The sequence below is a fragment of the Paenibacillus sp. BGI2013 genome (assembly GCF_002843485.1).
Taxonomy (GTDB): Bacteria; Bacillota; Bacilli; order Paenibacillales; family Paenibacillaceae; genus Paenibacillus; species Paenibacillus amylolyticus.
In genome coordinates, this window is the sequence record NZ_PJFA01000002.1 from 461,372 (window position 1) to 519,042 (window position 57,671).

Genomic DNA, 57,671 nt, shown 5'->3' on the forward strand with positions numbered 1-57,671 from the left:
TCCCGTGCATTGGGCGCAGGCCATGATGTATGCCTACATGTACGCCGTTCAGCAAGACGAACCACGTATGCAAGTTCAGTTGACGTATGTGCATTCGGTTACCCATGAAGAAAGACGGTTTCGCCGAATGGCAGAACGACAGGAACTGGAGCAGTTTGCGGCAGAAGTGATTGCCGGTTATGCGCCATATGCAGAGATGATCGCTGCATATGAAGAAAAGCGTGATATCAGTGTGAAAGAGCTGCCGTTTCCTTTTCGCAAATACCGGGAGGGACAGCGGAAGCTGGCAGGAGCCGTGTACAAGACCATTCGTGAAGGCCAGGGATTGATGGCCAAAGCACCAACAGGCATTGGTAAAACGATGTCCGTACTGTTCCCCACGGTCAAAGCGATTGGCGAAGGCGAAGCGAGCCGATTGTTCTATCTGACCGCGAGGACGACGACACGGGTGGCGGCAGAAGAAGCTTTTGCCCGGATGCAATCGGAAGGATTGAAGATGCATGTGATCAGTCTGACCGCGAAGGACAAGATTTGTTTTAAAGAAGAAGAAGCTTGTGATACGGGGCAATGCGGCATGTGTGAAGGGTATTATGACCGTATTAACGGTGCTGTGCTGGACATGCTGGAACATGAGACGTTGATGACACGTCCGGTCATCGAGCGGTATGCGCGCAAACATCGGGTGTGCCCGTTTGAGTTTTCACTGGATGCGGCGTATGCAGCCGATGCGGTGATCTGCGATTATAACTATATTTTCGATCCGAGGATCTCTCTGAAAAGAATGTTGGAGGAGCAGAAACGCAAGACGGTGTTATTGGTGGACGAGGCTCATAATCTGGTCGATCGTGGCCGAATGATGTTTTCCGCTGAGCTGGAGAAGGCAGTATTTCTGGATGTGAAAAGAGAGTTCCAGTCGCTGGACAGCAGTGTGCCTGCTGCCAAAGCCATTGTTGACTACACCGGGGCCATTGATAAGTATCTGATTACCCTTCGGAAAAACGGTGGAGAAGAAGGAAAGATCATCCAGCAGGAAGCACCGGAGGAACTGATTGAACGACTGGAGCCTTTTGTCATGGTTGCGGAGCAATGTCTTGTTGAAGGTGGTTCAGGGAATGCCGAGACGGATCAGTTGCTGTTGGATGCCTACTTCACAGCACAGAATTTCCTGCGTATTGCCAAGCTGTATGATGAACGTTTTATTACGTATGCAGAGTGTGTTCGAAGTGAAGTGAGAGTGAAGTTATTCTGTCTCGATCCTTCGGTACTGCTTCGTCAGACGGCCAAAGGATTCCGCTCGCTCATTCATTTCTCAGCTACATTGTCACCCCTTCGCTATTATCGGGATATGCTGGGTGCAGAGGAAGAGGATTATACATTGCAGATTCCATCACCATTTCAGCGCGAACAATTGGATGTGAGACTTCTGCCCTTATCCGTGCGTTATAAGGACAGGGAACAGTCCCGGCGACCCATTGCGGAGATGCTGCAACAGCTGGTAAGTGAATGGCCGCGCAGCAATCTGATGGTCTTCTTCCCTTCCTACCCTTATATGCGCGAGATATATGAAACCTATGCACAGCTTCCGAATGAAGCGGATACGGTCATACAGAAGCAGGGCATGAACGAACTGGAACGGGAGCAGTTTTTGGATGGATTTCAGCCGAATCCTGAACGAACACGCTTGGTATTTGCCGTCATGGGTGGCGTATTCTCTGAGGGTGTCGATCTGCCAGGCGATCGCTTGAATGGCGTTGTTGTGGTAGGTGCGGGGTTGCCGCAGATTGGTCTGGAGAACAACGTATTACGTGATTACTATGATCGGACAGGACGCAACGGATTCAATTACGCCTATATTTTCCCGGGTATGAATAAGGTGCTGCAGGCGGGTGGACGGCTGATTCGGACAGAAGAAGACAGGGGTGTGTTGGTGCTGGTCGATGATCGTTTTATCCAGGAACCGTATCGTTCCTTGCTGCCCGAGGAGTGGCGGGACTATAAACGAATTTGATGAAAGAACTATGAATGAAATGATGCATGTATATAAGTTGAACTAATCATTTACACGATAACGGAGAGGACAGAAAAAACCTGAAAAAGCGAAGCGTTCGCCTAAAAGCTTTCTGAAAGAAAGCTGCATCGGAAGCATACGCTATCCTCGGATTTTCCCCTTCAAAAAAGGGAATCAAAAAATCTGGGGATAACAGCGATTGGAAGGTTATTCTGTCATCGTAGTGTCAGTGTAAATAATCTTTGTTAAGCTTATACAGCATATATTTTTTGATTTTCTTTCCTTTATATGATTGAAGGGTAGGGTGAAAGGGTTATAACTTGGTTAGCAACGAACGAACAACGGCGATTACCCTATCCGTTCCGCGGTCCGCTTCGAAAGCAATCAAGGAGGTCGGTTATAATGAAGAGAAATCATACCATGATGCAGTTTTTTGAATGGCACCTGGCTGCAGACGGAGATCATTGGAAGCGACTGGCTGAAATGGCCCCGGAACTGAAAGCCAAAGGCATTGACTCCGTATGGGTGCCACCCGTAACCAAGGCAGTGTCAGCAGAAGATACAGGTTATGGTGTATATGATCTGTACGATCTGGGCGAATTTGATCAAAAGGGTACCGTACGGACCAAATATGGCACCAAGCAGGAACTGGTGGAGGCCATTGCTGAGTGTCAGAAGAACGGAATCGCCGTCTATGTGGATTTGGTTATGAATCACAAGGCCGGAGCAGATGAGACGGAAGTTTTTAAAGTGATTGAGGTTGATCCCAATGATCGAACGAAGGAAATTTCTGAGCCGTTTGAGATTGAGGGCTGGACCAAATTCACATTCCCGGGTCGCGGGGATCAATACTCCTCTTTTAAATGGAACTCTGAACACTTCAACGGCACGGACTTTGATGCCAAGGGAGAACGAACAGGTGTATTCCGCATCGCAGGAGAGAATAAAAAATGGAATGAGAATGTCGATGATGAGTTTGGTAACTATGACTATCTGATGTTCGCCAATATAGATTATAACCACCCGGATGTTCGGCGCGAGATGATCGATTGGGGGAAATGGCTGATCGATACCCTTCAGTGCGGTGGGTTCCGGCTGGATGCGATTAAGCATATCAACCATGAATTCATTAAGGAATTCGCAGCAGAGATGATCCGCAAACGCGGTCAGGATTTCTACATCGTAGGCGAGTTCTGGAATTCAAACCTGGATGCATGTCGTGAATTCCTCGATACGGTAGACTATCAGATCGACCTGTTTGACGTGTCTCTTCACTACAAGTTGCATGAGGCTTCGCTTGCAGGTAGAGACTTTGATCTCTCCAAAATTTTTGATGATACCTTGGTGCAGACACATCCTACCCATGCGGTAACCTTCGTAGATAACCATGACTCCCAACCTCATGAAGCGTTGGAATCATGGATTGGTGATTGGTTTAAGCCGAGCGCTTATGCGTTGACGCTATTACGTCGCGATGGTTATCCGGTTGTATTTTACGGGGATTATTATGGTATTGGTGGACCTGAACCTGTGGATGGCAAAAAAGAGATTTTGGACATTCTGCTGTCTGCCCGTTGCAACAAGGCGTATGGAGAGCAGGAAGATTACTTCGATCACGCGAATACGATTGGCTGGGTACGTCGTGGCGTAGAGGAAATCGAAGGTTCCGGTTGTGCAGTGGTCATCTCCAACGGGGATGACGGTGAGAAGAGAATGTTCATCGGAGAGCATCGTGCTGGTGAAGTCTGGGTGGATCTGACGAAGAGCTGTGATGATCAGATTACCATTGAGGAAGACGGCTGGGCCACCTTCCATGTGTGCGGTGGAGGCGTCTCGGTATGGGCTCTTCCTGAACAGAATGAGGACTGCGCTGACGCTGAGTAACGGCATGTGCCATGCAGGATAAGAAAAGGTACACGGATTGATATGAAAACAGTATACCGACCGTATAAAAACAGTATATATAGATCGTTAAACCATCTGAACAGGAGAGCAAGTATACCTGTGTCCAGGTGGTTTTTTGCATTTCTCTAGGTACAACTAAAACTCCATCCTAACGAACCGAGGGCACCTTATTTGCACTGAATTAGCGTTATTGGAATTCTAACGAATCTCAGTAACCTTATTACTCTCAAAAACGATTGAAATAGCGCCAATTGGAGCAACATCACCTGATTAACGCGTTTGAGATTCGTTAGAATACTGGTAACTCGGATTTCAGCCGAATAAGGCCTCTCAGATTCGTTAGCTTAACGTGGGTTGAGGCTCACCATAGGCAAACGAATCATTGCTGTAAGTAAAAACATGGAATGAGAAAGAAACAGTTCGGTTCCACATCTTAATACATGGTACAATAATCCAAATATGGAGTGTTAGAAAACAAAATGAGAGAACGTAATAAGCGATATTTTTTGCAGAAGATGGAGAAGAGGAGGGGCGGCATGAGTCCCAAAAGAGAGATGAACCGTTTCTTCCCGTTGGTCATGTACCTATGTGTAATAGCCGTGTGTCTGGGGGCTTGCAGTTTGGGACCAAACCAGGGGCCAACGGGTGAACCGAAGCGAACCGATGAGTATACGTTGAATTCGGAGCGAAGAGATTTGAATGAGCGGGTTACGAAGAACCTTGAGTCTTTTCAGACGAACTCGCCAGATGATTATAATTTGACAGCAACGGTGGATGTGAGTCATGCATCCGGAGTTGATCGGATTACTTATGAGATTTTGGTGAATGAGGCTCGGGTGCCCATGGTTAATGTCATTCAGTCCTTCACCCTCGATCCCAACATGATAAATCGAATAGATGCCGGAGAGTTATTTCATTCCAATGTGAGCAATACACACGAGATTAGTTTAGAGTCTGACAAGGAACCGCTTGGATTGAGTCTGAGCAGAAGTTATGTCTTGAAACCAAAGGCGGAGATCGACAGCAATATCCTCCAGCATTATGCAGATATGTATATCAAAATTTCCTATGGCCCAAATGATCAGCGAACGGAAGATTATTTTCATGTTCAGGCCGAGCCGTCTCCAAGGACGATTGAGTATATGAAGTCATTGGAGAGAGATTAGATTAATAGAAAGGCAACATCCGCCAGTTCCGTATGAGGAATCTGAGTAGACGCTGCCGGTTATCTATTTGAGATAGTAAGGTTATTACTTTTCAAAATACTGATTCATCGTATCCCACATTCGATTGAACTCACTTCGTTCCATTGAAAATGCTCCAGGCTTCTCAGGTTTATGATGAGAAGTTGGCTCAAAGTTTAAGTATTCATGGTGTGTAGTACACTGATAGTTTTTGCTGTTAATGAGGAATTCAACTCTATCCTTAAAGGGTCTTTCCAGTAATTTAACCACCATGATGTCTCCACTACTGGTGCTTCTTGCAGGAGAATATATCAGAAAGTAACCTTGTTCAATTCGATATTCCATAGCAATGACCTCCATTAGAATATAGATCAAATAAGATAATATCCGATGCCCTCTTTCCGTTTACCTACTCCAGTTCAAATGATTCCAACGTGCCAACCATCCGCAGATCATACTCGCGGTTGAATTGTTTCCGTTTGTCCGCATCCGCGTACTCGTCATGATAATGCATCAGTACGGTTTTCTGTCTCACTTCCGCGGGTAACTGCTCCAGATCCTTCAATGAAGTATGGGATTTGATGACCAGATCGTGCATATGACATTCATGGAAAATCAGCTGCACATCAGCGGCAACTTGCTCCACCCGTGCCTGGTCCAGTGTACTGTCTGCACTGTAATAGAAGTAAGGTTTGGCGAGAAGTCCATTGCTGACCATACCGGGAACATGTTGGGTCCGAAACGTCTCGAACGTCACGCCGCCCAGTTCGAATGTGCCTCCATCTGGCAGGGGAACGACATCGTAGTAATCGCTCATGGTACGTTCACCATCCGTTGTGTAGCGCATGCCGGGGGATAGAATGTTCCAGAGCGGATCTACCAATTGTTCGTGGATGAACAGACGAGGTTTGCGATCGCCTACGATCTGTGCGTAATAACCCAGCATTTGTACACCGTTAATATGATCTTCATGCAAATGAGTAATGAACACGTTGTGGATATCGGTCATGGCGAATCCATATTCCTTGAGTGCTTTAGCATTTGATTCTGGAAAATCAATGACCAGATGCGTGTCTCCGAATTCAGCCAACATACTATTGTGGTGCTGCTCCACGCTGAACATATCTCCAGTGCCGAGAAAAGTGATTTTCAATTCATTTCATCTCCTTGTGTGATCTTCAGATCAGCATCCTTGCGTTAAATCCAGTATACCTTGTTCCCGAATATATGCCTAAATCAACCTTTTTTGATAACGCTATCATTTTATATTGAACTTTGATGATAAACAGTGTAGCGTAAAGATGGGAAGTGAACCCATATGAACGTAAACTCACCTAAAGGGAGCGTGCGAGGCGAATGAAATCTTTTCTGGATGAACAATTTTTGCTGCACAATGAAACGGCGATCAAGTTATATGAGGATTATGCCAAAGACATGCCCATTATTGATTATCATTGCCACCTCAGTCCTCAGGAGATCTACGAGAACAAAACCTTTGGCAATCTTACAGAGGCTTGGTTATACGGTGATCACTATAAGTGGCGGCTCATGCGCGCAAACGGAATTGAAGAGCAATATGTGACCGGCGGCGAGGGAGTAACCGATTACGATCGTTTCATGGCTTATGCCAAAACGGTACCGATGATGATTGGTAATCCACTGTACGCCTGGTCTCATCTGGAATTACAGCGATATTTCGGCGTCTACGAAGTATTGAATGAGACAAGCGCACCGGCCATCTGGGAAAAAGTAAATGCCAAACTGAACAGTGACGGATTCGGTGCACGCGATCTGATTACCAAATCCAATGTCACTGTTGTGTGCACAACCGATGATCCAACGGATTCTCTGGAGTATCATCTGAAAATTCAGGAAATCGAAGGCTTTGATACGGCGGTATTACCTTCTTTCCGCCCGGATAAAGGCTTGGAATTGAACCGGGATACCTTCGTGGAATGGGTGGGCAAGCTGTCGCAGGCATCTGGCACTGCCATTTCAGATTATGAATCCTTCCTTGCTGCGCTGGAGTCACGTGTGGAATTTTTCCATTCCGTCGGCGGCAGAGTCTCTGACCATGCACTTGATTATGTTCCTTACGGCGTGGCTACACGCGAAGAAGCAGCTGCCATCTTTGCAAAGGTACTTGCGGGTCAGAAGGTAACTCGTGAGGAAGAGGACAAGTACAAGACGGTAACGCTGACGTTCCTTGGCAAACTGTATGCAGATCGGGGCTGGGTGATGCAGTTCCACATTAATGCAGCCCGTAACAACAACACACGGATGTTTGCCAAACTTGGGCCGGATACTGGTTACGATGCCGTGAATGATACGCCGCTTTCCGCAGCGATGATTGGATTGCTCGACGCGTTGGAGCAACAACAAGCACTGCCCAAAACGATTCTGTATTCTCTGAATCCAAGGGACAACGAAGTGCTCGCGGCGATCATCGGCAGCTTCCAGGGCGGGGGTATTCCAGGCAAAATCCAGCTTGGTGCCGCCTGGTGGTTCAATGATACGAAGGATGGCATGCTCGCTCAGATGAAAGCCCTAGCGAATGTTGGTCTGCTCAGCCGATTTGTCGGCATGCTGACCGATTCACGCAGCTTCCTGTCCTACACCCGGCATGAGTATTTCCGTCGTCTGGTCTGCAACCTCATCGGTGAATGGGCCGAACAAGGGGAGGCACCGCAGGATATGGAGTTGCTCGGTCAGATCGTACAGGGCATTGCCTACAACAATGCAAAAGAATATTTCCCGTTTGCCTCAGTGCTTAAAACAGTCTCTGCTTCACAGTCCTGATGATTAACAAACGTACCTAATCATGTTCATGTTATGCGATTAAGGAGATTCTCTGGTTTCTAATTTTCAATCGTAATAAAAATGCTCCCATTTCTTACTCCCGGGTCATCATCCACCGGAGTATAGAATGGGAGTTTCTTTGTAAGTTGAATTCATGGAATTGCACATAATAAGTATAGCGGGCTCCAATGGAGGTCAAATGACAAAACTCATAATCAAGCGCGTGTAGGCTCTTGGTTATGGATTTATATTGGTTATTTTTAGATGTTTGACATTGGCTTCTTACGATAATATACTTAGTACACCTAATTAATTGTGCATCTATTTAATTGTACTACTATTTAATAGATGTCCTATGATGTTGGATGTCTATGGAATGATAAAGAAAGAAGGAGGGACCCATTATGACTGGTATAGATCCGGTCGCTCAGAAGCTTTTGTACTCCATTATGCAGTTTAATAAAGGCAAATGGAGGCAACATAAACCTCATGGGCGCAATCACAATGAAATTATGGTGCTGGGTTGTTTACTCCACGGGATGCATCCGGGAGAACAATTGAACTGGCAGGACAATCCGCCTGATTTCAATGACACGATCGAATCCAATCACCCCGGGATGAAAGTCTCGGAAATCAGCGCATTGCTACGAGTGAAGTCACCGACCATTACACCTGTTATTCGTGGCCTTGAAGATGAGGGGCTGGTCAAACGGACGATGGACCCGGAGGATCGCCGTGCTGTCCGCATCACGATTACTGAAGCAGGTCGTGAAATTATTCGGGCTGCTCACCAAGAACGCATGGAAATATTCAATAAGTTAGTTGAGCATTTGGGTGAGCAAGACAGTACTCAGCTGGCTGAGTTGTTGACAAAGGTATACACCTTTTTTGATACATTAACTTCCTTACAAAAGGATGATTCGACAAGAGGAGATGATAAGCCATGATGAAACTGTTTCGCATGCTGAAGCCATACCAAATTCCGATTATTTTTATTCTGGTGTTGGTACTGTTTCAGTCGCTTGCTGAATTGTACTTGCCCACGTTAATGGCAGATATTGTGAATTACGGCATCATTAAAGGGGATATTCCGTATATCTGGCAGATTGGTGGATGGATGTTGGTCATCGCGATTGGCGGAACAGCGTGTTCGGTGATCGCCAGTTATCTCTCATCTAGAACAGCGGGTGGATTTGCCAAACAACTGCGTAGCAGAGTATTCCGCCATGTGGAGAATTTCTCGCTCCAGGAGTTCGATAAGATGGGGACTGCTTCACTGATTACGCGTACGACGAATGACATCACGCAGGTACAGAATGTACTTACGATGATGCTGCGCATGATGATTATGGCTCCGCTCATGTGTATCGGGGGTATCTTCATGGCGGTATCTCAGGACGCCAAATTATCTACGATTTTCCTGGTCGTGCTTCCGGTACTCGGTGGAGCTATTGCGCTGATTGGTGCCAAGGGTTTACCTTTGTTCAAAACCATTCAGAAAAAGCTGGACCGACTCAATCTGGTGCTACGTGAGCAGTTAACAGGGATTCGGGTTGTTCGTTCCTTTAACCGTGGGGAGCATGAGAAAGTGCGCTTTAACGGGGCCAATACAGAACTGAGAGATTCATCGATCAAAGTTAATGTGCTCATGGCGACCATCATGCCTGTGATGATGCTGGTTATGAACTTTTCGATGATTGCCATCCTTTATTTTGGTGGAATGCGGATCGACACTGGTAATATGAACATCGGTGCATTGATTGCCTTCATCCAATATGCAATGCAGATCATGTTCTCACTGATTATGGTTTCGATGATCTTTGTCATGATTCCAAGAGCTTCAGCATCGGCAGAACGGATCAACGAAGTACTTGATATGCAGCCGGATCTTAGCAATCCCGAGCAGCCTCGTGGTATGAAATCCATGCAGGGTATGATTGAGTTTGATAATGTAACTTTCCGTTATCCGGGCGCAGAGAATCCAGCTTTGTCCAATATCTCCTTCACAGCTCGCTCAGGTGAGACAACAGCCATTATCGGTGGTACGGGTTCTGGGAAATCGACATTGCTCAGCCTTATTCCACGATTTTATGATGTGACCGAAGGCAGTGTTCGGGTAAATGGTACGGATGTGCGTGAAATTCGGCAGGAAGATCTGCGTGCCAAAATTGGCTTTGTACCACAAAAAGCAGTCCTCTTTACGGGTACGATTACGGAGAATATTCGTCACGGGAAAGATGATGCCACAATGGATGAAGTTGTTCATGCGGCCCGCACGGCTCAGGCGGAGAACTTCATTACCGAGATGAAAGAGGGATATGACAGCCTTATCGCACAAGGTGGTAACAACGTATCTGGTGGACAAAAGCAACGTCTGTCCATCGCTCGCGCACTTGTTCGCCGTCCGGAAGTTTATATCTTTGATGACAGTTTCTCTGCTCTCGATTTCAAAACGGATGCTAAACTTCGTGCTGCGCTGAAGTCCGAAACGACAGAAGCGGCTGTGCTGATTGTTGCGCAACGCGTAAGTACAGTAATGGATGCAGATCGCATTCTGGTTATGGATGAGGGCCGAATTGTCGGTTCAGGAACACATAAAGAGCTGCTGGAGCACAATGAAGTGTATCGCGAGATTGTATCCTCCCAGCTGACAGAGGAGGAGATCGCATGAGTGAACGTACAGAACGTAAGTCGCCTCGTCCCCATGGTGGGCCGGGTCCAGGTCCCGGAATGGGCATGCGACCTCCCGCTGAGAAAGCAAAAGATTTCAAAGGCACACTGCGTCGCTTGATTCGTTATCTCCAGCCCCATAGTTCTCGTCTGCTAGGTGTGCTGGTTGCAGCCATTTTGAGTACCGTATTCAGCATCATCAGTCCAAAAGTTATGGCCGAAGGAACGGATATTCTCAGTAAAGGCGCCATTGCCATCCTTCAGGGTGTACAGGGAGCCGGGATTGATTTTCCTGCATTGATGAAAGTGTTATACCTGCTTGGCGGACTCTATCTATTCAGTGCTGCATTTATGTATGTTCAGCAATACCTGATGGCCGGTGTGGCCCAACGTGTTGTGTATGACATGCGTGAGCAGATCAGTGCGAAGGTTGGACGTCTTCCTTTGAAATATTTTGACTCCCGCACAACTGGGGAGACACTTAGCCGTGCCACGAATGACGTGGACAATATCAGTAATACACTTCAGCAAAGTTTGGCACAGTTCATTACGTCCATCGTCACAATTGTCGGCGTAATTATCATGATGCTGACGATTAGTCCATGGATGACGCTGATCACGATTTTGACGTTGCCACTCAGTGTAGTTGTTGTCATGCTGGTTGCATCTCGTTCGCAAAAACACTTTGCGGGTCAACAGAAATCCCTTGGGGAACTGAATGGTCATGTCGAAGAGATGTACACGGGACACAAGGTCGTCAAAGCATTTGGACGCGAAGAACAATCCGTACAGCAATTTGAGAAGGTCAATGAAGAACTGTATGAATCCGGCTGGAAAGCCCAGTTTATCTCGGGTATTATTATGCCGCTCATGAGTTTCGTAGGTAACTTGGGTTATGTGCTGATCTGTGTGGTTGGTGGGATTTTTGTTACACGCGGATCGATCTCTATCGGGGATATTCTGGCCTTCACACAGTACTCCCGTCAATTCACACAACCGATTAACCAGATTGCAAATATCTCCAATATCATTCAATCAACGATTGCTTCGGCAGAACGAGTATTCGAGTTGCTGGATGAAGAGGAAGAAGTTCCGGAGTCCAAACAACCCGTGCAACTACAGCAGCCTAAAGGTGCGGTTGCATTCCAAGGTGTTAATTTTGGATATAAAGAAAATGAACTGCTCATTCATAACATGAATATTGATGTAAAACCGGGACAGACGGTAGCCATTGTTGGACCAACGGGAGCCGGTAAAACCACCCTGATCAACCTATTAATGCGTTTCTACGAAATTCAGGATGGTCGGATTACGATTGACGGTGCAGACATTAAGGACATGGAGCGTGGTAAGCTGCGCAGTCTGTTCGGCATGGTGCTTCAGGATACCTGGTTGTTCAACGGAACGATTCGGGACAACATCGCCTATGGTCGAGAAGGTTCTACGGAAGACGATGTAATTAAGGCAGCCGTTGCGGCACATGCGGATCACTTTATCCGTACACTGCCTGATGGTTATGATACGGTGCTGAATGAAGAGGCGTCGAACATCTCTCAAGGGCAGAAACAGTTGCTGACCATTGCAAGAGCGATTCTGGCGAACCCGGCCATCCTCATTCTGGATGAAGCGACGAGTAGCGTGGATACACGGACCGAAGTATTTATCCAGAAAGCAATGAATGATCTGATGAAGGATCGCACGAGCTTTGTCATTGCACACCGTTTGTCTACCATTCGCGGCGCCGATCTGATCCTGGTTATGGATCATGGTAACGTGATTGAACAGGGTAATCATGATGAATTGATGGCAAGTCAGGGCTTCTATGCGGATCTGTACAATAGTCAGTTTGCGGAGCAACAACCGCAGGCGATCTGATTACACTGTAACTAACTAGAATAGCCGGGAGCACTCTTAGGGGTGCTCCCGGCTATTTGTCGTGTATCCAGAGGAGTCGATTCTAATGTGTTCGTTTGGATACGATGGATCTATAAGGTATGAAGGAACGTTGGCATAGTAATTGGGTTGTGGTGCTCGTCAGTCTTTCAGTTGTTTGCGTGAGGTGCAGACAGGATGAGGGTTCATCCTTCGTCCATGCTAACGAATCGTAGACACCTTATATGGAGGATTATCAAGCACTCCCAATTCTAACGAACTTGAGACATGTTATTTCTCTGATAAGCAACACAAAGCGGTAAAATAAACTGCAGAATGCGGAAATAAAGTGTCTATGATTCGTTAGAACGCCGGAATTGTGGAATTGTGCCTATTAGAGTGTGCTGAGTTCGTTAAAATATTCTAATAAACCTTAGTCATAATTGTCTTACATATGCCATGCGTGCAAAAATAAAAACGGGACGAAGCGGTGTAACTACACTGCTTTGTCCCGTTTATTTATATTCTGAATTCATTGTACATCAATCTAGATACAAGCATACGAGCATAAGCTCACCGAGTGGGACATCCAGATTAGTCATAAGATACTTTGTAAGCCTCAGTTTGGGCATAGCATGACCCGCATTTTACTGATCCTTAGAATCGTTCGCAGGTTCATCAGTGTCATTGCTCGAGACCGACCTTACTTCTGCCTTCACGTCGTCGCTGTTAGCTTCCTCCAGCGCAGACGGAGCGGGTTCGCCCGGGATTAATTCGCGCTGCTCAATCATGCGTTTGACAACCTCATAACAGTCATCTACATGTTTGTTACCTACATAGCGCATGGCTGTGAAGCTGAGTGCGGCAGCCAATCCCTGTCCTGCAAAAGGAACAAATTTGGCGACGGATTTGGTGGCTACGCGTACGCCGACTCTTTTCAGAACCTGTACCACCAATTCCTTGGTGATCATACGACCAATGACTTTGCTTCCGATGGACATCACGAATCCATAGATCATGGATTTGGTCTCGGGGTCCATGCCGTCCAGCTGTTTTTGTGATAATCCGAATTTATTGTTAATGGCAGGCAACAGCTGCATCAGCATCCCCACATCAGCCAGTACGTCTGTACCGGGCAGCGGAACGAGTGTTGTACCGGCAGAAGCGGTAGCTCTTTTGCGAACCATGGTACGGCATTCCTTGCGAACTTGCTCCAATTGTTCCAACGTTGCCGGAATCATAGGGAATCCCTCCATTCGTATATGGTATAGATATAACCGTTTTGACTCAATTTGAATGGGTTCTCACCAGCAAAATTTGCAGCCTTATGACATTAAGGTGCGGAGAAACCCTTTTTTCCATGCATACATCTGGTTAAACAAGGAATTGGCTAGTTAGATAAAAGGGTTATCTATTTAAGTTTAACTATACATTTACACGAGAACGTAGAGGACAGAAATAACCTGAAGAAGCGAAGTGTTGGCCTAAAAGCTTTCTGAAAGAAAGCTACATCGGAAGCATACGCTTATCACCAGATTTTCACCTTTGTAAAAGTAAATCAGAAAAATCTGGGGATAACAGCGATCGGAAGGTTATTCTGGCATCGGAGTGGCAAGTGTGAATATACTTAAGTTGAACTTATATAGCTATTACGAATGAATGAGGATTAGGATGCATACCTGATTGGGAAACCTATTTGGAATCATGATGAGTACTTAGCGAAGGGCTTGTTTACAGCTTCAACCTTTGTGGGTAAAGGTTAACAAGCATCGGAATGGAGGAAGAGGGATGGAGTTTAACAAAGCATTGTTAATTCATCATCATCATTCGGGCAAGGCCAATCGTGAGAATACAGTGGGCCTTGTGGCTGGTGTGCTGGCTCCCGCTGTCCATGAACTCGTCATTGTGCGTACGGATGAAGCTGGTGAAGGAGAGAAGTTGTGTCGTGAACGCGGGGAGCAATTCGATGTGGTGTTTATCCTGGGTGGGGATGGCACGGTGCATGAATGCGTGAATGGACTGGCTGATCTGCAACATCCTCCGTTGATTGGTATATTGCCTGGAGGCACCTGTAATGACTTTGCCCGTTCACTCGGGATTTCACCGGATGCAGAGATTGCGGCACAAGAAATGCTGGCGGGTCGGGTGGTATCCATTGATGTTGGACGAGCTAATGATCGGGTGTTCACGAACTTTTTTGGCATTGGCTTGATCAGTGATGCTTCGCAGAATATTAACGAGAATCTGAAAGGCGCGCTGGGGAAGCTCAGTTATTTTATCAGCACTTTACAGACAATTAGTCATACAGAGCCATTTCGTTACCAACTGGAGGCGGATGGGAAAGAGATGGAAGGCGAAGCGGTGATGATCTATGCAGCCAACGGTCGTTTTCTAGGAACGAATGCATTACCCTTTGCACCGGATGCGTTGCAGGATGGCGAACTGGACGTGCTCATTATTCATGAGACAGGCATTCCGCTGCTGCGAGAGATTCTGTCGCACAAGCCAGAGGGAGAATGGCAACCTCAGAGTGAGAGCATTTCATACTTCAAGGCATCTACGTTAAAAGTCAAGACGGATGCGCCGATGTCAGCTGACACGGATGGCGAATTGTATATGAAGACACCCGCCGAGCTTTCGGTGCTGACGGGTCATCTGAAGTTTCTAACCGGGGAGGGTTATTAAATCCCCCGGTTTTTTGGTTTGATTTTAGCTGATCGAAAACTTAAACATTCTCTGGCTGATCTCTCATATGACGTTGCCTGAACTCATCCTCCAGCATGCTCATCTGAATGGCATCATGGTATTGATGATTGTAGAACAAGACATCCCGCTTCACACCCTCGCGCTGGAATCCAAGCTTCTCATAAGTGCGAATGGCTCGCTCGTTGAAGGCGTACACCTCAAGCTCGATTCGATGCAGGTTACAGATTCCGAAGCCGTAGTCCAGCATAAGTAGCAACGCCTCGCTACCGTAACCTTTTCCTTGATGCTCCGCCTGATCGATGGCAACCCGGATATGTGCACTGCGATTCTTGGCATGCATGTCCATCAGGACGACATCTCCGATGATCTGGTCATTTTCCTGCAAAGCAATAAGTAGCATGAGTCTGGTGTCATCTTGTGCAGCGCTCTCAACATAACGTTCAACCTGAGCACGTGTGAAACTGTTCTGTGTTCCCGTCAGCCTACGCATCTCGGCGTCAAACAGACCGGGGAAGTATGCATCCACATCTGTAATCTCGAAGGGACGCAGATATATGCGCGACGTTTCCAGCAGACGTGGGATACGTGGGGAAGGTTTTGAATGTGACATGGTTATTTCCTCCTATAGTTTCCAGGCTAGTATTATTCATGTTATGTATCGTATTAATCAACGGGAAATAGATAATTAACAACACTCTACCATATTTTCTCATGCTTGTAGCTATAATGGTCGATATAAGTATTGTCGTGCTTGCTAAGTCGAAGAGAAACCTAGTTTGAAGATTCGTATTACTCTGCTCGAATTACATATTTTGATTTGCTGTACTGTATACATAGCTGCGTTGTAGTAAACCAGACATTCATAGTCTTAAAGAGACGTATCAGTTTACCTTAGCAGGACGATAGATTCTATAAGAATAGAAATGGGGATTTAACGAAATGCGAAAGTTAGAGAATTGTTTGAAGTGGTTTACTGTTTTTTTAATTTTGGTTACACCGCTGTTTACTTCACCTGGACAGGTCTTAGCAGCGAAAAAAGAAATCTATATTACTCTTTCTGGTGAGAAACACAGATATGTGGGAGAAGTCAAAAATGGTGTTCCTAATGGTAAAGGAATATCCTACTTTCCAAATGGGAAGAAGAGCTTTGAAGGTAAGTTTGTAGCGGGAATGCCTCATGAAGGAAAAAGGTATAACGCAGATGGAAAGCTGTACTCGGATATTTCTAATGGACAGGGAAAGACTTATTACCCAAATGGAAAGTTTAATTATGTTGGTAAGGTGGATAAGGAAACATGGCTTCCTTCAGGTAAGGGTATCGAATATTATCCAGATGGAACGGTTAAATATAAGGGCGATTTTTTGAATGGTTCGTTTCATGGTCAAGGTAAGTGGTATACAGAATATGGTGAAATGTTCTATCAGGGTACGTTTAAGAATGGTTTGCCACAGGGACAAGGTAAAGCATATCAATATGGAGAAATTGCCTATGTTGGTGCATTTGATAAAGGAGTACCCACGTATTCTGGCAAAATTAAATTGTACGAAGATGGTGTAATCATCTATGATGGGCAGGCTAAAAATGGAGCCATTACCGGCAAAGGTAAAGGGTACTTAAACGGTAAGTTAGTCTATGTGGGCATGTTTAAAAACGGAAGACCAACGGGTGAAGGTAAATTCTATACGGAGAATAGTAGTGATGGACCTAATATATCTATTTATATCACTGTTGACTAAGTAACAGGTAAGTAATTACAGAATCAATTCAAAATTTTCAGGAGCAGAGTCCTATAATCATGATTAGATTTCAACCAATAAACCATCGGTAGGTGTGTTCATTACATCGCCCGATGGTTTTTTTGACATAACTGCTTTTGAGATACAGCTATATATTTTAGTTCCGCTTAACCGCTCCATCCAGAAATAGCGCCACCAGTTCCTGCGCGAGTTCCTCAATGCTGCCGCCATTCATGTTGCGTACATCTTCGCGGTTTGCGAGCATCAGCAGTGACGTAAATGCATGGGCAAGCAGCATAGGGTTCCCGACCCGCAAATAACCATTATCCATCTCCTTCTGAAAATGGGTAGCTAGTACTTCGAATATGCGAACCTCTGCTTCCCGAATCTGAGCGAGTTGCTCCGTGTCCAGATGTTTCTCGGCTTCTCGCATCATGGTCTCCGTTTCAATATGGGAATGCTGCATCTTCGCTTCAGCAACCTTAACCAGTCGTTCTTGCAACGTACCAGGTTCATCCAGACGGAGCGAAGTCTGCTGCATGCCCATCGCCATCATGCGGGTGATGGCAACGGTGAACAGGTCGGCTTTGCTGGTGAAATGATAATAGATTGATGCTTTGGTCACATTACATAACGAAGCGATCTGCTGGAGAGAGACGGGTTCATACCCGTATTCCATAAATAGACGTGACGCGGTCATCAATATGTTTGATTGCACAGATGCTTGATCCACACCAGTTTTGGGTCTACCCGGTGAACGGGGAATGTTTGTTTTTTTGCTCATAAGTACATACCTCTTTACGTATTTAATTGCTTGTTAGAAGTGTTCACAAAATTAGGCATTGCAAAATTAACCTTCCGGTATATATAATTAACTCGATTATACTATGACCCGTGGTTCATTACTACACCATCATATATATTAGGGCTTCATAGAAACAGAATAGGGAGATGAAGAGACAATGCAGGAAGGTTCGGGTTACGGCCGCTGGGTTGCCGGCAAACGAAGCAAATGGATTACGCTGTTGATATGGATCATTATCGCCGTTGTGCTTGGCATGGTATGGCCTGCTGTAGGTGATCGTGAAACCAATAACGCACAGGATCTGAGTGAATCTAAACCATCGGTTCAGGCAGCTGCACTTGCCGAGAAGGAATTCCCTGGTGGTGAAGGATTGCCCGCGCTGATCGTATGGCGTCAAGCCGGCGGTCTGACGGATGAGCAGATTGAGAACATTCAGGCATTAACGGAGCGACTGGATCAAGATCCGGTAGAACAACAACAGTCCGTTGTGCCACTCTATCAATTGACACCACAGGCATTGAAAGGCCAGCTTTCGGAAGACGGAAGTACTTTGGTTATGCCACTTTTCTTCAATGAAGGTGCCGATTCAGAACAATTGAAGGAAGCTATTGAAGCACTTGAGCAAAAAACACAAGACATCTTCGGGGCAAATCCGTTCGATGTAGCTATAGATGATACCAATACACTGATTGCCCGTGTGACAGGGCCAGTAGGGATATCCATTGATGCGAGCGGGCTATTCTCTTCCGCCGATGTATCCTTGCTGATCGCTACGGTTGTACTGGTATTAGTACTGTTGCTGTTGATCTACCGCTCGCCGGTATTGGCGATTATCCCGATCATTGCCGTTGGATTCGCGTATATGGTGACAAGCCCCATTCTCGGATTTATGGCGGATCAGGGCTGGATTACGGTGGATGCACAGTCCATTTCGATCATGACCGTGTTGTTATTTGGAGCAGGAACGGATTACTGCCTGTTCATGATCTCCAGATACCGCCAGATTCTCTATCATGAGCCGGACAAAAAGAAAGCCATTTTCCAGGCAATTACCGGATCATCTGGCGCCATTGCCATGAGTGGATTCACGGTCGTTGCAGCACTACTGGTACTGTTGCTGGCTGAATACGGTGCATATCATCGCTTTGCCGTACCATTCAGTCTGTCCATCTTTATCATGTTTATTGCAAGTCTGACACTGGTTCCGGCGCTCCTCGCGATCTTCGGTCGGGGTTCATTCTATCCGTTCGTACCACGTACACATGAGATGGAAGTGGAACGTGCGAAGAAGAAAGGAAAACCGGCTCCTGCCCCGCGCAAAGTGAAGGAAAGCTGGATTGGCCGTGTTGTAGTAACGAAGCCATGGACCGTTCTTGCAATTACGTTGGTATTGCTGGGAGGACTGGCGGCATTTTCTACTCAGGTTAAATTCACGTATGATCTGTTGTCTTCATTCCCAGAGGATGTGCCTTCCCGCGAAGGCTTCACCGTCATCGGCGAACAATTCTCCCAAGGTGAGCTGGCTCCAGTCAAAGTGATCGTTGATGCCGAAGGCAAAGAAACTGATCTGAAGCAGCGGCTCGAATCGCTGGATTACATTAGTAAAGTAGGCGATGCTCAGCAGGGTGCCGAGAATGCCAACATTACCGCCTTTGATGTGGAATTTAATCTGAATCCATATTCCATGGAGGCAATGCAGCATATTCCAGATCTGCGGGCTACTGCGGAACAGGCGCTTCAAGATGCTGGTGTAGCTAATGTGGACAGTCAGGTATGGATCGATGGTCAGACGGCTGAACAGTATGACATTGAAGTAACCGGAGAACGGGATGCCAAGATCATTATTCCGGTGGTCATCGGCATGATTACATTGTTATTGCTATTATACTTGCGTTCAGTTGTAGCTACGGCGTATCTGATTGCAACGGTTGTTCTGTCGTATTTCTCTGCACTGGGTCTGGGTTGGATCATCATTCACTACGGACTTGGCGCAGATGCCATTCAGGGAGCGATTCCGCTGTATTCCTTTGTATTCCTCGTGGCACTGGGTGAAGACTACAACATCTTCATGATCTCTAGCATCTGGCAGAAACGCAAAACGATGCCGCTTCGTCAAGCGATTAGAGAAGGTGTTGGCGAGACAAGCTCTGTTATTACATCTGCAGGTCTAATCTTGGCAGGAACGTTTGCGGTACTTGCTACATTGCCAATTCAGGTGTTGGTGCAGTTTGGTATAATCACAGCCGTTGGTGTGATGCTGGATACCTTCCTGGTTCGCCCGTTCATGGTACCGGCGACCACCGCATTGCTGGGCAAATGGGCCTTCTGGCCAGGCAAGTATGTGCCGATTGCAGAGAAGAATGAAGAGAAACAGAACCATTCCATGTAATGCATGGAATGGGTGAGATGGACGGCGGGGCTTCAAGCCTGCTGTCCATTTCTTTATTTTCCGAACGATGATGACCTCTACCAGTTGTCCTCCTGAGATGGAATGGTGGAACTGTAAAATATCCGCAGGATGAGGCGTGATCCTTGTTTTCTTTGCATGGGGAAGGTTTACGTAACCAAGGGTTATGGGACATAATAGAGAGAGCGTCGGCCTTGGGCAGACGGATGATCAACATCAATGGGACAACCAGGGGAAGGATGAAAGCAAGCATGACGAACCAACTTAATGTGTATTTTAACCATGACGGCGGCGTGGATGACCTCGTATCGCTGTTCATGCTTCTGCAAATGGACAATGTACATGTAACCGGCGTATCGGTTATTCCGGCAGACGGATATCTGGAGCCAGCAACAGATGCCAGCCGTAAAATTATCGATCGTTTCGGTACATATTCTGTAGAGGTATCCAAATCCAACTCCAGAGGGAAAAATCCATTTCCTGCGGCGTGGAGACTGCATTCCTTCTATGTAGATGCACTTCCAGTACTGAATGAATCCGGCAAAATGGAAGCTCCACTCTCTGCTGTTCCGGCACACCAGCATCTGATCGAGAAAGTGCGCAATACCGAAGGCAAAACGTTGCTCCTGTTCACAGGCCCACTGACTGACCTTGCGCGTGCACTGGACGAAGCACCAGACATTGAAGAGAAAATCGACAAGCTGGTATGGATGGGCGGTACATTCGAGCGTGGTAACGTAGAAGAGCCTGAGCATGACGGCACAGCTGAGTGGAACGTATTCTGGGATCCGGAAGCGGCTTACCGTGTATGGCAAAGTGGCATCCAGATCGATCTGGTTGCACTGGAAAGCACCAATAAAGTACCTCTGACTCCAGCTGTTCGTAACCGCTGGGCAGCAGAGCGTCGCTTCGAAGGCGTTGACTTCTTGGGTAACTGTTACGCAGGTTGTCCGCCACTGGTGTACAGTGAGACAAATTCCACATACTATCTGTGGGATGTGCTGACAACGGCTTCCGTTGGACGCGAGGACATCGTGAAGAAAAAAACCGTAAACTGTATTGTCATCCCGGATGGTCCTAGCCAAGGCCGCACGGTGGAGCAAGCAGACGGACGTCCAGTACAACTGGTGTATGATACCGATCCGGAAGCGTTCTTTACGTACATGACGGATTTGGGTAAAAAAGCTGCTCCGCAGCGCTATTAATTCAGGCAGCTGTAAGGCTTGCCAACATTAAAGGACAACAAAAAATAAAGCCGCAGGCAGTGGTCTGGATATGGGGTTGAACCCCATGATCCCGTCCTGCCGTGCGGCTTTTTGTTTTGGGCTGATTTATATAGATTGATAACAGCGATCGGAAGGTTGTTCTGTCATCGAAGTGGCAAGTGTGAATATTCTTTAGTCCAACTATATAGTAATCTAGCTGCCCGCTATATTTTAAATCGACCAATCAATCCGTTTAACTCACTGGACAATACCCTCAGCGATTCGGCGGATGCACTCATCTCATCCATGGATTGCAGCTGGCTTCCGGTAGCGTGCGACACCTTCTGGATGCTCGAAGAGGATTCGCGTGAGATATGTTCCATATCCTCCACGGAAGCGGATACTTCTTCTGCACTGGCAGACAGCTGCTCGGATGCTGCGGATACTTCGTGCAGACGTTCATTCATCGTCTCAATCCCGGTATGAATGGATGTGAATGAACGGCCTGCCTCCTGAACAACAGCGAGACCGGATTGGACTGCTGATGTGCTGGCAGACATATGTTCTGACAACAGGGCAGTCTGGCGTGTCATCTCGGCGATCAGTTCGGTTACATGCTGGGACGATTGCTCTGATTCCCCCGCAAGCTTGCGAACCTCTGAGGCAACCACCGCAAACCCGCTGCCATACTCTCCTGCACGAGCCGCTTCAATACTTGCATTAAGTGCGAGCAGATTGGTCTGTGAAGCGATGCCTTTCATCAGATGTGCCACCGACTCAATTTTACCTGAGTACTGCTCCAGCTGAGAGGTGGAGGCCACCATCTGCACATTCGCTTGATGAATTTTGTCCATACTGTCCATCGCCGTGTTGATGTTGGCCTGACCTTGCACCGCGTTATTGGTCGTTTCCTGTGAGACATCCGCAACCATGGAGGAAGAATTCGCAATATGCTGCATGCTGCGTGTAATCTCTTCCATGGCTACCGTAACTTCGCCCGCACGAGCCACCTGTTCAGTAGCTCCATTGGCCGTATGATTCGTATGCTCGGCAATACGCTGGCTAGCTTCGGCAGTTGCCTGCGAATGTTTGGATACTCCTTCTGCAGCTTGTAGCAGAGAATCGGAGCTTTGACGGATGCCAGTCATGACATCACGGGTACCTGTAACCAGATGTTTGAACTCGGAAGCGAGCTGTCCCACCTCGTCCTTGCGACTAAGTTCAACGTTGACGGTCAGATCGCCTTTTCCTACCTGGGTAATTAACTTCTTCAACTTCACCAATGGTCGGGTCAAGTAATGGGCGAATCCATACACCAGCAAGACACTCAGCAGAACAATAGCCAAGGCTGTCCAGATCATGGTCATACGGTTGCGGGACATCAGTTCATAGACTGCAGTAGAGTCCAGATCCGCACCGACCAATCCTAGTACTTTCCCGTCAGCCCCATGGATCGGCACATATGCTGTAATGGTAGCGCCATATTCATCCTGTGTGAGTTCGCCCCGAATAGGCTCATTCTGTTCAAAAGCTTGCAGCATTCCTTCATAATGGGTCTCTTCTGCGGAACCGTAAGGGGAGAAGTCATCCTCTGCCACATCGGCAGCAGCCCCATCCACAACGTAGAAATATGTATTTGTTCCATTTTCTTCGCGTGTACCAAGGGTGTACAGATACTTGAGTCCATTGGCCTCGCGCAGCTGACTGAGCTGCTCACGCAATGTGCCGTAATACGCAGTCTCGGCCTGTCCGGTACTGAGTGGTGCATACAGAGAGGTGTCAATTAATGCAGCTGCCCGTTCACCCACAGCCTGTGCCTGCATCCCCATGGATTGCTCGACCAGTTGGGCCGATGAACGGTACATGGTAATGCCAAGAACCGCACCCGCGGCTAGCATCAGACAGGAAAAAAATAAAAAGATCCTCATAAACAAACTGTTCATTGGTAAAAGTGTTCCCCCTTGATCTGTTGAATCAATCGTCTCTTTGTCTCTTTACTTGGTGTTTGTCGTTCTTCTTTGGTTCGTATGTATTGTATATCAAATATACAGTTTTCTACTTGAAATATCGGCATCCGGTCCATAAAGAATTAGCTCCCGAGTCAATTTGATCCGGGAGCTGGTTTTGTTTCAATCCTATATTGACCATGCTCATCATTGGAACACATCTCATTGTCACTACATAGAGGGGCTTCACATGACTGGGCGATTACGTCATTACATCGTTCCGCCGCCCTGGCGAACAGAGGCAGGAATCTTTTCAGGTCCCTGATTAATATATTTATTGATAAAAGTACCTACTTTGGCATCTTCGAATTGGTCGAGCTTCATCGTTTTGGTCCATGCGGTCACCACGACTTCACTGCCTTCGGGAATATCCTTGTTGGGTACAGCCAGAATACCTGCTCCGGCTTCGCGGAATTTGGCGAGGTATTCCAGATGTTCCTTCAAATCCTCGCTTGCGTTCTCACGATAATAGATGATGATGTCCCCGTGCTCCAGATTGTGTACCAGATAATTATAGCCTGGGAAGTCGGTGTAAAATCCAAACTTGATATCATGTGGATTATGTGGTCCCGATGTTGGAATTGTCATCTCATACTGAATGGGGTCCTCCGTATGGTCTGCCCCATAATATTTATCGTCAGTCACGTCGATTGTCGCGTTGGACTCCAGATCGGCTACATTATATGTTTTACCTGCCCCTTGCATGAAGAACAGGCCAAACGTAACGATCGACACTGCCATCATTACATGTGCAGCCAGCCGAAGGGATCGACTTTTTTTCTGGATGTCCGCCCGCTCTTTCTTTTTCATGTGGCCCAAGATTTTGCCCTGTGTGCGTGATGCCCAGATATAGGCGGCGATGGAGAACAGCAATACAATTACACCTACGATGAGCCACAGGTAGGATGTACCTGCCTCGTGCTCCATTTGCATATGATTCATATGAGTCATGTCCATAGAGAGTTCCCCTGCTTTCTTTGTAAAATGAGTGATTAATACACTACACAATGTAGTGTTGGTGGCAGTGGTGAATCCACTCATTACGTAACGGGAGTTGCTAGTTCCGTGTTTGTTACGTAAATAAGAACATACATGTTGCACTACACATTATAGTGTATGATACATGCTCGGCGCAACGCTGCCATAGAAAACCTAAAAAAGGCCTTCCCGGCATGAGCAAGGAAGGCCTTAATATAAATCCAAAGAGTCAGTAAGATTTATATTTATTGAAATAACCATTTACACGAAACGTAGAGGACAGAAAGAACCTGAAGAAGCGGAAGCGTTCGCCTTTATCTCCAGATTTTCACCTTTGTAAAAGTGAATAAAAAAATCTGGAGATAACAGCGATCGGAAGGTTGTTCTGTCATCGAAGTAACGAGTGTAAACAGCTTTATTCCAACTGATATAGTTTACAGACGTCCAAAAGGCGAAAGCATCATGCCAATCAGTCCAATGATAATCTCACCCAACAATCGATACAGAATAAAGAATACGACCACATTGGCGATCAGCACGCTGTACATGCTGTCGATGGCTGCTTGGGTACGATTCAGTGGATACTGGAACAGCACCGAGTTCAGAGCAACAAAGATAATGATATACGAGACAGCAAGCAATGAAATCGCGATGGAATATGAGATGATAATAAACAGATTCGCCAGAACAAGGGATACGACAGCAGGAACAAGCAATGTACCAAACTGGGCAACCAGTGTTTTGGGACGGAAGGTTATTTTTTCAATCTTTAGAATAGCGTACATCAGTGCAATAGAGGCAATCAGGATAATGACGGTGAACAACAGCGGTCTTAAAAATCCACCAATGAACAAGCCGTCCATGCCTATGCGACTAAAGGTAATTAAGAAGTATGTAGAAGATAGAACTGCAATTAGCGCCATCGTTAGCCATCCGTTTAGGGAATGCTGGTCACCAACGGTTTTCATCGTCTGATAAGGACGGGCCAATACACTGAGGAAATAGGATAGATACTGTTTGCTTACTTCTTTGGCTTGCTGAACCTTCTCATTCTGCACAATATTATTCCACTGATTGGAGCTATTGTCTCCTGCAGAAGCATGGTCATTGGTACCTGTTGATTCTCTCGCCTGTTCCTTGTGAATGGAGACGGATGGTGTGTTGGATGGAACGGATGCCTGGGAAGAGGTAGCCTGCGTGCTGGACCAACGGGTATATTCGGGTTCGGAAGCAGCAGATTTCGAGTTCGGTACAGGAGTTGGTGATGAGGTTGTTTGCGTTAGATTAGAGCCGCACCTCTCGCAAAAATGGGCATCTCCATTTTCGTGATTACATACTGGACATTTCATGGTATAAGCCTCCAATTTCTAGAAAATAAAAACATGTCAACATTGTGTCTCATTTTAACGGTTGATGACGAAGTTTGTCTATGTTTCGCAGGAATTAATACCCATAGAGAAAAATTTGAAACAATGAATCGAATCCTGTGTATGAAAACGGAGCTTAGAAGTAACAATAGTATAGGAATGACATGCAGGCATATTAATGTAAATTCACTGTGGTATAAGACGAATTGTTTTTGACCGTTAATGTCTCATCGTTCGCTTTTATGTGTTATTCTCATGTTAACTATATCTTTTGGGTTGCCTACGATCGTATATTTATGTATAATCAATCGTGTTAACACGTCGAATGTACGGTAGTAAGAGATGTGGGTGAGTTCATGGAACTACTGGACAGCAATGAGAGCAAGAAGAAGATGTGCCAGTATTATAACGAAATTTCGAAGGAACTGTTCGGATTTGGCACCACTCTCCTGAGAGTGACCATTGACCAGAATATTGTGACCTTCTACGCGAAGCACCGACGTTCACCGCGCTCTGACGCCCTGGAAGGGGAGGCCCCCGGCTTAAAGCTGGAAGTGGACTTCCGCATGTCTGTCTTATATAAGAAGAAATTCCGGGAGAAGCTCGAGCAACACATGGGTTTGCCAATTGAAGCTATATTGCGGGATTATGATGCGTCCACTCAGTGGGCGATCACGAATGTGATTCTGGAACAGGCCTAAGGATGGATCGGCAGGATTGATTCTTGTTGATGTATACGGAGGTTATGGCCCGGATTCATGATCAGGTTCCGTACAATTTCATATGATGGCGTCTGTCTTCGGATTGATTCTGAAGCAGAAACCGATGATGTACCGGCAGCGGGTGTCGCTTTCCTTTGTTTACGAAGAAAAGTGTTCTTGTTTATACAAGAGCACTTTTCTTTTTGTTTTTTCATACACATCACATATATCAGGGGGAATTAGGATCATGATGAAAAAGTGGATTAGCGGTTTGGCAGCAGTGGCAATGACATCAGTATTACTTGCAGGTTGTGGCAGCACAGAGGATGCAACAGGCGGATCAGGCAGTGGGGGAACAGCAGCTACCAAATTGGTTATCTCCACTTGGGGATTCTCGGAAGATTTCTTCAATGAATCGGTATTTGGTCCTTTTGAAAAAGAACATAATGTAGACATCGTACTCGAAGTCGGCAATAACGCTGAACGTCTGAACAAAATCCGTCAGGGTACATCGAATGTCGATGTCATCTACCTGTCTGACTACTATGCACAACAAGGTATTGATGAAGGTCTGTTTGAGAAAATCGATCGCTCCAAAATTCCAAATGTAAATGACATTTATGATATTGCCAAAGCACCACTTGGTGAAGATTATGGCCCGGCCTACACAGTTGGACAGCTCGGTATCGCTTATAACCCGGACCTCGTATCCAAAGAAGTGACTTCATGGAGTGACCTGTGGGACCCGGCGTTCGAAGGTAACCTGACTATCCCGAATATTACGGCAACAGCTGGCCCAATGGTTGTGGATGCAGCTTCCCGTGTAGCCGGAAACGATACGTTTAATGAAGATGCGGCATTTGCTGAACTGAAAAAATTGAGCGGCAATGTGGTGAAATTCTATAGCCAAACGTCCGAGTTCGTGAACATGTTCTCCCAAGAAGAGATTGCAGGTGGACCGATCATGGAAATGTATTTCAAAGATCTGAAAGCAGCCGTGCCTAATGCGAAGTTTGTTACACCTAGCGAAGGTGCATATGCCGTGATGAACACAATCAATGTCGTGAAGGGCAGCAAAAACAAAGAGCTCGCTGAAGAGTTCATCAACTGGCAGCTTAGCCAGGATGTACAAGCAAAATCTGCTAAAGCCAAAGTCGATTCCCCGGTTAACACAAAGGTTGAACTGACTGCTGAAGAAGCAGAAGGCGTAACATATGGCGCTGAAGTTGTTGAGAAGCTGAACAAGCTGGATATGGAATTCGTGAATCAACAGGTTAAAGGCTGGACAGATCGCTGGAACCGTGAGATTGCACAATAAACAAGTAACCGACTAAATAGTTATCTTTGATCCTATATAGTTTAACTAAACTTTTTACACGAGAACGGAGAGGGCAGAAATAACGTGAAGAAGCGAAGCGTTCGCCTAAAAGCTTTCTGAAAGAAAGCTGCTTCGGAAGCACGCGCTATCCCCGGATTTTCCCCTTGAAGAAGGGATTCAAAAAAATCTGGGGATAACAGCGATCGGAAGGTTATTCTGTCATCGGAGTGGTAAGTGTAAATATTCTTTAGTTCAACTTATCATTTGCAGCAAGCAACCATATCACCGCATAGGAGTTGAGAACGGATGAGTGAAGCGCAAAATCGCATCATTCTGGACGTGGACACGGGGATTGACGATGCACTGGCGATTTTGCTGGCCGTCAAAAGTCGGAAGTTGGACATTCTCGGCATCACCACAGTCTGTGGGAACGTATCACTCCAGCAGGCAACAGAGAATACGTGCAAAATTCTTGAACTCGCGGGTGCACCTGAAATTCCGGTCATTGCCGGAGCAGCTGGGCCGCTCACTCGCAAGTCGCATTATGAACACCGGGTACATGGACAGGACGGATTGGGCGGTGCGCTGCCTGATCCGGCCGTGTCTAAGAAAGCCGAGGAAGGTTTTGCGCCAGACTTTATCGTGGAACAAGCCAAGCAATATCCGGGCGAACTGACCCTGATCATGACCGCACCCTTAACTAACCTGGCACTCGCGCTGATGAAGTGTCCTGAATTGCCTTCTTTATTGAAGGAAGTCATCTTCATGGGTGGCGTAGTTCGTGGACATGGCAACATTACACCAACCGCCGAGTACAACACCTACGCTGATCCAGAGGCCGCACGCATCGTACTGCACGCAGGCATCGAGAAGCTTACCCAAGTCGGATTGGATGTGACGCGTCAAACATTGCTGAATGAAGCAACGATTGAGCGTCTCACTGATCCTGCACTGCGCGCGTACGTTGCTCAAAGCACGGAGATTTACATCAACCGTTACGAACAAATGAACGGCGTCCGCGCTTGCGCTTTACATGATCCACTAGCCGTGGGCGTAGTTCTTGCCCCTGAACTGGTAGGACGCAAATCGTATTACGTCGATGTCGAAACCGCCAGCCGCCTGTGCGATGGCCAGATGGTATGCGACTTCCAAAACCGTTTGGGGGAGCAGCCCAACACCCTCGTCTGCGAAAACGTAGACGCAGAAAGCTTCCTTGAACTGTTTATCAACGCGTTAAACGCGTAGTTATGAACTTCACGGCATTGGAGTTCAGTCTAAAATCAACCCACCTATTTCGCTGGTAGTGTAGGGGACGAAATCGATTCTGTAGAAGCAAAGCGTTCGCCTAAAAGCTTTCTGAAAGAAAGCTGCTTCGGAAGCATACGCTATCCTTGGATTTTTTCCTTCTATTAAGAAGGAGATCAAGAAAATCAAAGAATAACAGCGATCGTAAGAACGATTCGTAACCGGAACGGCTGGTGCGATAAACATGGACGTTTATTTTTGAAATGTGCGCCAGTGAAACGTGTGAATAAAACCATTTTACAAGTCAGGAGTATCGCGATGAAGAAATCAGTAATCTACTGGCTATTGCTGCCGGGATTCGTGTTTTTGGCGGCATTTATGATCATTCCGATTGTCCTGACGATCGGGTCGACGTTTTTCCAAGAAAACTCCTTCACGTTTGAAGGATACATGCATTTTTTCAGAGACCCATACTTTTTGAAAATATTGCTTACGACGCTGCAAGTCAGCGTGGTCACCACCATCGTCTGTGTGGTGCTCGGATTCCCGACAGCTTATTATATTTCACAGAAAGCGCCGCGCCGCAAAGGTATTTTGCTGGCACTGGCGATCTTCCCACTGCTGACGAGCCCGGTCGTGCGCTCGTTTAGCTGGATGATCATTCTTGGACGCAAAGGGTTGATCAATAACACCCTTGTTGGTCTGGGTATCGTGGACAAGCCGCTGGATATTCTGTATACACCAGCAGCGATGATGATTGGTCTGACGCATCTGTTCCTGCCACTGATGATTATCTCTCTGGTGGGCGTGCTGGAGAACATTGACGGTGACCTGCTCAAAGCAGCACAAAGTCTGGGTGCATCGCGCATTACGGCATTCCGCCGGGTCGTGTTCCCGCTGGCTGTGCCAGGACTTGTGATCGGAGCCGTGCTTGTCTTTGTCGGAAGCCTGACGGCGTATACTACACCTGCCCTCCTTGGAGGCAAGCAACGTGTAATTGCTACGTTCCTGTATCAAAACGCCATGACCCTCAACGACTGGTATCTGGCCTCGGTTGTTGCCGCGATTATGATTGTGATTACATTTGTCGTGGTTGGTGTCATGAACAAAATGGCCAAAACTTTAAATCCGAAGGGGTAGACATATGCGGGAGAAACATATCGGGCTGGGCCTGTTCAGTCTGCTGGTCTTTATCTTTCTGCTGGGCCCGCTTCTGATCATATCGGTCACTTCGTTTGAACCGGGAACGGTACTCAAATTTCCGCCGGAAGGGTTCTCCTTCCGCTGGTATGAGAATATTTTCAACACAGGCGGTTTCCTCCGCACATTCCAGACGTCCATCATCATTTCCTTACTGGGAAACTTGTTGGCACTGGTGCTCGGAGTTCCGGCTGCGTATGCACTTAGTCGTTACGATTTCAAAGGCAAGTCCGTGCTGAACGCACTGTTCCTGTCCCCGGTACTGATCCCGGGAATCGTGCTTGGTTTTACATTGATGAAATACCTGATCGTAATCTACCATCTGCCGATGTATCTCGGATTGTTGATTGGTCATACGATTATCATGCTTCCATTTATCATTCGGGTTATCGCGTCGAGTCTGTCGAGCTTTGACTTTGCAGTGGAAGAAGCTGCGCTGAGTCTTGGTGCGGGACGGATAAGAACGTTCTTCACGATCGTGCTGCCTAATATCCGCTCAGGAATTATCGCTGCCGTGCTGATTGCCTTCTTGGAATCCTTCAACAACGTGGACATCTCGGTGTTCATGACCGGACCAGGGGTAAGCACATTACCGATCCAGATGCTGACGTATGTGGAGAATTATTTTGACCCAACGATTGCAGCGATTTCCGTGCTGTTGATGGTACTGACCGGACTATTAATGTTCGTGATCGAACGGATCATGGGCGGATTTTCATACTTTACTAAACGTTAATTGGAGGCGCAGAACGCTATGGCATTGCTGACATTAGACCACGTATCCGTGGCATACGATAAGCAGACAATCCTGAAGGATTTTCAGTTAGAGCTGGAAAAAGGTAAACTGCTCTCCCTGCTCGGACCGAGCGGTTGCGGCAAAACAACTACGCTGCGCCTCATCGCCGGATTTCTGGAAGCATCACAGGGCAAGTTTATGTTCGGCGGCAAGGATTATACGAAGGTTCCGGCGAACAAGCGGAACTTCGGATTTGTATTTCAGAGTTATGCGTTATTCCCGCATCTATCTGTCTATGACAACGTGGCCTTTGGCCTGCGGATGCGTAAGGTGAAAGACAAGGATATTTCTTCCCGTGTGACGAGAATCCTGGAAGTCGTTAACCTGAATGGATTTGAGAAACGTTTTCCACAAGAACTGTCCGGTGGACAGCGTCAGCGTGTAGCCATTGCTCGTGCATTGGTCATTGAACCTGACCTGCTCTTGTTCGACGAACCGCTCAGTAACCTGGATGCCAACCTGCGCCTCAACATGCGGGTGGAGATTCGCCGCATTCAGCAAGAGCTGGGCATCACAACGCTGTATGTCTCTCATGACCAGGAAGAGTGCTTCTCGATCTCGGATCAGGTAGCGATTATGAACAAAGGCGTGGTTGAGCAGCTCGACCGCCCGGAAACCATTTTCAAATATCCGGCAACGGAGTTTGTAGCACGATTCATCGGGTTCCATAATTTCATTGAATTCGCGGAGCGCAGTGATGCAGGTGAATTAATCACACTGAGCGCAGGTGGACGCACATTTACAGCAACTGCGCATCCCGGAACAGCACGTCCCGGTGCTCGTAAAGGCGCAATTCGTCCGGATGATCTGATCGTTAGTGGAGATACCTCTGCGAATGTGATGAACGCCTTGCCGGGCATTATCAAAGTTAGCACCTATCTGGGACGTAGTTATCAGTATGTGATCGAGACGGAACTCGGTGACTTTACAGCAAATCAGGAGATGGAAACACCATACCTTAGCGGGCAACGTGTTAGCCTGATCTTCCCACAGGACAAGCTTGTATTGGTAGAGTAGTCGTGAATGTAGCGAGTAGCATTAAGAAATAAGAGCAGTAAAGAAGGCAATTCATGCGATGATTCCCGGACGATGGCAGTGGTGCGCAGTCATGTGCAGTACAGCAGATTAAAGTGCAGGTTCATTGTCCGGTTCGCATCATGGTGAAATGCTTGTGAAGAAGGAGATTATGCCCCATGCGTGCAGATCAACTGATTGTAAATGTACATGTGTATAACAGTTATTATAAACGGTTTGAAATGAACAACGTCGCTGTGTTGGGCGGCAGATTCCTGTATGTTGGACCCGGTGGACCTGAGTTGATTCAGGCAGACGAAGTCATTGATGCGCGGGGAAGATACATGATTCCTGGCTTGATCGATATCCATCTGCATATCGAAAGTACGATGGTGACACCGGAAACCTTTTCTCATGGTCTGATTGGCTGCGGGGTAACGTCTATTGTCGCAGAACCGCATGAGATGGCGAATGTGTTCGGGCTGGAGGGTGTGCAGGAGATGATGGCTGTGAGTCGGGACACCACCGTGGATATGTTCTATGCGATCCCAAGTTCCGTTCCGGCAACCCCGATGGAGACAACAGGCGGTTCGATCGAGATTGAAGATATGGACGTGTTGCTCGCCACTGGCGAGATCATCTGTCTGGGAGAGATCATGAACTATGTCGATGTCATTCGTGATCCGGAGTGCAAGACAAACCAGATTTTACAGCATATTCGCAAAAACTATCCCGATCTGGTGATCGAAGGTCACACACCGAAACTGCTTGGACTTGATCTGCATCGACTGATCTACGCAGGTATCGATTCCGATCATACTCATCAGAGCATTGAGGGATTACAGGCGCGGATTGCGGCAGGTATGTTTATTGAAATTCAAGAGAAATCAATGACCCCGGAAGTCATGGAGTACCTGATTCAACATGATGTGGCGCAGCATTTCTGCTTCGTAACAGATGATGTAATGCCGGATTCACTGGTGGAGCGTGGTCATCTGGATCATATCGTACGCAAGGCAATTCAGATGGGGATGCGTCCGGAAGACGCGATTTATGCAGCAACATCAACCCCTGCTTCCCGGATGAAAATGACCGATCGTGGGAGCATTGCCCCAGGCAAAGTGGCCGATTATGTGTTGTTATCTAACCTGGAGGATCTCTCTATTGATCAGGTGTACAAAAATGGCCGCAAAGCTTATGACGATTACGAACCGTATAAGCAGGAGCGCATAACCGGGCAGTTTCCACCTCACTTCTATAAGAGTGTACAGTTGGAGAAGTTGGGCGTAGCAGATTTTGCAATTCAGTTGTCAGACCCAAAAGTCAGTGGATCAGGTGTTGAACTCGCTGGTGAAGGTGAGCACCAATGCCGTGTCATGATGGTGAAGGATGGTTCTACTTTTGTGGAAGAACATATTGCACCGATCCAGTCCTCGGATGGTGAATTACGCTGGGAAGAAAGCGGATATGCGCAGATCGCGACCTTTGAACGTTATGGTGTGAACGGCAATCGTGCACATGGTCTGATCGGTGGAGACACCATCAAACGCGGTGCTATTGCAACGACATATTCACATGACAATCACAACCTGCTGGTTGTAGGACGTAATCGTGAAGATATGATATTGGCAGCTAACACGGTAATTTCGAGCCAAGGTGGTTTCTGTGTGGTGGAAGATGGTAAGGTGCTGTCCCATCTGGAACTTCCCGTAGGTGGCATTTTGACGGAAGAACCACTTGCAGTGGTATCCCATCAAGTGAAGGAACTGAGAGCAGCGATGTTGTCCCTTGGGTACGTGCATTACAATCCGATCATGTCGATTAGCACGCACTCCCTTGCGGTAAGTCCCGCGCTGAAGATTACGGACTATGGCCTGATTGATGTGAATGCAGGTAAGGTTGTATCGTTGATTGTATAGACTGAAGACACATATGTCGTGAAAAAACACCCTATTTCACAATTGTGAGCTAGGGTGTTTTTGTCTGTGCTTGTTGGAATTATTATTTTAGCAACTTCTCTGGGTTCTTCACTTTAATGGAAACAACTTCGCCGCAATCCAGACAAACCGTGTACATTTTTTCCACACCGAGAGTCATTTTCTTATCCAATGGACGAAGGTTGATGTAATCCGATGCTTCTACGAAAGATGTTCCTCCGCAATCATGACATTTCTTTTCTGATATACTCATAAGTTCATTCCACCTTTTATTCATTTGTAATGTGTTCATTAATATAATATTCATTAAATGGAAATACAAAATTATCTAATTATTCATCGTAGATTAGGGTCCGTTAGTCCGTGTAACCTAAATTTTTATTTTGCCTTCTAAAGTCCACTCCAAATATTTGGACACTGAAGGTGCGACCCATTTTCGGCTGTCATTTTCATGATTCCACACAAACACGTCATCTCTACACGTTCCATCCCCTGTCACAGGAAAAGCAAATAAATCCCCAATCCCACTTTCCCCGAAGAAGAGCAGGTGATCAAAGGGCATGTAGTAATCTTGGGAGTGGTCATCCCGATAATGTCTGTTTTCATTCTTAATTCGATCTTCTGACCAGATAAGTCCCAAATCGTAAATAGCTCTGACTCCATTGGTTTCGAGCAATATTTCTTTTAATTCACGAGGGAGCGTAACCTGTAAGGAGTCTTCCACCTTTGCAATGTCATCACCAGATGCAGGGGGACTGAACGTATACTCCTTCGAAATGCTATGAAGATGCTCTTTCCACATGAATAAAGGCCTCCTCGATATATTCTAACTGTCAGTAACGAATGAAACGGTATGTAATTGATTGAAAAAAGAAGTCCTTCTTAACTTAAAAGGCTACTGATTTTGATGTAGCGCAGTAATGTTATGTAAGGAACTACTCTTCTATATTTGATCTACCAGGTAAGCCAACCGCTTGTACGTTTATAGTTGTACAGAAGATCATATTGCTCATAGTGCATGAGACGCTTCATTTTGGTTCTATACAGACGATAATCATGTTTACGATTGGGTTTACATTCTTTGTTGTAATGCGTGCTCTTGATTCCTTTACGGTGATCTTTCAGCTTACCTTTTCTTGGATCAATGAACTTCTTGTTGTGTCTCTGTGCAAAAGCTGTTTCATTTTCCCATGATTGAATCTCTTCCTGTGTGAACATCTTCATCCCCGTTGTACCGGGCTAGATTTTGGCTTGAGTAGCCAGTGCCTTGAGCACAACTAATAGAAGAAGAATTTTGGGTTGAACATCGTCATCACCTCAGATTTAATCATCCTTATTTTAACATATAAAGCCGTCCGATCAATTCTGGTCTAAGCGTTATTATGGGCACTGTTCTGGAGTAGAGATGATCACGCAACAAATCCCTTTTGGACGATGCATAGGAATACATATATAGTAGTAAGAAAAGAGTGTTTGGACGCAAAAGCAGGAGGATAGACAACCATTATGAATGAAATAAATAATGCTAAAACGATATTTTTCGACGTAGATGATACGTTATATGATCACTTGCAGCCACTTCGTGGCGCGTTGCAGGACGTTCTCGGCCTGCCCGATGAGTTCCCTTATGCTGAGGCCTATCATCGTTTTCGTTATTATAGTGACTGGCTGTCTGCACAAGAAGATCTGTCCGCTGTACCAGAAGCGGATGCAGTAGAGCGAATGCGCCGTCGGAGGTTTGAGTTGACGATGGAAGAGTTCGGACTCCCCCTACAATCGGGACAGGCTGAAGAACTACAAGCACAGTATCTGAGCAGACAGTTTGAGATTGTACCTTTTGAAGGAGCGTATGAGCTGATCAGAAGGCTTCAGGCAGAAGGCCATACCGTTGGTCTAATCACCAATGGAGAAGGAGAGCATCAGCGCCGCAAGCTTGAAGCACTGGATGTGCTCAGTCTCGTGGACAAGCATCTGGTCTTCATCTCCGGAACGACTGGTTATGCGAAGCCGGATCGCAGGTTGTTTGAATATGTGAGTAAGCAGTCCGGGACAGATGCCCGTTCCAGCTATTACATCGGAGACTCGTGGCGTAATGATGTGGTAGGTGCAGTGGATGCAGGCTGGACAGTCATCTGGTTCAACCATCGTGAGGCGCTGCCGGAGTCCGATCATCAACCTCATTTTGTAGCATCAAGCTATGAAGAGATCAGTCGTATTCTGACTTTTGAGTGTGTTCAAGCTTAAGGAGATTTATGTTTAAAGGAGCAGTCTTGTTACCGTCTTAGGTGCAGGTCTGCTTTTTTATATTATACCTTCTATAAAGGCATCATTAATGAGGTGTCTAACTCTTCGCTTTCAATTACAATTGCCATGAGTCCAGCTTCTGTTTTGGTTTCGTGCCATTCATGTTTATCCCAGAGAACCGCTTCGCCACAACGAACATTGATGTATTCATTTGCTTCCCCTCTAACCCAACCCTCTCCACTTACTATTAAAAGGAGTTGAGGAACTACAGCTTGATGATAACCTATGACCCCACCCTCAGCTAAATGCATACATCCAATATGAGCTGCTTTGTTGGTCTGCGTTATACGTGACATTACGAAATTAGAATCGAATTTGGTAATCTTTTTCCCTGACTCTTGTTTAAATTGAAATATCCTCATGTTTACCTCCGCAATAGTGACTAAGTTAACTTCCTATAATGGTAACTATCTTTATGATGGGTATCATCCTATTTCACTAATTTATGGATAATCCGATCAGATGAGTCTATCATAACTCCAATAGGTTGGGGAGAGTTTGCTTAAAATCATCTTTTTTTATTAGCCTGCGCCAATGTTTCTATGAAGCTGTGCTTCATGAAATCTTCATTTGAAAGAGTAGTTCAGAGCCTTCCCAAACAGGATATGCGGTGTTATAATTAAAACAAGATTTAGATTAAGTCTAAATTAAAAAAGAAGCGAATCAAAGCAATCCATTATAAAATTCAAATTCTATTTTAATATTCGAGAGGGGATAAATTACATGAGCACAATCCAAACTAGAAACAACACTTTTGCTAACAATGCCACCGCACTTCAAGAGGTCCTGAACCGTCAGATCGCAGGTTGGTCCGTATTGTACACGAAACTGCATAACTTCCACTGGTATGTCCAAGGGCCTCATTTCTTCACACTACATGCCAAATTCGAAGAACTGTATAACTTGGCTACGGCAAATATGGACGAAGTTGCAGAACGTTTGCTTGCTATTGGTGGACGTCCAGTGGCTACGATGGGTGAACAACTACGTCTGTCTCCGATTGAAGAGGCACAAGGACAGCTGTCTGCTGAGCGTATGGTAGAGTCGGTGGTTGCTGATCTGCACACGATGGTGGAAGTCATTCGTCAAGGCATTCACGAAGCAGGAGAAGCGGAAGATAACGCAACCGAAGATATGCTGATTGGATTCACCGCTGCACTGGATAAAGAGGTATGGATGTTAACCGCATTTCTGGGCAAATAAGCAAAGTTACCCTTCATCCTGACAACGATATGTAGAGTCCGTGAACAAAGTGTCCGTTCGCTTACAAATCCGGTGCGCTTGCCGTATAATGGTGGCATTCAAGATGTACAGAATGGTGGAATGAACGATGCGGTCAGACCTGGAACAATTGCAGGAAGAAGCTGAACGGTTTATATATACATGTTATGAAGAGCTGGGCCATTCGCGTGAAGACGCGCAGGCCCGGCTTGTTGCCGTTATGGGCGAGATTGAAGTGACGGGTACCTATGTGCATACCACAAAAGAATTGGAGCAGGGTTGTAAAATGGCATGGCGCAACAGCAACCGCTGCATCGGGCGGCTGTTCTGGGATAAATTGCGGATCGTGGACGCCCGTCACGCTGATACGGCAGGAACGGCAGCGGAAGCTGTGTTGAATCATATCCATGTGGCATCCAACGGTGGCAAAGTAATCCCGATGATTACCATCCTTCCAGCGGATGGGCCGAATGGAACTCCGGTACGCCTCTGGAATCATCAACTCATTCGTTATGCGGGATATGAGACAGAGCAAGGCATTATTGGAGATCCTGCTTCGGTGGAGCTGACCAAGGCGGCGATGTCACTTGGCTGGCAAGGGGCAGGTAGCCCCTATGATGTGTTACCGCTCATTATTCAGGCACAAGGACAAGCCCCAGAGTGGTATGTTGTGCCAGAAGAAGAGATTGTGGAAGTTCTTATTGAACATCCGGAGCAAGCGGAAATTGCCGAGCTGGGCATGCGCTGGTACGGTGTGCCGATGATTGCTGATATGCGACTGGAGATTGGCGGTATATCTTATCCAGCAGCACCATTCAATGGTTGGTATATGGGTACCGAGATCGGCGCCCGTAATCTGGCGGATACGTTCCGGTATAACAAGCTGCCTGCGGTGGCGGAAGCGTTTGGATTGAATACGTCGAGTGAAACGACGCTGTGGAAGGATCGTGCGTTAGTTGAGCTGAATGTGGCTGTGCTGCATTCGTTCAAAAAAGCAGGTGTGAGCATTGTGGATCACCACACGGCGGCAACGCAGTTCGATTTATTTGAACAGCGGGAAGAGAAGGCTGGGCGTGAACTGAACGGAGATTGGGTGTGGCTGATTCCGCCAGTATCCCCGGCGACAACACATATTTTCCACAGCTCCTATCGTAATGAGATCGTGAAGCCGAACTTTTTCCGTCAGGATCAGGCGTATACCCTGAAAGATGGCGTGGAATCTGCCGCAGAACTGCGAATCAGTGAGCAGCAGAATGCACAGGTAGAGAATCCCCAGCCGCAGGCCGGAGATGCACCAATGAAATGCCCGTTTGCACACTAAATTGTGCAGACGGGTTATTTTTTGTGATCCTTTTTTATCAAACGAAGAACTACCCCTCTTTCAATCGATACCGACTGCGCATCACAGCCTGAACTACAATGGCAACAGCAATCAGCACCAGATTGAACACAAACACGGAGTACAGCGAGCCAACTTCCATAAGTAGCGCTGCAACCAGTGGAGACACGATGGAGCCGATCTCGGCAGCAGAGACAATTTTGCCTATGACAGAGCTTCGACTCTCGTCTGGGATGTGATCACCAATATGAGCAAAGAACGAATCCATATAACATGCACCGCCAACCCCGCCAATCAGCATGCCAACGTAGACCCATAGATGAGAGGACGTGCTTAGAAATACAACAACTTCGATTCCAATCAGGAACATGCCAAGCATGCAGAGCAGCAGACGATCGCCCATCCGGTCAGAGAGATAACCGACAAAGGGAGCAGCGGCAAGCGTAGAAATCCCTGAGACGGTGAAGGCGAGACTGGTTGCAAACGGGTCCCAATGCATGATGTGAGCTGCATACAGTGCAAAATAGGTGAGGAATACCGCATACGCGCTCATCTCCAGAAAATGTACTGTGCCGTAACCGAGAAGCTGTTGACGCTGTGTGCGCCTTGTAGACAAATCTCGAGTATACTTTGCATCAGAAGGTGATGAAGATAAAGGAGGCGCAGTTGATACAGTAGTATGAGGATGGGAGTCATTTGTGGTGGGTTCTACAACTTCATCCGTGGAGATTAATGAATGTGTTAAGTTGTCCAGAGGTTCTTGCTTTACGCCAGCTGAAGGCTCTTCCATCAGAGGATCACTTAGCGTATCCCCAGACTCATGATTAGCTCTAGCTTGTGCCGTTGTCTTCATCCCCATCGCAGCGACCACGGCCATCAGACAACATACGGTAACGAGTAAAAAAGGCACCGACAATGGCCAGTGCAGCGCGAGCCAGCCACTTATGACCGGACCGAGCACCATGCCGCCGCCCTCACTACTGCTGATATATCCATTGTACAGGCCGCGGTTGTCTACATTACCCTCATCTCCGATGATGGAACGTACGACCACGGTAAGGCCCGTGGAAGCGAGCCCCTGTAGAAGTCGGAGCAGGCCGAATAACACCACAGCAGTAGACAGCGCGAAGCCGCCCATACAGACAGCCAGCAGGATCAGCATCAGGATGAGAGCCTTTTTACCACCTAGTTTCTTATAAATTGCCGCTGCTGGAACGCCACCAATTACTTTCCCCACATAAAAGAGTGCAAAAATAACCCCCATCATCCAGCCGGACAGGCCGAATTCCTCAATAAACAAAGGAAATAGGGGCAGGATCATGAATCCGCCCATCTGACTTAAGAAACAAATGGTCATCAGCAAAGGCAGGTTACGACGAATATCCAAGAGCCAAGACTCCTCTCACACATAAAATGGAATCCTAAAAATCCTTCATTTACTCCATATGGGTACGTATTATCGAGATTACCCGTAATGTATGCAGGATTTTTGAAAATAAGAAGAAATGACACGCGGCGTTTACATCAAAACCATTGCGGATATACCTGAATCATATATAATAGATGGGTTATCTATAAGGATGCATGAACGAAAGTGTACAGACTTAAGAGGTACCTCAAGTATAAGGGGGCGATGTGAAGCATGTCAGAACAACAACCGATTATCCGCTTCGAAGCGGTGACTCAGCAATACGATCAGGATGAAGCCGTATTGAAGGCGGTCAGCTTTGAGATTGAGCGGGGTAAATTTTATACGCTTCTTGGCCCATCGGGCTGCGGGAAAACAACGATATTGCGGCTGATTGCTGGTTTTGCGGAGCCGACACAGGGCAGTATTTATTTTAACGGTGCGCTCATCAACCGAGTGCCTGCCCACCAGCGGCAGGTGAATACCGTATTTCAGGATTATGCGTTATTTCCACATTTGAATGTATTTGAGAACGTAGCCTTTGGTTTGCGGATCAAAAAGATGAAAACGGCTGAAATTCGCAGCAAAGTGTTGGAAGCCCTCAAATTCGTCAATCTATCCGGGTATGAAAACCGGGAGATTGGCGAAATGTCCGGCGGACAACGACAACGTGTCGCGATTGCACGCGCCATTGTGAACGAACCTGAAATTCTGCTACTGGACGAGCCGCTTTCGGCACTTGATCTGAAGCTGCGGACCGAAATGCAGTACGAGCTACGGGAGCTGCAACAGCGACTGGGCATCACGTTTATCTTTGTTACGCATGATCAGGAAGAAGCCTTGGCGATGTCCGACGAGATTTTTGTCCTGAATGGCGGCGTGATTCAACAGAGCGGTACACCGAATGATATCTATGATGAGCCGATTAACCGCTTTGTAGCAGACTTTATCGGTGAATCGAACATTGTATCGGGCAAAATGAAGCAGGACTTTGTGGTGGAATTCGCTGGCGCACAGCACGAGTGTGTTGATCAGGGTCTCCAGCGGGACGAGCCGGTAGAGATTGTCATTCGCCCAGAGGATCTGGAGATTACAACCGAAGACCAAGGCAAACTCAAGGTTAATGTGGATTCCCAGTTATTCCGCGGGGTGCATTACGAGATATCCACGTACGATGATGCGGGCAATGAGTGGCTTGTTCATTCAACCAAGAAAGCCGTTGTCGGCGCACGGATTGGACTGTATTTTGACCCGGAAGCAGTACACGTCATGCGCTTTAACGAGACCGAAGAAGAGTTCGACAAACGACTCGAAGCCTACCAAGAGGCCGCTCATGCAGACTAAGGCCAGCACACGCAATGCGTATCTGATTCCATATGTATTATGGATGGTGTTGTTTGTTGTGGCGCCGGTTCTGCTGGTCATCTATTATTCATTCTTCGATGTGGAGGGTAACTTCACGTTTGGCAACTACGCCAGATTCTTCACACCGGTGTACTTGCAGATGACGCTCAGTTCGTTCTGGTATGCATTTCTGATTACGGCGTTCTCACTGCTGATCTCGTATCCAACGGCGTATATGCTGACCCGGACGAAGCACAAACAACTATGGTTGCTGCTGATCATTCTGCCAAGCTGGATCAATCTTTTGCTAAAAGCGTACGCCTTCATCGGCCTGTTCGGAACGTACGGTCTGACCAACTCCCTGCTTGAAGTGGTGGGTATTGGTACACAGCAGATTTTGTTCACCGATTTCAGCTTTATTTTTGTCTCGGTGTACATCTTCATTCCATTCATGATCCTGCCGATCTTCAATGCGCTGGAAGAGATGAATCCATCGTTGATCTATGCGGCGCGTGATCTGGGAGCCTCATCGTGGCTGACATTCCGCCGGGTTATCTTTCCACTGACGATTAGTGGAGTAAAATCAGGCTGTCAGGCTGTATTTATTCCTGCGCTGTCTCTGTTCATGATTACCCGCCTCATTGCGGGGAACCGTGTAATTACGCTGGGAACAGCGATCGAACAGCATTTTCTCGTCACCCAGGACTGGGGGATGGGTTCAACAATTGCCGTCTTTTTGATTATTGCGATGGCGATTATTATGTTCCTGACTGGATCAGGCAAGAAGGAGGTGCGTAATGGGAAGAAACGGAAAGCTGTCTAACGTCTATCTAGCCGTTGTATTCGCCATATTGTACGCACCGATTGCGTATCTGATCTTCTATTCCTTCAATAGTGGCGGCCACATGCGCAGCTTCGAAGGATTCACGCTTGAATGGTACAAAGAGGTGTTCGCTGATACTCGGCTGCTCATCATTGTGCTGAATACATTTATCATTGCGCTCCTGTCATCAGCGATCTCGACGATCCTTGGTGTAGCAGGAGCACTGGCGATCTACCATGTGCGTCGCAAACGGACCAAGAACACGCTACTGTCACTCAATAACGTGCTCATCGTTAGTCCGGATGTCATCATTGGTGCATCGTTCCTGATTCTGTTCACCATGATTGGTATCAAACTGGGCTTCACTTCGGTTCTGCTGTCTCATATTGCATTCAGCGTACCAATTGTCGTGATCATGGTACTGCCGAAGCTGCAGGAGATGAGTCCAACTCTGATGGACGCGGCACGCGATCTGGGTGCTGGCTCATGGCAGATTCTGACGCGTGTGGTGTTGCCATACGTGAAACCGGGTATTTTTGCCGGATTCTTCATGGCATTGACGTACTCGCTCGATGATTTTGCAGTAACATTCTTCGTCACGGGTAATGGATACTCCACACTCTCTGTAGAGATATACTCCAGAGCAAGGCAGGGCGTTTCGTTGTCCATCAATGCTCTGTCCACCCTATTGTTCCTGCTCACGGTGTTGCTGGTGGTTGGATATTACTTCATTAACCGCCGTGCAACACGGATACCACCCGGAGGAAAGGGGCTGCGACCATGAAGCAACTGGTACGGACATTTGCGCTTGTTTTTGTGGCCGCGTTTGCCCTAATGATCCTGGCTTCGTATCTGAACAAGAGTCAGGGGTATTCTGGCGGCAACACGCTGACCATCTATAACTGGGGCGATTATATCGACCCCGATCTGCTCAAGGAGTTTGAGGACGAGACAGGCATTAAGGTTATCTATCAGACGTTTGACTCCAATGAAGCGATGCTGACCAAGATTGAGCAGGGCGGTACTACGTTCGATGTGGCGATTCCTTCCGAATATGCGATTAGCAAAATGAAAGAGGAAGACCTACTCGTTCCACTCGATCATAGCAAATTGACCCACCTGGATAACATTGATCCGCGGTTCATGGACTTGTCCTTTGATGAAGGCAACAAGTACTCCATCCCTTATTTCTGGGGAACGGTGGGGGTTGTGTACAATCCCGAACTGGTGGATGGATTAACGTTTGATAGCTGGAATGACCTGTGGGACCCGCGTCTGAAAAATCAAATCCTGCTCCTTGATGGCGCACGTGAAGTCATTGGGATGGGATTGAACAGTCTCGGGTATTCCCTGAACGATACCAACGAAGATCATCTGCAAGAAGCGCTGAAGAAGCTGTCTACACTGACGCCAAACGTCAGAGCAATTGTCGGAGACGAGATCAAGATGCTGCTTGCGAACGAGGAAGCGGCAGTTGGACTTGTATGGTCCGGGGATGCATCGGAGATTATGGATGAGAACGACAAGCTGGATTACATGGTGCCTGAAGAAGGCTCGAACCTATGGTTCGATAACATGGTTATTCCGAAGACGGCGAGTAATATTGAAGGGGCACACCAGTTTATCAACTTCATGCTGGACCCGGATCATGCCGCTCGCAATGCCGAGTATGTCGGGTATTCCACACCAAACGCCGAGGCGCTTAAGCTGCTGCCAGAGGACATCTCGGAGGATGAACGCTTCTATCCAGACGAGACACTGACAGGTAAGCTGGAGGTCTACGATAATCTGGGTAAAAAAATGCTCTCACATTATAACGACCTGTTCCTGGAGTTTAAAATGCACAGTAAATAACCGCCAATAACGTGTGCACATTTCGTTAGATTTGCAAAAAAGACAAAAAGGGGTGTTGCTCGTCATTTCATTTGAATGACGAGCAGCACCCCTTTTTTATTACTTACTTCAGAGCAATAGCGCTTGAAGTGCCATATAAGATGAACATTTAAGATCAAACGTTAACGGAGGGGACAGAACAAACGAAGGAAGCGAAGCGGTCGCCTTTATCAACGGGTTTTCCCATTGCTAGATGGGATTCAAAAAAATCCGGGGATAACAGCGATCCGAAGTTGTACTGTCACCGCAGTGACTCAGTTAATCGCACCCCATTCATCTTATATAATTGCCACTACATGCGTTTTTTGCGACCCACCATGATCCATGCCCCACCCATAATCAACACAATCGCCACGAACGGTTGAATAAAACTCAAGCTGCTCAGCATCGTGCCAATCGACATCACAGCGAAGAATAGCAACGATATCACCGTTAGAATGTTGATGGGAATCAGCAACCATTTGTTCCGACCACCGAACCAATACAATTCGAACAAACCAACAGCAACAGCCAGAATGAAGCCCGGCCACATTGTACTCCAATTGTTGAACAGCATGGCGATCTGACAGACGATACCGACGGTGAGCAGCAGTCCACCAGGAACCAGCAGTCCAACCCCTCTGCCAATCATGGAGAAGTACAGCCAGTGGAAGAACAGCCCGAGTGGAATCACGAACAACGTGGGCCAGAATGTAGCGAAGATTGTACCTGGACCGAGTGAACCTCCCTGGTTCAGAATCAGGTACACGCCCAGCAAAATGAGAACAGGCGCAAGGATCGTACGTTTAGCCATAATATCTCTCCTTCTTAATACAAGATCAATTTTCCGAACGGTTGTATGTAGAGCAATTACTTTCGTTATTCACAGCATACCATGAACTGGAAAACTCTATCCTCCGTCTTTGGAGTTAAAATGAACCTAGACCAAAGTCTAGGTTCGAAAGATGCTCAGTCGTTTTTTCATGCAAACAATCCGTGCCAAACGGTGGTGAACAAGTTACACAGAAAAATTTGATTTAGGCTTGCATGTTGCGAGAGAGAATTATCATTGCTTTCGTAGCAGATGCTCCCAGTTTGTAGGGAATCCCAAAAGGGATATATCAACTATAGTGTAAGCTTCGATTAATGAGGATAGCTCAGTCACCCAACTATCCCAGATTGTTCTATCCTTTATCAGGTACTTCGCATTGTAGATAGCTCCAAAAAGAAAGGCTTTGTCTAAGCCTAATAATTCATCATTTCGTGTGTATCTTATGGTAACAGGGATTCTATAATTAAAAAGTCTGCTGTAGTGAGCACATCTATTCCTAAAAACAGTTAAGACGTGGAACCAGTTCTTAAGTTCCCTATAACTTATGTTTCGAGAAGGGTAGTATTCTCGATCAATAGATTTTTTGTCAGACGTTTTTAAATTTTTATAGAGTGAGGACATCATAGAAATTGTACTAACTTCAAAGGCCGCCCAGATAGGATATCTATCTTGGTAATTCTCTCTATGATGAGCAATAAGCACTTCTTTGTGCTGTTTTTGAATGCATTTTTGCAAATCCTCCATAAAGCGTTGGTGAAATTGAATTTTAGAAAAATTAGCGGCATTCGTATATCCAAGAGCACCATACTCGTGGGCGAGCTTGTATGAAATTTGTGATCTTAAGGCAATCTCGATTACTCGACAATCTTCATAAAGTGATTTCTAAGGGCTGCATCAAACAAATAATGCTTATACACTTTGTTGAAAGTCGTTCCTTCAATGTAGTTGTCCGAGGTATCCTGTTTAAAAGTTAAGGCATATGCAGTAAACCTGTAATAGTGAATGCGTTTCAGGATTGTAATTGCTTCTACATCATTTTCAATTGTCATTTTTCGGTTTTTAAACTTTTCGAGCTGTTCTTCATATGTAGTAGGCGCTTTCATTTCACGTAGCTGAACATCATCTGGCAAGGAAAATACCCCCATAACGCAAAAATGTCTCGCCCTGTTCCACATGCATAAGCAGAGGTGCGGGCGAGATCTGTTATTAAGAATATACGATTCGTTGACTGTTTAGTCAACAGTTAAACTTAAATTGAGCAACTACTGAATGGTAAAGCTGAGTCATCCAAAACGAAGCTTGTTATTTCACCACATCCGAATGTTTCTTGCCCCAGCTGTTCACACCGTCATCCTCAATAATGGAGATGGCAGCGTCGGCGATGTCGGGGTTTGTCATCAGTTTCTCCTGAATACGGAACTTGATGTCATCCGCATCGGCAAGACTGAGTCCTTTGGTCAACTCAATCAGACCTTCGACATGATAATAACGGCCTTCCTGAATGATACGCATCATCTGAATGTCAGCAACGTGTGTGTCTGCGAGAATAGTCTGGGACACTTTGTCCTCAATATCCTGCGGAGCCGCAACACCGATCAATCCGATCATATTATCGTAACCGACACGGAAGGCTACAGCGATCATCAGACATCCAATAATCGTTGTCACAATGCCATCGAGCAATGCAAAGTTGGTCAAGGCAATCACCACGACGGAAATCAGCGCAAGCAGGGCACCGAGTACAGCGACAACATCTTCGTAGAACACGAGACGGGTTGGCGGTGCAGCACGGCCTACATTTTTAATGGCAGCAGGGACCAAGGCAAATCCGGCGGCTTTGGGTGCGCGTGCTTCTTTGAGGATTTCCTTCATGGCTTTGATCAGAATGGCACCGTCGATCAGAATGTTCAGAACAAGCACTCCGATGTTAATCCAGAGACCGCCGGTATGACCAACAGGATGCTGCAACAGATGGATGCCTTCATGGATCGTTTCATACGCCATAATGGTAACAACAATAACGGCGATCATACAGAAAATGTTAATGACCCGTCCGAATCCGGTCGGGAAGCGGCGTGTAGGTTTTTTCTCGGACAACACACTTCCGACAAAGACAAACCCTTGGTTAATGGCATCAGCGAGTGAATGCATCGCCGAAGCGAACATGGCACCACTGCCACTGAATAGGAAGGCTCCCCCTTTGCACACAGCAAGAACAGCATTACCTGCCATCGCTACGGCGGAGGATGTGTTTCCTTTTTTGATGAGAGACATAAAGCTCTCAGACTTCGGTTGTTCAGCCACTTCGTATGTTCCTCCCAGATCAATGTATTAGGTGTAGAAAAGGCAGTCTTATCTATACAGCATGTGCATTTCCACTAAATGTTATTATAACCGCTTTGACATATCCCAGCATTATGCAAAAAAGGTCATATCATCATGCGCATTTCAGTACTCAATGGCTTCCAAGGCACGTAAATTGCGGTTGGATTGTTCCAATAGTTCCGTAAACGTCCCAGCGACATAATATACAAAATCCGGGTCATGCACGTACATAATAATCTGTCCAACCGTTCCTTGCTCTGTCGGATCAAAGTCGAACATCAGATACAGCGAACCACCTCCAAGCATGCCAAACGTGATCCATTTCTTTTGAAAAAGGTAGGGTTTGATTCGGGGATCAAGCTCACGGATCTCTTCTTCGGTAAAATAATCATCCATGCGGTTCTCCACCAGCGTGGACTGCTCCTTTTGAATTTTTTCCAGGGATAACAGGTAAAATGGCTCGGATTCCCGTCCTTCCTCAAGGCTTGGGTACAAGACGTGAAAGCCATAACCACTCCCATTTTTACGTTTATAAAACGCACGAAAATCAGCAGGTAATCGAATACCTTGTTCACGCTCGAATGCGTCGAGATGCTCATCCGTCACGCCTTCAAACTCGCGATATGCCTCCAAGAGCTCCCGGTTTTCCTCATCCTGTACCTTCTCCTCCAGCAACATATCCAGTTCTTCCATCAATTCATATATACGCTGTTCTGGCATCCAATTCCCTCCGTATGAGCTATTCAGATAATATGGTGAGTGATATGCGAGCAAACTGTGCCTAATTTCACCTCATATTATAGTTATAATCCGGAAAAGCACACAAGAAACCGGAGACCTTGCTTATGTAATACAATGGTCTCATTATTTATAGGCGGTTGTTGCATATCAGCACACCTGTCTCCATTCCAATCGATTACGTACAACCATCATGAAAGTCACTCCTAACAACAAATAAGCGTGGGTTACAGGGGTAATCCCTGTAACCCACGCTACATTTTTTATCTACTATATAAGTGAAACTAACCTTTTATATAGTCCTCTTTAATCAAACTTCCAACAGGACAAGCTCAGGTTGCCATACTGATAGGCTTTGAACAGGAGCGATGCACGTTTGTTCTGATCTCCCGCACCCATGGCGAGTAACAGCGGTACAAAATGCTCCGGCGTAGGCACGGCGGCTTGAGCTGAAGGTGCCAGTTTATCATAGGAGAAGAGAGACTCCGTATCCCAGCTCACCAGCTTGTCATGCAGCCAGTTGTCGAACTCTGATGCCCACGGGTCAACGCCGTTACTTTCCCAGTTCAATCGACGTAGATTGTGGACGGTTCCTCCGCTACCAATGACAAGAATGTCTTGCTCACGCAAGGAAGCGAGCGCTTGTCCGACCTGATATTGCTGCTCACCTGTCAGATAGCGATTCACGGACAAGGCAATTACAGGAATATCCGCATCTGGGTAGAGCAGGCGTAGAACGACCCAAGCGCCGTGATCCAGTCCACGAACGTCATCGGTCTGTACCGGAATCCCGGCTTCTGTGAATAAACGTTCCACCTCGGCTGTGGTCTCTGCCTGTCCTTGAGCCGGGTACTTGATCTGATACAGCTCGGGCTGGAAACCGCCGAAATCATAAATGGTCTCATAGTTGGCTACCGAGGATACAAGCTGAGTTGTGGATTCCCAGTGAGCAGAGAACAATACGATTGCTTTGGGTTTCGGCAGTTCCTGTCCAAGTTTTTGCAAAAATTCGGTGTACACATTCTCCTCCAGTGCCAGTGATGGGGCACCGTGAGCAATAAAAAGAGATGGCATCATTATGAATTCAGTCCTTTCGGGTCTTCGGTAGTCAGATTTGCATCCGTCCGAAGCCAGTGTTGGAATTGTTGATATAGTTCGGGGGTCACCTGGTGTCCACCGTTGTAAGGTACATATGTGACGTGATTGGTGTGTTGACGGAAGAAATTGGCGTTATCTTCGCCCAGTTGCAGCGGGAATAGATGATCCTGATCTCCATGCGAGATGAACACAGACAGCTCCGAATCGGGGTGCAGCATGTACTCGTCTTTCACAAATTGCGGGATGTACCCACTCATCGCTACAATGCCTTTAATTGCATCTCCCATCACCAGCGATAGGGTCATTGCCATAATGGCGCCCTGGCTGAATCCGGCGATATAACGCCGTGTGGGATCAATAGCATATTTGGCGGACAGATCAACAATCAACTGTTGCAGTCCCAACACGGAGGCATCATACAATTCACGGATAGGGTTGCCAATGCTTTTGATCTGAAAATAAGCATAACCACTACCCTGAACGATAGGTCCACGGATGGCGACGATAATAAAATCAGACTGCATAGGCTCCATTAAACGAAGCATATCTTGCTCATCTGATCCCATGCCATGTAAGGCGAAAATGACAGGATAACGTTGATCTGGATTGTAATGAGACGGTAATCGGACTTCATGTATATAAGGAGAATTCATTAAAAACACCACCTGAAGAGGAATGAGTTAAATATATCGTTCTGACAATAAAGTTCACCAATATGAAATAAATATTCTTATTTATGAACAAAATTTATCATGGTTTCATTGTAGGGTCAATACTTTTTTTGTATGATGAATATATGTTGTTTATAAGAAACCTTGAATGGATTTAAAAGAAGTGTCGTTGCGCATGGTTCATATTTTATTCCCGAGGACGTGATCAGGATGTTAAAGAGTATCGTGCCTATTTTGAGAATATTTGATGAAAATAAAGCTAGAGAGTTTTACCTTGAATACCTGGGTTTCCAATTGGATTGGGAACATCGATTTGAGCAAGAAATGCCCTTATATATGCAGGTTTCGCTCGATTCCATCGTGATTCATCTCTCCGAACATCATGGAGATTGTACACCTGGAGCTGCCTTGCGCGTGGAAACAGATAACTTGGATACATTTCATGGTGCACTTCGTCAGAAAGAGTACAAAAATGCGAGACCCGGTATAGAGGAGACCCCTTGGCAATCAAGAGAAATGACCGTGACAGATCCGTTTGGTAATCGGATTATATTTGTTGAGGCAAGCGCCGAATAGATAACCTGTAGTAGCTAAGCTTACGTCTGGTGTCTTATATAGGTGAATAGAAGGGGAGGGACGCAATATGGATATTGGCTTGGCTATTCGTACGATCCGCAAACAGAAACAGATTACGATCATGCAGATGTGTGAGGGCACGGGGTTGTCCAAAGGTTTTATCAGCAACGTGGAAAATAACAAAACATCACCTTCCATTGCTACGCTTGAAAGTATTGCGGATTATCTGGAAGTGCCACTGCCCTATTTGCTGCTGACACCGGAGCAACGGATGAATGTGGTACGCAAGAACGAGCGCAAGGAGACGACAGCAGGAAGCGGACAGATCAAAGTGCAGCAGCTTACAGCCAAAGGTGCGATGCGTATGTCCATTGTGGAGTTGCCGCCAGGCGCATCGACCGGGGTAAGCAAACATGCCGGGGAGGAAAGTCATCTGGTGTTGCAGGGCAAGATTCGTGCGGAGCAAAGCGAAGATGTGGAAGTTCTTGAAGTGGGTGATTCGTTTACCTGGAATGCGATCGTGCCCCATGAAGTGACCAATATCGGTGAGGAGCCTGCGGTGGTGCTCATTGCGGTGTCCAGAGAATTGGGTCTGGATCATCTGTAAAATACAAAAAGGACGGCTCCCAAGTCATGAACATGCGAACCTGCATACATGTACAATGGGAAACGTCCTTTTATATTTCTAACGAACTGAGCGAGCCCTATTAGGTGAGTTTAAGCAGGTGCAGAGATGTAACGAACCTCATACGCTTTATTTCACTGCTGTGTGTGTATTTTGGCTACAGTTCACAGACTTTTAGCGAAATAATGTTTCTGAGATTCGTTACGTTTCTCATTTCCTGCATATGACAACAATAGGGTGCGAGAAGTTCGTTAGAAAAGACAGAGGGAGACTCTGCCTATTGCGGATTAGTCGTCCAGATGCCTGCTGCTTTAACGAAGACACGGTCGGACAGCTTGAGCGTTGCGAGTGCAAGTTCAGCTACATCTTCCGCTTGCATCATGCGATCTTCGTCGCCAATTTTCAGTCCGGCATTGGTCGCAAGCTCCGTATTAACGGTGCTTGGAGTCAGTGCCGTTACACGAATGTTGGACTTGCGCACTTCCTGCATCAGAGATTCGGTCATGCCAAGCAATGCAAACTTGGACGCGCAGTATGCCGAACCTGTAGCGAATCCGCGCTCACCTGCAGTGGAAGCAATATTGATAATGCTGCCGCTACTTTCCTTGATCATGCTCGGAAGGACAGCGCGTGTAACGTAATATGTACCCATAACGTTAACATGCAGGATGCGCTCCCACTCTTCCGGCTCCATCTCCATGAACGTTCCGAACTTTCCGATCCCCGCATTATTGATAAGGATATCCACCGCACCGAGTTCCATCTCGATGGCTGCTACAGCGGCTTCGGCCTGCGTGCGATCCGAGATATCTGCTACTGCACTGGTTACTTTCACACCGTATTCTTGACTCAGAGACTGTTGCAGAGCCTGAAGATCGGAAGCGGTACGTGCAATAAGGCCGAGGTGCACTCCTTCTTTGGCAAGAGCTTCAGCGATCGCACGGCCGATACCTTTTCCGGCACCTGTGATGATCGCTGTTTTATTTTTAAGTTCCATGTGGGTAATTCCTCCTTAGAAATGGACTAGCATTCAATTATACTATTATTACCCACAGTTCGGAAATTGGCTTCATCACTATCTGGTAATCTCGATGCTACCAGAAGAAGTACGGGCCTTGATCACTTCGCGGCTCACCATTGGCGATTCAGGTACATCGACACTTCCGGAAGTAGCCTTAGCATCATAGATTCCGTCAAAATCAGGTGCAGCTTGAATGAAAATATCTCCAGATGTTCCGGATGCATTGATTGGCGCAGCATGGGACTGTTCAATATGAATGCTACCCGAGGTGAATTTAACATCGGCCGCACCATTCAATTCAGTGATCTCAATATCTCCTGATTTAATCTCACTGTTGACTTGACCGACTATCTGATCAGCAGTGAAGCTTCCGGATGTCTGTTTCACGGTCATGTCTCCATCAATCATGGAAGCGTTAATGTCACCAGAAGTTAGAACCAATTCAATATTGGGCGCCTTAATATTTTCCAGACGTATGGAACCTGAGGTATTGTTCAGCTCAAGCTGATTGGCATTCAGACCTGTCAGATCCCAGTCACTTGAAGAGGAGTCCAGCTTAACCTCATTTAATTGGTGTCCTTCAGGCAGAGCAACCGTTATTGTGGAGTCTTGATCATTCCAGTACAAGGTGAAAAATTGCAATCGTTCACGTGCTGTCTGAGACAGTTGGAATGTGCCTTTGGATAAAGTGGCTTGTTCGAAGCTTTTGACTACGGTAGGGTCCCATTTACCATCCACTTCGATATAACCATTCGAATCGGGGCTTATGACAAATTCAATATCTGCACTGAAATTAGCATTCATGATAATGTTCTGCAATTCATCTGCTTTGAAATCCCATCGTTTAGAATAATGCTCCCGTTCATCCCCGAACTGAACGCCATAGATGGATGTCCCGAGCAAACCTATTCCGATACATATCACGGCAAGCGCAAGCCATTTTTTGGTACTCATGCGGAAACATCTCCTTTCATCATATTTTTATTCCATTGAATGTATTGAAGAGTAGTGTTTTTGAAGGCTCTAAAAACATACTTCGATGCGATGGCAAACAAAATGCCGACACCGAAAGCGCCAATCGCAACGAAAATTTCCGGTTTATCGAGTTGGCCCAGGAATACAAAGTCCACAACTGCTGCTACAGGAGCCACTACCAGCAAGGAAAGGCTGGCAATAACAAGCCATACCGACCACATCATGAGACCAAGAGGAATGCCAAGGATCAGATTCAAGAATAACAGGCCGATGGCTGTGAAAAATTTGCGAGTGGCGCTGGTGTTGTTTCTGGGTGACCGCATCTCGCGATACGTCGGTGCATAGAACGCGTCTGAACCCGGCGTATGCATGTCATAACGATCACCGAGTGCTTCCTTGGCGATTTCTTCCGGCTGTCCGAGTTCCCGAGCGATCTCTTCTTCCAGCCTGCCTTCTCGTAGTCCGAGCTCGAAATGTTGATCATAGTCGGCGAGCAACTCAGCCCGTTCGAATGGGTCCATCGGCCGTAGATGAATTTCCATGGCTTTCATAAATTGTTGTCTATTCATTGGGGATTCCTTCCTCAATCAGATTTGCGACATTGCGCACAAAATCATTCCACTCTGTCGTCAGTGCCGTCATGTAGTCGCGACCTGTATCGGACAGTCGGTAATACTTGCGCGGCGGTCCTTCGCTTGATTCTTGCAGATAGGTGGTGCAGTAACCGTCATTTACAAGCCGGCGAAGCAAGGGATACAGTGCACCTTCAGCAACTTCGATATGTTTGGAGACCGCCTGAGCCAGTTCGTAGCCATACCGATCCTGGCGGTTAATTAATACCAGGACGCACAGCTCCAATACTCCTTTTTTGAACTGGATGTTCACATTCACACAGGTTCCTCCTTAGTAGCTTCATTATATAGCTAGTGTATATTATTCAGTAGTGGTGAATTCATCATAGCATCCAGTACTGTTTAATGCAAGGTAGTGACTTTAAAATAGTTCCGTATCACGATTGATCGATAATAAGTTCGTTTAATACTGATGATCAGCTGAAGCTGTTTGTTTAGCTATATTCAGCATACGCAAAAACCGGATCGGTTACTTCCGTCTGGAGGCGGATTCCGATCCGGTCTGTGAGATGAACTTTTGTTTCTTTGGTTACAGGTTAATCGCTAAATGTCGGTTATTCTTGTGCATCCAGGACTTTAAGGTCTTCCACAGCAGGGCCCTCAATGACATGGCCTGCATAATCAAAGCGGGAACCATGGCATGGGCAATCCCACGAACGTTCGCCCTCGTTCCATTCGACTTCGCAACCCAGATGGGTGCAGGTAGTATCCACCAGAAACAGCTTGCCACTGGTGTCCTTGTAGGCGCCAGCACGTTTGCCATTATGACGAACGACGGCTCCTTCGTCTTCACCAATATCGCTAACCTTTTTATGCACAATGCCTACTTTACCGGAGATTAATTCCTTTGCTACATTCACATTTTCCACAATAAAGTGTTTCATACCAGGATCGGCCTTGAATCTTGCCGGATCGAATATGGCAGCATGAGGGTTGTCACGTCCAGTGATGCGATCTGCAAGAAGGTGTCCTGCCATCGTGCCAGTTGTCATTCCCCATTTGGCAAACCCGGTCGCCACATAGACTCGTTCATGTCTTCCGGTAATCGGTCCGATGTAAGGCACCTTGTCGATGGAGATCAGATCCTGGGCTGACCAGCGAAAAGGAATGTTGCGAATGCCAAATGTCTCCGCTGCGAACTGCTCTAGGCGTTCATAATGACCAAAGGTACAGATGCCTTGTCCAGTTTTATGATTTTCACCGCCAAAGAGGATAAGTTCCTTACCATCATGTAAGACGGTACGCAAGGAGCGGTACGGTGTATCGTCCGAGATGTACATGCCACCCGCATAGGCTTTCTCCGGTTCGACTAATACAGCGTAGGATCGTTCGGCGTGTAATCGTGTGAAATAAAATCCGGGATCATAGACGGGAAAATGAGAAGCCACAACAATATGTTCCGCTGTTACGGATGGGCCATCTCCATAAGTTCTGACATGCAGGGAAGCGTCTTCCTCTACATCCGTAACAGTCGTATGCTCGTAGATCTGTACTCCTTGTTTCACAGCGGAATCGAGCAAGTAGTGCAGGTAGGCTAGCGGATCAAATCGTGCCTGACCCGGCATGCGAATGCCTGCCCTTGCGGGAACTGGAATAGGGAGTGGGTCTACCCACTCACCAGGGATATTGAGTTTGCCATAGGCGGTCAGCTCGATCTCCAGTTTTTTGATGTTTTCCTCCGATTGAATGTAGACGTAGGCATCTTCCTCTGCCCACTGGCAATCAACCTGTTTTTCCTTCACCAGATTGCGCATCCACTTCGCGGCATCGGCATTGCCTTCATAGTACATCCGAGCCTGTTCTTGTCCGAAGTGATGCATAATTTCATCAAATATGACACCGTGCTGTGCAGATACCTTGGCCGTGGTATGACCGGTCGTGCCATCCAATACTTTTCCAGCTTCTAGCACGACTACACGCATACCCGTCTGTGCGAGCAGATAGGCTGTAGTGATCCCGGCAATACCGGCACCAATAATCGCTACATCCGCGGTGATATCTTCGGTCAGTTTTGGATAGGCATCGAATTGGTGCGTAGCACGCCACAGCGATTCGGGGACCGGGGGCAGACCCGTCTTGGGCTGCTGATTGTCGCTCATTTTTTTTCCTCCTTGATTATCTTCAATCTATCGTATGGGGTGTTGTTCAGCGCACATCGTTGTACTCTTATTCATGATTGCCAGACTATGCCAGGAAAAAACGGTGTTGTTCAGATTTTGCAGAGGGGATGTTCACAATTTCCTGCGCAGAACCTCTGTTTTTTTTGTTAAATATGCTATATGATAAGATTACCGAAATCGTTTTAGGTTTTGAAAAGGAGATCAGGTTTCACACCTATAAACGTTGATTATAAAAGGATTAATTGATTCATCGGAAGAAAGATTTCATCCGAATTAACCCCGTTTTTTCTTAATATATGTATTCGCTATCATTTTAATTAACTACCGATAACCAAAGGAGATTCTATATGACGACCAACCAAACGAAATATCCGTTTCAAGATACAGCACTAGAGTTAGACACCCGGGTGAAGGACCTTGTATCCCGCTTGACGGAAGATGAAAAAATTGAATCCATGCTGCAATATCAGCCGGCAGTAGACCGCCTGGGTGTGCCTGCATACAAACATGGTACAGAAGCGGCCCACGGCTTGGCCTGGCTTGGAGAAGCAACATCCTTCCCACAACCGGTGGGGCTTGCATGCACATGGGATGCGGATCTGATGAAAGAGATTGGCTCCGTACTCGGAGACGAGGCGCGTGTATTTTATAAACGAAATCCGGCAGTGAACGGTCTTACGCTGTGGGCACCTACAGTGGATATGGAACGTGACCCGCGCTGGGGACGGAATGAAGAGGCGTATGGTGAAGACCCGGAACTGACAGCCGAGCTGACAACAGCATTGGTCAAAGGAATCCAGGGTGACCATCCAAAGTATTACAAAGCGGTCGCTACCTTGAAGCATTTCCTCGCCAATAATAACGAAGTGGATCGCGGAAGTGGTTCGTCCAGCATTGATCCACGTAACATGCGTGAATATTATCTGAAGGCGTTTGAGAAGCCATTTAAGGAAGGCGGCGCACAGTCCATGATGACAGCGTACAACTCCATTAATGGTACGCCAGCGTTGTTGCATCCTTTTGTGAACGAGATTGTCAAAGGCGAATGGGGCATGGATGGTTTCATTGTCAGTGATGCAGGCGACGTAATGGGCATCAAGAATGATCATAAATACTATGATTCCCACACACCAGGTACCGTAGAATCCGTGAAGGCCGGAATTGATAGCATCACCGATGATGCTGAGCTGTCCAAACAGGCACTGCGTGAAGGATTGGAACAAGGTACACTCACGATGGATGACATCGATAAGGCGTTGTTCAATACGTTCCGTGTGCGTTTCCGTCTAGGCGAGTTCGATCCGGAAGAAGACAACCCGTACGCTGCTATTGGTGAAGAGTCCATGATGACGGAGAAAGCAAAAGAACTGTCGCTCAGAGCCGCAAGAGAACAAGTGGTATTGCTCAAAAATGACAAAGGCACGCTCCCGCTGGACAAAACAAAAGCTGGTAAAGTGGCTGTGATTGGTCAATTGGGCGGAACCGTCTATCGTGACTGGTATGCAGGCACCATGCCGTATAACGTATCCCCACTTGAGGCGATCCGTGGCAAAGTAGGCAACGATAAAGTATCGTTTAAGGATGGTAATGACCGTATTACGTTAACTTCCGTAGCCAGTGGGAAGAAAATTGGACTGGCAGAAGGTGAAAAATCACCTGTGATTGCTTCGGGAGAAGCGGAGACGTTCATGGTTTCCGACTGGGGCTTCGGAAGTTATAACTTGCAGGCCGAAAGCAACGGCAAATATCTGACCACAGATGAAGAGACCGTAACGGCTTCCGCTGATGAAGTATACGGCTGGTTCGTGAAGGAAGTATTCCACCTGTTGCCACAAGAGGATGGCAGTGTAGGTCTGACTACTTGGAATGGCAAAACGGTGACTGCAC

General features: G+C 46.7%; 51 protein-coding genes and 1 pseudogene (2 of these 52 running past the window's edge). 28 read left to right on the forward strand and 24 right to left on the reverse strand.

Translation table 11 applies throughout. The annotated features are described in order from the left end of the window. From CXK86_RS05905 to CXK86_RS05915, 3 genes are all read left to right on the forward strand, one after another. Positions 1–2,008, forward strand: the 3' portion of a protein-coding gene (locus tag CXK86_RS05905) for an ATP-dependent DNA helicase (RefSeq protein WP_101313516.1). 305 nt of this gene lie to the left of the window's left edge; the window shows 2,008 of its 2,313 coding nt (coding positions 306–2,313); its start codon lies off the left edge, out of view; it ends in the stop codon at positions 2,006–2,008. Positions 2,009–2,410: 402 nt separating this feature from the next. Beyond that, the gene (locus CXK86_RS05910; protein ID WP_076328674.1) at positions 2,411–3,892 is read left to right on the forward strand and encodes an alpha-amylase; all 1,482 of its coding nucleotides are present in this window, start codon (positions 2,411–2,413) and stop codon (positions 3,890–3,892) included. A gap of 557 nt (positions 3,893–4,449) precedes the next feature. Then, positions 4,450–5,079 carry a hypothetical protein gene (locus CXK86_RS05915; protein WP_101313517.1) on the forward strand — a complete coding sequence of 210 codons (630 nt, stop codon included), beginning with the start codon at positions 4,450–4,452 and terminating at the stop codon, positions 5,077–5,079. Between the two features lie 84 nt (positions 5,080–5,163). On the opposite strand, the gene CXK86_RS05920 is transcribed toward CXK86_RS05915, so the two are convergent. Together CXK86_RS05920 and CXK86_RS05925 are read right to left on the reverse strand one after the other, a co-directional pair. Further along, positions 5,164–5,442: a hypothetical protein gene (locus tag CXK86_RS05920; protein WP_101313518.1), complete on the reverse strand. Its 279-nt coding sequence runs from the start codon at positions 5,440–5,442 to the stop codon at positions 5,164–5,166. A gap of 64 nt (positions 5,443–5,506) precedes the next feature. Further along, complete coding sequence (locus tag CXK86_RS05925) at positions 5,507–6,250, reverse strand: MBL fold metallo-hydrolase (protein WP_101313519.1); 744 nt, start codon at positions 6,248–6,250, stop codon at positions 5,507–5,509. A 203-nt stretch (positions 6,251–6,453) separates the two neighbouring features. Between CXK86_RS05925 and uxaC the strand changes: the two genes are divergently transcribed. The 4 genes from uxaC to CXK86_RS05945 all read left to right on the forward strand — a co-directional run bounded on the left by uxaC (position 6,454) and on the right by CXK86_RS05945 (position 12,441). Continuing rightward, entirely contained in the window at positions 6,454–7,896 is a 1,443-nt protein-coding gene (gene uxaC / locus CXK86_RS05930; RefSeq protein ID WP_101313520.1) for a glucuronate isomerase, read from the forward strand. A gap of 404 nt (positions 7,897–8,300) precedes the next feature. Next, positions 8,301–8,843 carry a MarR family winged helix-turn-helix transcriptional regulator gene (locus CXK86_RS05935; RefSeq protein ID WP_036612904.1) on the forward strand — a complete coding sequence of 181 codons (543 nt, stop codon included), beginning with the start codon at positions 8,301–8,303 and terminating at the stop codon, positions 8,841–8,843. Beyond that, a complete protein-coding gene (locus CXK86_RS05940) occupies positions 8,840–10,567 on the forward strand; it encodes an ABC transporter ATP-binding protein (protein WP_101313521.1) in 1,728 nt (575 codons plus the stop codon). Before CXK86_RS05935 ends, CXK86_RS05940 begins: the two co-directional genes overlap by 4 nt. After that, positions 10,564–12,441: an ABC transporter ATP-binding protein gene (locus CXK86_RS05945; protein ID WP_076319302.1), complete on the forward strand. Its 1,878-nt coding sequence runs from the start codon at positions 10,564–10,566 to the stop codon at positions 12,439–12,441. Before CXK86_RS05940 ends, CXK86_RS05945 begins: the two co-directional genes overlap by 4 nt. Positions 12,442–13,085: 644 nt before the next feature. Here CXK86_RS05945 and CXK86_RS05950 read toward each other — a convergent pair. Further along, complete coding sequence (locus tag CXK86_RS05950) at positions 13,086–13,679, reverse strand: hypothetical protein (protein ID WP_036612896.1); 594 nt, start codon at positions 13,677–13,679, stop codon at positions 13,086–13,088. A 547-nt stretch (positions 13,680–14,226) separates the two neighbouring features. Between CXK86_RS05950 and CXK86_RS05955 the strand changes: the two genes are divergently transcribed. Continuing rightward, positions 14,227–15,123: a diacylglycerol/lipid kinase family protein gene (locus CXK86_RS05955; RefSeq protein ID WP_076328679.1), complete on the forward strand. Its 897-nt coding sequence runs from the start codon at positions 14,227–14,229 to the stop codon at positions 15,121–15,123. Positions 15,124–15,163: 40 nt separating this feature from the next. On the opposite strand, the gene CXK86_RS05960 is transcribed toward CXK86_RS05955, so the two are convergent. Beyond that, positions 15,164–15,754, reverse strand: a complete 591-nt coding sequence (locus CXK86_RS05960) for a GNAT family N-acetyltransferase (RefSeq protein ID WP_101313522.1) — start codon at positions 15,752–15,754, stop codon at positions 15,164–15,166. Between the two features lie 329 nt (positions 15,755–16,083). Here CXK86_RS05960 and CXK86_RS05965 point away from each other — a divergent pair, with 329 nt between their 5' ends. Then, the gene (locus CXK86_RS05965) at positions 16,084–16,881 is read left to right on the forward strand and encodes an MORN repeat-containing protein (protein WP_101313523.1); all 798 of its coding nucleotides are present in this window, start codon (positions 16,084–16,086) and stop codon (positions 16,879–16,881) included. 157 nt (positions 16,882–17,038) lie between these two features. Here CXK86_RS05965 and CXK86_RS05970 read toward each other — a convergent pair whose 3' ends face one another. Next, positions 17,039–17,665, reverse strand: coding sequence for a TetR/AcrR family transcriptional regulator (locus CXK86_RS05970; RefSeq protein ID WP_036612891.1), 627 nt, complete (start codon positions 17,663–17,665; stop codon positions 17,039–17,041). Between the two features lie 178 nt (positions 17,666–17,843). Here CXK86_RS05970 and CXK86_RS05975 point away from each other — a divergent pair, with 178 nt between their 5' ends. Further along, positions 17,844–20,075, forward strand: coding sequence for an MMPL family transporter (locus tag CXK86_RS05975; protein WP_101313524.1), 2,232 nt, complete (start codon positions 17,844–17,846; stop codon positions 20,073–20,075). 269 nt (positions 20,076–20,344) lie between these two features. Beyond that, positions 20,345–21,298, forward strand: a complete 954-nt coding sequence (locus CXK86_RS05980; protein ID WP_017691781.1) for a nucleoside hydrolase — start codon at positions 20,345–20,347, stop codon at positions 21,296–21,298. Positions 21,299–21,522: 224 nt separating this feature from the next. Here the strand turns inward: CXK86_RS05980 and CXK86_RS05985 are convergent, their stop codons facing one another. The 3 genes from CXK86_RS05985 to CXK86_RS05995 all read right to left on the reverse strand — a co-directional run bounded on the left by CXK86_RS05985 (position 21,523) and on the right by CXK86_RS05995 (position 25,631). Next, entirely contained in the window at positions 21,523–23,241 is a 1,719-nt protein-coding gene (locus CXK86_RS05985; RefSeq protein WP_101313525.1) for a methyl-accepting chemotaxis protein, read from the reverse strand. A 273-nt stretch (positions 23,242–23,514) separates the two neighbouring features. Next, a complete protein-coding gene (locus CXK86_RS05990; RefSeq protein ID WP_180361728.1) occupies positions 23,515–24,261 on the reverse strand; it encodes a DUF3105 domain-containing protein in 747 nt (248 codons plus the stop codon). Positions 24,262–24,716: 455 nt separating this feature from the next. Further along, complete coding sequence (locus CXK86_RS05995; protein WP_076253708.1) at positions 24,717–25,631, reverse strand: hypothetical protein; 915 nt, start codon at positions 25,629–25,631, stop codon at positions 24,717–24,719. 374 nt (positions 25,632–26,005) lie between these two features. Between CXK86_RS05995 and CXK86_RS06000 the strand changes: the two genes are divergently transcribed. The 7 genes from CXK86_RS06000 (at position 26,006) to CXK86_RS06030 (ending at position 33,842) form a co-directional block, all read left to right on the forward strand. Then, the gene (locus CXK86_RS06000; protein WP_017691786.1) at positions 26,006–26,350 is read left to right on the forward strand and encodes a Na-translocating system protein MpsC family protein; all 345 of its coding nucleotides are present in this window, start codon (positions 26,006–26,008) and stop codon (positions 26,348–26,350) included. A 250-nt stretch (positions 26,351–26,600) separates the two neighbouring features. Further along, positions 26,601–27,668, forward strand: coding sequence for an ABC transporter substrate-binding protein (locus CXK86_RS06005; protein WP_101313574.1), 1,068 nt, complete (start codon positions 26,601–26,603; stop codon positions 27,666–27,668). A gap of 306 nt (positions 27,669–27,974) precedes the next feature. Next, complete coding sequence (locus CXK86_RS06010) at positions 27,975–28,913, forward strand: nucleoside hydrolase (protein WP_076253706.1); 939 nt, start codon at positions 27,975–27,977, stop codon at positions 28,911–28,913. Positions 28,914–29,231: 318 nt separating this feature from the next. Further along, on the forward strand, positions 29,232–30,053 hold the full coding sequence (locus CXK86_RS06015; RefSeq protein WP_036612869.1) for an ABC transporter permease: 822 nt from the start codon (positions 29,232–29,234) through the stop codon (positions 30,051–30,053). Positions 30,054–30,057: 4 nt separating this feature from the next. Further along, positions 30,058–30,849: an ABC transporter permease gene (locus tag CXK86_RS06020; protein WP_076253705.1), complete on the forward strand. Its 792-nt coding sequence runs from the start codon at positions 30,058–30,060 to the stop codon at positions 30,847–30,849. An 18-nt stretch (positions 30,850–30,867) separates the two neighbouring features. Next, the gene (locus CXK86_RS06025) at positions 30,868–31,926 is read left to right on the forward strand and encodes an ABC transporter ATP-binding protein (protein ID WP_076253704.1); all 1,059 of its coding nucleotides are present in this window, start codon (positions 30,868–30,870) and stop codon (positions 31,924–31,926) included. A gap of 176 nt (positions 31,927–32,102) precedes the next feature. After that, a complete protein-coding gene (locus CXK86_RS06030) occupies positions 32,103–33,842 on the forward strand; it encodes an adenine deaminase (RefSeq protein ID WP_076253703.1) in 1,740 nt (579 codons plus the stop codon). Between the two features lie 82 nt (positions 33,843–33,924). Here CXK86_RS06030 and CXK86_RS06035 read toward each other — a convergent pair whose 3' ends face one another. From CXK86_RS06035 to CXK86_RS06045, 3 genes are all read right to left on the reverse strand, one after another. Further along, on the reverse strand, positions 33,925–34,113 hold the full coding sequence (locus CXK86_RS06035) for a hypothetical protein (RefSeq protein WP_036612861.1): 189 nt from the start codon (positions 34,111–34,113) through the stop codon (positions 33,925–33,927). Positions 34,114–34,230: 117 nt separating this feature from the next. Beyond that, positions 34,231–34,662 (reverse strand): SMI1/KNR4 family protein, encoded by a 432-nt coding sequence (locus tag CXK86_RS06040; RefSeq protein WP_036612858.1) that lies wholly within the window; start codon positions 34,660–34,662, stop codon positions 34,231–34,233. Between the two features lie 152 nt (positions 34,663–34,814). Continuing rightward, positions 34,815–35,078, reverse strand: a complete 264-nt coding sequence (locus tag CXK86_RS06045; protein WP_076253702.1) for a hypothetical protein — start codon at positions 35,076–35,078, stop codon at positions 34,815–34,817. Between the two features lie 288 nt (positions 35,079–35,366). Between CXK86_RS06045 and CXK86_RS06050 the strand changes: the two genes are divergently transcribed. Then, the gene (locus CXK86_RS06050) at positions 35,367–36,104 is read left to right on the forward strand and encodes an HAD family hydrolase (RefSeq protein WP_076253701.1); all 738 of its coding nucleotides are present in this window, start codon (positions 35,367–35,369) and stop codon (positions 36,102–36,104) included. Positions 36,105–36,175: 71 nt separating this feature from the next. On the opposite strand, the gene CXK86_RS06055 is transcribed toward CXK86_RS06050, so the two are convergent. Further along, positions 36,176–36,526, reverse strand: coding sequence for a cupin (locus tag CXK86_RS06055; protein ID WP_076253700.1), 351 nt, complete (start codon positions 36,524–36,526; stop codon positions 36,176–36,178). Between the two features lie 361 nt (positions 36,527–36,887). On the opposite strand from CXK86_RS06055, the gene CXK86_RS06060 reads away from it, so the two are divergent. Next, entirely contained in the window at positions 36,888–37,367 is a 480-nt protein-coding gene (locus CXK86_RS06060; protein WP_179087942.1) for a Dps family protein, read from the forward strand. Between the two features lie 127 nt (positions 37,368–37,494). Then, complete coding sequence (locus CXK86_RS06065) at positions 37,495–38,706, forward strand: nitric oxide synthase oxygenase (protein ID WP_076253699.1); 1,212 nt, start codon at positions 37,495–37,497, stop codon at positions 38,704–38,706. A gap of 49 nt (positions 38,707–38,755) precedes the next feature. Here the strand turns inward: CXK86_RS06065 and CXK86_RS06070 are convergent, their stop codons facing one another. Next, a complete protein-coding gene (locus CXK86_RS06070) occupies positions 38,756–40,111 on the reverse strand; it encodes an MFS transporter (protein ID WP_076253698.1) in 1,356 nt (451 codons plus the stop codon). A gap of 255 nt (positions 40,112–40,366) precedes the next feature. Here CXK86_RS06070 and CXK86_RS06075 point away from each other — a divergent pair, with 255 nt between their 5' ends. The 4 genes from CXK86_RS06075 to CXK86_RS06090 are packed head-to-tail and all read left to right on the forward strand — an operon-like array spanning position 40,367 to position 44,153. Then, a complete protein-coding gene (locus CXK86_RS06075; RefSeq protein WP_036612848.1) occupies positions 40,367–41,476 on the forward strand; it encodes an ABC transporter ATP-binding protein in 1,110 nt (369 codons plus the stop codon). Then, positions 41,466–42,299 carry an ABC transporter permease gene (locus tag CXK86_RS06080; protein ID WP_017691799.1) on the forward strand — a complete coding sequence of 278 codons (834 nt, stop codon included), beginning with the start codon at positions 41,466–41,468 and terminating at the stop codon, positions 42,297–42,299. Before CXK86_RS06075 ends, CXK86_RS06080 begins: the two co-directional genes overlap by 11 nt. Then, positions 42,274–43,083 carry an ABC transporter permease gene (locus tag CXK86_RS06085; protein ID WP_036612847.1) on the forward strand — a complete coding sequence of 270 codons (810 nt, stop codon included), beginning with the start codon at positions 42,274–42,276 and terminating at the stop codon, positions 43,081–43,083. The genes CXK86_RS06080 and CXK86_RS06085 overlap by 26 nt, the downstream gene beginning before the upstream one ends. Further along, a complete protein-coding gene (locus tag CXK86_RS06090; RefSeq protein ID WP_074092622.1) occupies positions 43,080–44,153 on the forward strand; it encodes an ABC transporter substrate-binding protein in 1,074 nt (357 codons plus the stop codon). The genes CXK86_RS06085 and CXK86_RS06090 overlap by 4 nt, the downstream gene beginning before the upstream one ends. 331 nt (positions 44,154–44,484) lie before the next feature. Here the strand turns inward: CXK86_RS06090 and CXK86_RS06095 are convergent, their stop codons facing one another. From CXK86_RS06095 to CXK86_RS06125, 6 genes and pseudogenes are all read right to left on the reverse strand, one after another. After that, the gene (locus tag CXK86_RS06095; protein ID WP_036667859.1) at positions 44,485–44,985 is read right to left on the reverse strand and encodes a hypothetical protein; all 501 of its coding nucleotides are present in this window, start codon (positions 44,983–44,985) and stop codon (positions 44,485–44,487) included. Positions 44,986–45,237: 252 nt separating this feature from the next. Next, positions 45,238–46,178: pseudogene (locus tag CXK86_RS32970) on the reverse strand (Abi family protein). A gap of 127 nt (positions 46,179–46,305) precedes the next feature. Next, on the reverse strand, positions 46,306–47,307 hold the full coding sequence (locus CXK86_RS06110; protein ID WP_101313527.1) for a cation diffusion facilitator family transporter: 1,002 nt from the start codon (positions 47,305–47,307) through the stop codon (positions 46,306–46,308). 144 nt (positions 47,308–47,451) lie between these two features. Next, the gene (locus tag CXK86_RS06115; RefSeq protein ID WP_101313528.1) at positions 47,452–48,048 is read right to left on the reverse strand and encodes an SMI1/KNR4 family protein; all 597 of its coding nucleotides are present in this window, start codon (positions 48,046–48,048) and stop codon (positions 47,452–47,454) included. Between the two features lie 324 nt (positions 48,049–48,372). Beyond that, entirely contained in the window at positions 48,373–49,143 is a 771-nt protein-coding gene (locus CXK86_RS06120) for a DODA-type extradiol aromatic ring-opening family dioxygenase (RefSeq protein ID WP_036612835.1), read from the reverse strand. Then, positions 49,143–49,817 carry an alpha/beta hydrolase gene (locus CXK86_RS06125; protein ID WP_076253695.1) on the reverse strand — a complete coding sequence of 225 codons (675 nt, stop codon included), beginning with the start codon at positions 49,815–49,817 and terminating at the stop codon, positions 49,143–49,145. Before CXK86_RS06125 ends, CXK86_RS06120 begins: the two co-directional genes overlap by 1 nt. 228 nt (positions 49,818–50,045) lie before the next feature. On the opposite strand from CXK86_RS06125, the gene CXK86_RS06130 reads away from it, so the two are divergent. Next, positions 50,046–50,411 (forward strand): glyoxalase superfamily protein, encoded by a 366-nt coding sequence (locus tag CXK86_RS06130; protein WP_047840788.1) that lies wholly within the window; start codon positions 50,046–50,048, stop codon positions 50,409–50,411. Positions 50,412–50,478: 67 nt separating this feature from the next. Beyond that, positions 50,479–51,018, forward strand: coding sequence for a helix-turn-helix domain-containing protein (locus tag CXK86_RS06135; RefSeq protein WP_076253694.1), 540 nt, complete (start codon positions 50,479–50,481; stop codon positions 51,016–51,018). Positions 51,019–51,313: 295 nt separating this feature from the next. Here the strand turns inward: CXK86_RS06135 and CXK86_RS06140 are convergent, their stop codons facing one another. The 5 genes from CXK86_RS06140 to CXK86_RS06160 form a co-directional block, all read right to left on the reverse strand. After that, complete coding sequence (locus CXK86_RS06140) at positions 51,314–52,033, reverse strand: 3-ketoacyl-ACP reductase (protein ID WP_017691809.1); 720 nt, start codon at positions 52,031–52,033, stop codon at positions 51,314–51,316. Positions 52,034–52,111: 78 nt separating this feature from the next. Continuing rightward, positions 52,112–53,011 (reverse strand): DUF4097 family beta strand repeat-containing protein, encoded by a 900-nt coding sequence (locus CXK86_RS06145; RefSeq protein WP_036667854.1) that lies wholly within the window; start codon positions 53,009–53,011, stop codon positions 52,112–52,114. Further along, positions 53,008–53,601: a DUF1700 domain-containing protein gene (locus CXK86_RS06150; RefSeq protein ID WP_076253693.1), complete on the reverse strand. Its 594-nt coding sequence runs from the start codon at positions 53,599–53,601 to the stop codon at positions 53,008–53,010. Before CXK86_RS06150 ends, CXK86_RS06145 begins: the two co-directional genes overlap by 4 nt. Then, a complete protein-coding gene (locus tag CXK86_RS06155) occupies positions 53,594–53,923 on the reverse strand; it encodes a PadR family transcriptional regulator (RefSeq protein ID WP_076253692.1) in 330 nt (109 codons plus the stop codon). The genes CXK86_RS06150 and CXK86_RS06155 overlap by 8 nt, the downstream gene beginning before the upstream one ends. A 295-nt stretch (positions 53,924–54,218) precedes the next feature. After that, positions 54,219–55,763 carry an FAD-dependent oxidoreductase gene (locus CXK86_RS06160; protein WP_076253691.1) on the reverse strand — a complete coding sequence of 515 codons (1,545 nt, stop codon included), beginning with the start codon at positions 55,761–55,763 and terminating at the stop codon, positions 54,219–54,221. Between the two features lie 368 nt (positions 55,764–56,131). Between CXK86_RS06160 and CXK86_RS06165 the strand changes: the two genes are divergently transcribed. Next, positions 56,132–57,671 carry the 5' portion of a glycoside hydrolase family 3 C-terminal domain-containing protein gene (locus CXK86_RS06165; protein ID WP_076253690.1) on the forward strand. The gene runs 1,283 nt beyond the window's last position, so only the first 1,540 of its 2,823 coding nucleotides appear in the window; its start codon is at positions 56,132–56,134; its stop codon lies beyond the right edge, outside the window.

Excerpts from the sequence above, each read along its gene's own strand:
- CXK86_RS05965 (WP_101313523.1), top strand. The coding sequence starts at position 16,084 with ATGCGAAAGTTAGAGAATTGTTTGAAGTGGTTTACTGTTTTTTTAATT.
- CXK86_RS06075 (WP_036612848.1), top strand. The coding sequence starts at position 40,367 with ATGTCAGAACAACAACCGATTATCCGCTTCGAAGCGGTGACTCAGCAA.
- CXK86_RS06030 (WP_076253703.1), top strand. The coding sequence starts at position 32,103 with ATGCGTGCAGATCAACTGATTGTAAATGTACATGTGTATAACAGTTAT.
- CXK86_RS05990 (WP_180361728.1), bottom strand. The coding sequence starts at position 24,261 with ATGGACATGACTCATATGAATCATATGCAAATGGAGCACGAGGCAGGT.
- CXK86_RS06025 (WP_076253704.1), top strand. The coding sequence starts at position 30,868 with ATGGCATTGCTGACATTAGACCACGTATCCGTGGCATACGATAAGCAG.
- CXK86_RS05945 (WP_076319302.1), top strand. The coding sequence starts at position 10,564 with ATGAGTGAACGTACAGAACGTAAGTCGCCTCGTCCCCATGGTGGGCCG.
- CXK86_RS05915 (WP_101313517.1), top strand. The coding sequence starts at position 4,450 with ATGAGTCCCAAAAGAGAGATGAACCGTTTCTTCCCGTTGGTCATGTAC.
- CXK86_RS06000 (WP_017691786.1), top strand. The coding sequence starts at position 26,006 with ATGGAACTACTGGACAGCAATGAGAGCAAGAAGAAGATGTGCCAGTAT.
- CXK86_RS06125 (WP_076253695.1), bottom strand. The coding sequence starts at position 49,817 with ATGAATTCTCCTTATATACATGAAGTCCGATTACCGTCTCATTACAAT.
- CXK86_RS05985 (WP_101313525.1), bottom strand. The coding sequence starts at position 23,241 with ATGAACAGTTTGTTTATGAGGATCTTTTTATTTTTTTCCTGTCTGATG.
- CXK86_RS06150 (WP_076253693.1), bottom strand. The coding sequence starts at position 53,601 with ATGAATAGACAACAATTTATGAAAGCCATGGAAATTCATCTACGGCCG.
- CXK86_RS06065 (WP_076253699.1), top strand. The coding sequence starts at position 37,495 with ATGCGGTCAGACCTGGAACAATTGCAGGAAGAAGCTGAACGGTTTATA.
- uxaC (WP_101313520.1), top strand. The coding sequence starts at position 6,454 with ATGAAATCTTTTCTGGATGAACAATTTTTGCTGCACAATGAAACGGCG.
- CXK86_RS05950 (WP_036612896.1), bottom strand. The coding sequence starts at position 13,679 with ATGATTCCGGCAACGTTGGAACAATTGGAGCAAGTTCGCAAGGAATGC.
- CXK86_RS05995 (WP_076253708.1), bottom strand. The coding sequence starts at position 25,631 with ATGAAATGTCCAGTATGTAATCACGAAAATGGAGATGCCCATTTTTGC.
- CXK86_RS06045 (WP_076253702.1), bottom strand. The coding sequence starts at position 35,078 with ATGTTCACACAGGAAGAGATTCAATCATGGGAAAATGAAACAGCTTTT.
- CXK86_RS06060 (WP_179087942.1), top strand. The coding sequence starts at position 36,888 with ATGAGCACAATCCAAACTAGAAACAACACTTTTGCTAACAATGCCACC.
- CXK86_RS05970 (WP_036612891.1), bottom strand. The coding sequence starts at position 17,665 with ATGAGCAAAAAAACAAACATTCCCCGTTCACCGGGTAGACCCAAAACT.
- CXK86_RS06055 (WP_076253700.1), bottom strand. The coding sequence starts at position 36,526 with ATGAGGATATTTCAATTTAAACAAGAGTCAGGGAAAAAGATTACCAAA.
- CXK86_RS06160 (WP_076253691.1), bottom strand. The coding sequence starts at position 55,763 with ATGAGCGACAATCAGCAGCCCAAGACGGGTCTGCCCCCGGTCCCCGAA.
- CXK86_RS06050 (WP_076253701.1), top strand. The coding sequence starts at position 35,367 with ATGAATGAAATAAATAATGCTAAAACGATATTTTTCGACGTAGATGAT.
- CXK86_RS06020 (WP_076253705.1), top strand. The coding sequence starts at position 30,058 with ATGCGGGAGAAACATATCGGGCTGGGCCTGTTCAGTCTGCTGGTCTTT.
- CXK86_RS06140 (WP_017691809.1), bottom strand. The coding sequence starts at position 52,033 with ATGGAACTTAAAAATAAAACAGCGATCATCACAGGTGCCGGAAAAGGT.
- CXK86_RS06090 (WP_074092622.1), top strand. The coding sequence starts at position 43,080 with ATGAAGCAACTGGTACGGACATTTGCGCTTGTTTTTGTGGCCGCGTTT.
- CXK86_RS06095 (WP_036667859.1), bottom strand. The coding sequence starts at position 44,985 with ATGGCTAAACGTACGATCCTTGCGCCTGTTCTCATTTTGCTGGGCGTG.
- CXK86_RS06015 (WP_036612869.1), top strand. The coding sequence starts at position 29,232 with ATGAAGAAATCAGTAATCTACTGGCTATTGCTGCCGGGATTCGTGTTT.
- CXK86_RS06120 (WP_036612835.1), bottom strand. The coding sequence starts at position 49,143 with ATGATGCCATCTCTTTTTATTGCTCACGGTGCCCCATCACTGGCACTG.
- CXK86_RS05960 (WP_101313522.1), bottom strand. The coding sequence starts at position 15,754 with ATGTCACATTCAAAACCTTCCCCACGTATCCCACGTCTGCTGGAAACG.
- CXK86_RS05940 (WP_101313521.1), top strand. The coding sequence starts at position 8,840 with ATGATGAAACTGTTTCGCATGCTGAAGCCATACCAAATTCCGATTATT.
- CXK86_RS05935 (WP_036612904.1), top strand. The coding sequence starts at position 8,301 with ATGACTGGTATAGATCCGGTCGCTCAGAAGCTTTTGTACTCCATTATG.
- CXK86_RS05980 (WP_017691781.1), top strand. The coding sequence starts at position 20,345 with ATGACGAACCAACTTAATGTGTATTTTAACCATGACGGCGGCGTGGAT.
- CXK86_RS06085 (WP_036612847.1), top strand. The coding sequence starts at position 42,274 with ATGGGAAGAAACGGAAAGCTGTCTAACGTCTATCTAGCCGTTGTATTC.
- CXK86_RS05955 (WP_076328679.1), top strand. The coding sequence starts at position 14,227 with ATGGAGTTTAACAAAGCATTGTTAATTCATCATCATCATTCGGGCAAG.
- CXK86_RS06145 (WP_036667854.1), bottom strand. The coding sequence starts at position 53,011 with ATGAGTACCAAAAAATGGCTTGCGCTTGCCGTGATATGTATCGGAATA.
- CXK86_RS06005 (WP_101313574.1), top strand. The coding sequence starts at position 26,601 with ATGAAAAAGTGGATTAGCGGTTTGGCAGCAGTGGCAATGACATCAGTA.
- CXK86_RS06010 (WP_076253706.1), top strand. The coding sequence starts at position 27,975 with ATGAGTGAAGCGCAAAATCGCATCATTCTGGACGTGGACACGGGGATT.
- CXK86_RS05920 (WP_101313518.1), bottom strand. The coding sequence starts at position 5,442 with ATGGAATATCGAATTGAACAAGGTTACTTTCTGATATATTCTCCTGCA.
- CXK86_RS06080 (WP_017691799.1), top strand. The coding sequence starts at position 41,466 with ATGCAGACTAAGGCCAGCACACGCAATGCGTATCTGATTCCATATGTA.
- CXK86_RS06035 (WP_036612861.1), bottom strand. The coding sequence starts at position 34,113 with ATGAGTATATCAGAAAAGAAATGTCATGATTGCGGAGGAACATCTTTC.
- CXK86_RS06135 (WP_076253694.1), top strand. The coding sequence starts at position 50,479 with ATGGATATTGGCTTGGCTATTCGTACGATCCGCAAACAGAAACAGATT.
- CXK86_RS06115 (WP_101313528.1), bottom strand. The coding sequence starts at position 48,048 with ATGCCAGAACAGCGTATATATGAATTGATGGAAGAACTGGATATGTTG.
- CXK86_RS05910 (WP_076328674.1), top strand. The coding sequence starts at position 2,411 with ATGAAGAGAAATCATACCATGATGCAGTTTTTTGAATGGCACCTGGCT.
- CXK86_RS06130 (WP_047840788.1), top strand. The coding sequence starts at position 50,046 with ATGTTAAAGAGTATCGTGCCTATTTTGAGAATATTTGATGAAAATAAA.
- CXK86_RS05975 (WP_101313524.1), top strand. The coding sequence starts at position 17,844 with ATGCAGGAAGGTTCGGGTTACGGCCGCTGGGTTGCCGGCAAACGAAGC.
- CXK86_RS06040 (WP_036612858.1), bottom strand. The coding sequence starts at position 34,662 with ATGTGGAAAGAGCATCTTCATAGCATTTCGAAGGAGTATACGTTCAGT.